We start from the raw sequence: 55,741 nt of genomic DNA, 5'->3' as shown, positions 1-55,741 counted from the left end.
GTGCACACCTGCAGCGAGAAGCGGGTGATCGCCGACCGGGTGGCGCTGGAGCTTTCCACCATCCATCCACGCCCGCCGGCGCTGCGCATTTTCGATGCCGGCGTGGGCGACGGCACCGTGCTGGCGCGGGTGCTGCGCGCCACGCACCAGCGCTACCCGCATATGCCGTTCTACGTGGCTGGCAAGGAACTGAGCCTCGAGGACCTGCGCCTGACGCTGGAGAAGGTGCCGGACCGCATTTTCGAGCATCCGGCGTCCGTTTTCGTGTTTACCAACATGTTCTATTCCGAGGCGCCCTGGCTCACGCCGGCATCGCCTGCGGCCGCCGCCGCCACGGTCTGGCACGAGGTCCCGCTCCGGGGCGCCTCGTCGGGTGAGTTCGAGCAGCAGATCGCCGAGCTGCGCCCGTTCCTGGAGCAGAACTGGCGTGCCGCAATCAGCCCACGCACGGCGATGCCGCTTTACGAGCGGCCGGTCGTCCTCGTGCTCTACCGCGATGACCACCGGTTCCTGCTCGATTCGACCATTCCCCGGCCAGGCCAGACCGAGGCCAATTTCGACCTCGTGATTGCATCCCAGCCATACCGGGCGCTGTCTTCGGTCAATTTCCGGGCCAAGCGGATTATCGCACCGCTGGCCAAGGCCTTGCGACCAGGCGGCCGCCTGATCGGTATTCACTCCCATGGTCACGATCCCGGCATGGAAATGATCCAGGCGATCTGGCCCGGAGAAAATCCTTTCTCGGTGAGCCGTCATGAGCTATTGCGCGCCGTTAAGTATGAGCTTGGATCGTTGGGCCGCGACTTAAATTTTAATGCGTACGCGGATAACCGTTCGATCTTCAGGTATGATATGGAAGCGCTGCCCAACGAGGTGACGGGTACTATCGGAACCTCGACGGCCTTTGCAGCGTGGAATGCGGCAGTGTATGTCGCCCAGATTGAGGACGACCGATTGACAGATATGACTCAAAACGGCCGCACTCTGGATGCCGCCAGGGATGTGCTGCGAAAGTACAACGGGCTCTGGTTTCTCGACGAATCCTACGTCATCTCGCGCCGGCGTGATTGACATAATCCAACTGTAAACATCGCAAACGTCCGCCGGCAGCGGTGGAACAAGGGGTTTCTTGATGCGCGCGTCCTATCTCTTCACCAGCGAGTCCGTTTCCGAAGGCCATCCGGACAAGGTCTGCGACCGGATTTCCGACGAAATCGTCGATCTGTTCTACCGCGAAGGGCCGAAGGCCGGCATCGATCCGTGGCAGATCCGCGCGGCCTGCGAAACGCTGGCGACCACCAACAAGGTGGTGATCGCAGGTGAAACCCGCGGGCCGAAGTCGGTGACCAACGAGCAGATCGAGGGCGTCGTGCGCGCCGCGATCAAGGACATCGGTTACGAGCAGGACGGTTTCCACTGGCAGAAGGCCGACATCGAGATCCTGCTGCATCCGCAGTCGGCCGACATCGCGCAGGGCGTCGACGCGCTGCAGCCGGGCGAAGTCAAGGAAGAGGGTGCCGGCGACCAGGGCATCATGTTCGGTTACGCCACCAACGAGACGCCCGACCTGATGCCGGCGCCGATCTTCTATGCCCACAAGATCCTGCGCCTGATTTCCGAAGCCCGTCACTCCGGCAAGGAGAAGGTGCTGGGTCCTGATTCCAAGAGCCAAGTCACCGTGCAGTACGAGAACGGCAAGCCGGTCGCCGTGCGCGAGATCGTGGTGTCGCACCAGCATCTGGTCGAGGATATCTCGTCGAAGCAGATCCGCGACATCGTCGAGCCCTATGTGCGCGAGGCGCTGCCGAAGGACTGGATCACGCCGAAGACCATCTGGCACATCAACCCCACCGGCAAGTTCTTCATCGGCGGTCCGGACGGCGACACCGGCCTCACCGGCCGCAAGATCATCGTCGATACCTACGGCGGTGCGGCCCCGCACGGCGGCGGTGCGTTCTCCGGCAAGGATCCGACCAAGGTCGACCGCTCCGCAGCTTACGCTGCGCGCTACGTCGCCAAGAACATCGTCGCGGCCGGGCTTGCCGATCGCTGCACGCTGCAGCTCGCTTACGCCATCGGCGTGGCACGTCCGCTGTCGATCTACATCGACACCCACGGCACCGGCAAGGTGTCGGAGGATCAGCTCGAGAAGGCCGCCGCCAAGGCGATGGATCTGACCCCGCGCGGCATCCGCAGCCATCTCGATCTCAACCGCCCGATCTACGCGCGCACCTCGGCTTACGGCCATTTCGGCCGCACGCCGGACAACGAGGGCGGCTTCTCCTGGGAGAAGACCGACCTGGTCGAACCGCTCAAGCGCGCACTCTGAGCCTTTAATATGCCGGGGGTCGCTCGCGTGAGTGATCCCCGGCCCCTTATCCATCGTTTTGAAGGTTGCGGGGTCGCCTAAGCGCTCCGGAACGACGATCCCAACAACAGGATGCCCGCAATGAACGCGAAGCCCGGCTTCACCGATTACATCGTCAAGGACATTTCGCTCGCCGATTTCGGCCGCAAGGAGCTCTCGCTCGCCGAGACCGAGATGCCCGGCCTCATGGCGACGCGCGAGGAATACGGCCCGAAGCAGCCGCTGAAGGGCGCGCGCATCGCGGGCTCCCTGCACATGACCATCCAGACCGGCGTGCTGATCGAGACGCTGGCAGCCCTCGGCGCCGACATCCGCTGGGTCTCCTGCAACATCTATTCGACGCAGGACCACGCCGCCGCTGCGATCGCAGCCGCAGGAATTCCCGTCTTCGCCGTCAAGGGCGAGACGCTGAAGGATTACTGGGACTACACCGCAAAATTGTTCGACTGGCACGGCGGCGGTCACCCGAACATGATCCTCGATGACGGCGGTGACGCCACCATGTACGTCCATCTCGGACTGCGCGCCGAGAACGGCGACACCGCGTTCCTGGACAAGCCGGGCTCGGAAGAAGAGGAAGTCTTCTTCGCGCTTCTGAAGAAGCAGCTCAAGGAAAAGCCGAAGGGCTACTTCGCCGCGATCGCTGCCAGCATCAAGGGCGTGTCCGAAGAGACCACCACGGGCGTGCACCGTCTCTACGACATGCAGAAGGCCGGCACGCTGCTGTGGCCCGCCATCAACGTCAACGACAGCGTCACCAAGTCGAAGTTCGACAACCTCTATGGCTGCCGTGAATCGCTGGTCGACGGCATCCGCCGGGGCACCGACGTGATGATGTCGGGCAAGGTGGCGATGGTCGCGGGCTTCGGCGACGTCGGCAAGGGGTCGGCGGCCTCGCTGCGCCAGGCCGGTTGCCGCGTCATGGTCTCCGAAGTCGATCCGATCTGCGCGCTCCAGGCCGCGATGGAAGGCTACGAGGTCACGACCATGGAAGACGCCGCGCCCCGCGCCGACATCTTCGTCACCGCGACCGGCAACAAGGACATCATCACGATCGAGCACATGCGTGCGATGAAGGATCGCGCCATCGTCTGCAACATCGGCCACTTCGACAACGAGATCCAGATCGCGGGTCTGCGTAACCTGAAGTGGACCAACATCAAGCCGCAGGTCGACGAGATCGAATTCCCCGACAAGCACCGCATCATCCTGCTGTCGGAAGGCCGCCTCGTGAACCTCGGCAATGCGATGGGCCATCCGTCCTTCGTGATGTCGGCCTCCTTCACCAACCAGACGCTGGCGCAGATCGAGCTGTTCGCCAACAACAAGGACGGCAAGTACAAGAAGGAAGTCTACGTGCTGCCGAAGACGCTCGACGAGAAGGTCGCGCGCCTCCACCTCGCCAAGATCGGCGTCAAGCTCACCGAGCTGCGCAAGGACCAGGCCGACTATATCGGCGTCAAGCAGGAAGGCCCCTACAAGTCGGACCACTACCGCTACTGAGTTCGATCCACTCAGAACACGCGAAGGCCTCGGAGCGATCCGGGGCCTTTTGCTTTGTCCGCGTGGCGGCAGGCGGCCGCGCCGTGGCAAAAAATCGGTTCCCGGTTCGGTTGTTGCGGATTGACGGCCCGGGCTTGCGGTCGGACTATCCCGCCGCGGCGGAGGAAACCATGCAACAAGAACATTTCGACGTGCTCATCGTCGGTGCCGGTCTGTCCGGCATCGGTGCAGGTTATCATTTGCAGAGCAAATGCCCCGGCAAGAGCTACGTCATTCTCGAGGGCCGCGATTGCATCGGCGGCACCTGGGACCTGTTTCGCTATCCCGGTATCCGCTCCGACAGCGACATGTTCACGCTCGGCTATTCCTTCAAGCCGTGGACCGATCCGAAGGCGATCGCCGACGGGCCGCAGATCCTGAACTATGTGCGCGAGACCGCGACCGAGAACGGCATCGAGAAGCACATCCGCTTCCGCCATCGCGTCAAGCGCGCGGCGTGGTCGACGCCGGATGCGCGTTGGACTGTCGAGGTCGAGCGCACAGAGGGCGAGGGCGTGACCGAGACCGTGCGCTTCACCTGCAACTTCCTGTTCATGTGCGCGGGCTACTACAAATACGAGGCGGGCTACACCCCGGAGTTCGCGGGCACAGCGGATTTTGCCGGCCGCATCGTGCATCCGCAGAAATGGACCGAGGACATCGACTACGCGGGCAAGCGCGTCGTCGTGATCGGCTCGGGCGCGACCGCGGTGACGCTGGTGCCGGAGCTTGCCAAGAAAGCGTCGCAGGTCACCATGCTGCAGCGGTCGCCCACTTACGTGGTATCGCGTCCGGCGCAGGATCCCGTCGCCAACAGGCTGCGTCGCAATCTGCCGGCGCGCCTGGCCTATCACTTGATCCGCTGGCGCAACGTGATGTGGGGAATGTTCTTCTTCCAGCTCAGCCGCCGGCGGCCGGACAAGGTGAGGAACCTGATCCTCGGTGGCGTGCGTATGGCGCTCGGGCCGGACTATGATGTCGCCACACATTTTACGCCGCGCTACAACCCCTGGGATCAGCGCCTGTGCCTTGTGCCCGACGGCGATTTGTTCAAGGCGATCCGGGAAAAGCGCGCCTCCGTCGTCACCAACGAGATCGACAGATTTACCCACGATGGCATCCGCCTGAAGGACGGCAGCGAGCTGCCCGCCGACATCATCGTGACGGCGACGGGCCTCGTGCTTCAGGTCGTCGGCGGACTGGAGGTCAGCGTCGACGGCCGCGCCGTCGATTTTGCCAACACGCTCACCTACAAGGGCATGATGTATGCTGACGTGCCCAATATGGCGTCTGCGTTCGGATACACCAACGCGTCGTGGACGCTGAAATGCGATCTCACCTGCGAATATGTCTGCCGGCTCATCAACTACATGGACCGGCACAATTTCCGGCAAGCCATGCCGCACAATGACGATTCCACCATCACCGCCCAACCGGCGCTCGATTTCACCTCGGGTTATGTGCAGCGGTCGGTGGCAAAAATGCCGAAGCAGGGCTCGAAGCAGCCGTGGAGGCTCTACCAGAATTACGCGCTCGACATCGTCTCCTTGCGCTTCGGCAAGATCGACGACGGCGTGATGCAGTATTCCTGATTACCGTGCCTCTTCTAGGCTTTCCGCGTGGTGAGTGCGAGGCCAAGATCGATCGCGAGCGCAAGCACCACAGCGCCGCCGCCGAGCGCGAACAGGACGAGATAGTCGCCGCCGGTGTTCGCATAGATCCAGGAGAAGCCGTAGGCGGCGGCCGCCTGGAACAGGGCAAAGCTGGTGGTGGCGTGGCTCCAGGTCGCGCGCTGCTGCTCGGCCGCGTGCGGTACGAGTTCGTGAATGCGTCCGAGCACCAGCGGCACGATGCCCGGCGTGAAGCCGCCGATCACCACGCTCGATACGATCAACGACACCGGCGCCGTGCTGACCGTCGGGAGTAGCACGGCGGCCGCCTCGATCAGAAAAGCGGCGCGCAGGGCCGGGCCGAATCCCGAGCGGTCGCCGAGATGGCCGGCGACGAGCGGGCCGGCGATCGCGCCGAGGCCGTACAGCACCCAATAGCGCGATCCCGCGGCGATGCCCTGGCCGAGACCTCGCGCCACGAAGTCGACAATGAAGACCATGTGCGGCACCAGCGCGACAGCGTTGAGCCCGTACTGGATCAGCAGTGCACGGGCGGCCGTCGAGGCGTGACGCTGCTTCGCATGATGCGTCGGCGCTGCGTCGGTCTTGACTTCTTCAGGCCAGTTCCACCAGCTTGCCAGTGTCAGCAGCGCCGAGAGTGCGCCAAGGCCGTACCAGCTCTGCTGCAAGCCTTGCTGCAGCAGCAACGGCACGAGCGTGCCCGATGCGGCGACGCCGAGGCCAACGCCCGCAAAGATCACGCCGCCGACGATGCCACGCCGGGAGGGCGAGGTGTGCGGTAGAATGACGGAGGCGGCCAGCACCATGATGATTCCGCCGGTGAGGCCGGACAGGAAACGCCAGGCGAAGAACCAGGTGAATGACACCGGGGTCGAGCTTGCAAAGAAGGAGAGGGTTGCAAGCAGCATCATCGCCCGCAGTGCGCGGACCGCGCCAATTCGTGCAGAGACAGCCCGCGCCGCGAGCGCGCCGGCGAGATAGCCCGCGAGGTTCGCAGCGCCGAGATAGACGACGTCGGAGGCGCTGAACCATTTTGCCGCGATCAGGGCGGGGATCAGCGGCGTGTAGGAGAACCGGGCGAGACCAAGCCCGACCAGCGATGCGGATAGTCCCGCCACCGCGTAACGCCAGGTTGATCGTGAGTCCGCCCCCGGCTGCGCATGCAGCCGGGCTTCGATGTGTTGCTTCGCATTTGCGTCGGTCATGTCATCCTCCTGCGCGTGCCTTGCGCGGATCATCCTGTCTGGCTGACGCGGCGGCGCCGGAATTCCTGCACGGGCAGGCCGCCCCAACCCCAATTCCCGGTGTCGACTTCCTCGATCACGACGAAAGTGGAATCGAGCGGCTTGCCAAGGACGTCGCGCAGCAATTCGCTCGAGCCCTTGATCAGCGCCGCCTTTTCCTCCGCCGTGAGCAATGCCGTTCCCGGCGCCGTTCCTTCGCGGGTCACTTGAATGGTGACGATGGGCATCATCTCGCTCCGCGTTCAGTGGCCGGCGATCTGGCCGCCGTCGACATGCAGAATCTCGCCGGTAACGAAAGTCGCGTTTTCGAGATAGAGCACCGCATCGACGATGTCGGACATCTCGCCCATTCGGCCCACCGGATGCATCGCGCCCAGCTGGGCGTGCGTCGATACCGGGTGCATCGGCGATTTGATGATGCCGGGAGCAACCGCGTTCACGCGAATGCCGCGCTTGGCGTATTCGATTGCGAGCGACCTCGTCGCGGCATTCAGCCCGCCCTTGCTCAGCGAGGCCAGCACCGAGGGTACGTTCGAATTGGCCTGATCAACGAGGGTGGTCGTGATTTGCACGACGTGGCCGGACCCCTGTTTCTCCATCTCGGCGATCGCGAGCTGGGTGATGTTGAAGAAACCGGCAACGTTCGTCCCCATCACCGCGACATAGTCTTCGGCCGTGTATTGCGTGAACGGCTTGGCCAGGAAGATGCCGGCATTGTTGACGAGCGTGTCGACGCGGCCGAAGCGCGCGACGGCCTCTGCGACCACGCGCTCGGCAGTCTTCCGGTCGGCGATGTCGCCGGGAACGGCGAGAACGTCATCGTCGCCCGACGGCTTGACCGAGCGCGCGGTCGCAACGACGCGATAATTGCGATCGCGAAAACCCTGGACCAGGGCGGCGCCGATGCCCTGCGACGCGCCGGTGATGATGGCAACCTTCTGTTCGATACCCATGACGGGCTCCTGTAATTGATCCGTGCCAGCACTGACTGGCTTGCGTGCTGAGGTACGCCGCCAGGGACTGGCTGCGAATATCCGCTGTCCGGCAGACACTCTTTCGCCGCGCGTATGAATGCCGGATCGGCGCGTCGCGGCAGTTGTCGCGGCTGGAGCAAATGCTTAATTTGCCAGCTCAATTTCGAGGGCGACGGGAAGGCATGGATCGTCTGGATGCGATGAAGGTGTTCGTTCTCGCGGTGGACGAAGGCAGCCTTGCGGCCGCGGGCCGCAAGCTTGGCCGGTCGCCGGCCGCGGTGAGCCGCGCGATCGCCTTCCTGGAAGAACGCGTCGGGGCCGAGCTGCTGCACCGGACGACGCGGTCGATCAAGCTGAGCCAGGAAGGCGAGCGCTATGTCGCGATCTGCCGCCGCGTCCTCGCCGAACTCGAAGAGGCCGATGACATCGCGGCCGGACCGCGAACCGCGCCACGCGGCTTGCTCACGATCACGGCCCCTGTGGTGTCAGGCGAGATGGTGCTGCGGCCGATCCTCGATGCGTTTCTGGACGCCTATCCGACGGTGTCCGCCAAACTCCTGCTGTTCGACCGCGCGGTCAATCTGATCGAGGAGGGCGTTGATGTTGCGCTGCGTATCGGTCCTCTCGCGGATTCGGCGATGGTGGCGACGCGGATCGGCGAAGTCCGCCGTGTCGTCGTGGCGGCGCCGCGCTATCTGAAACAACACCCGCGGATCGCGGAGCCCGGAGATCTTGCCAAGCATCAGGTCGTGGCGATGGCCCATCTTCCCAATTCGTGGACCTTCAAGCCGCCTGCAAACTCGTCGGCGCTCCGCACGGTGCAGTTCACTCCGCGCCTGACCGTCACCAGCACCTATGCCGCCGTGGCCTCCGCGGTCGCCGGACGCGGCGTGGCGCGGATGTACTCGTATCAGGTCGCCGAGCAGGTGGCGCGTGGCGAGCTCGAGATCGTGCTTGCCGGCGACGAGGACCCCGAGATGCCGGTTCACCTGATCTGTCCGCAGGGCCGCCTCTCGGTGCCGAAGGTGCGCGCTTTCATCGACTTCGCGGTACCGCGGCTCAAGAAGCAGTTCGCGCTCCTCAAGAGAAGTCTCGATGGCCGCTAGACATCGTGGCCGCGTTGCGGCCGCCAATGCGTTGTTTTGCGTATACGGCCGCCGGGCTGAATCGGCCATGATTCCGAAACAGTTAACGCCGATTTAACGGATGAGTCCTAGCCTGTCCCGGCCGGGGTTACTCGCAAGGCCGAGGTGAGCCCAATGGAAGCCCAGAAGATCGCGGTCGACGCTGTCGTCGCGCTGACCGATTGCGACCGCGACGCCGTCATTGCCTTTATCCGCCGGCTCTATCTCGCCGGCGTCACCGACCCCAAGCGCCTGACTTTCAAGGGTCTGCAGGCGCTGTCGCGGGCGTGACTGCTTCACGCGCAATTGGTGTCTATTGTGTCCCGACGGTCGGATCGGTGATCCGGATCGAGGTGACGCGGTCGCCCCGCACCTCGAACGAGAACGGCCACGGTCCGTAGGTCCAGAGCTCGGTTTTCTCGAGTCCGCTTGGGCCGACATGGAAGGGGCTGCCGAACTGCGCCAGGAGTTTCTCGGTGCTGTCGCCGAGATTGATCTGGTTGAAGCTGTAGGCGGCTGCCGGTGCCTCTCCGCTGATTTGAAGCGCGACCACGCGGCTCGCGTTCACGGTCGCGGCGAGATAGGGATATTGGTTGGGCTTGCCGAGGAAGTACACATAGGCCGTGCCATTGCGTTCCGGCGGCATCCTGTGGTGCGGTTCGCCGAGCACGGCTTTGAGTGATGCCTCCGAGATGCCGACGCCGAGCGCACCCATGCGTTGGCATGCATAGCTGAGGACCTCGGGCTCGGGTGCCGCGATGCGCTTCCCGGCCGCAACCCTGCAGGCGAATCCTGGTCCGGCCCTCAGCCACTCGCCGCGAAGCTCCGGATCCGGAGTCTTGGCCTGTTGAGGCGGAGCGCCCTGACCGGTCACGGATGCGGGCATTCCGAGCACAAACAGCGCGAGCGCACAGCCCGCCAACAACCGCCACTTCCCCAAGACGCACCCCGCAGTCCGGACTTGTGGAACCACGTTACCATGTGGCCGCCCGCGCGCAACGCCGGGATTGACGTCGCGCCGGTTGCGCTTTGTAATTGTGCACGGCAGGGCATGGGGCCGGCCCATTCACAACCTGTGGAGCGGCCCGGGGAGCACGCCAATAGCTTGCCGGTCGGGCCGGGTCGGAGTAGATCACGTCCCCGGCTGGGTCACTCGGGAACTTGGGGATATGCTGAAGCAGCTTTTTGCACCGCAACTCGTCATTTTGTATGTGCTTGCGGCATCGACGATTTACGTTCACTTCCGCGGCAAGCAGCGGCTTCGCTTTGCGCGCCAGCTCGGCGATCACTCGACCTATCTCGCGCCCTACAACGTGCTGATGTACGCGGGATCAGCCGTGCCGAACAAGCCGGTGATCTCGGTCGAGCAGTTTCCCGAGCTCAAACCGCTCGGCGAAAACTGGGAGACCATCCGCGATGAGGCCGTCCGCCTGTTCGACGAGGGTTTCATCCGCGCCGCGGCCAAGAACAACGATTGGGGCTTCTACTCGTTCTTCAAGAGCGGCTGGAAGCGGTTTTACCTGAAATGGTACGACGACTTCCTGCCGTCGGCGAACACGCTGTGCCCGAAGACCGTGGAATTGCTCAAGTCGATCCCGAGCGTGCATGGCGCAATGTTCGCGATGCTACCCCCGGGCGGCAAGTTAGGTGCGCACCGCGATCCCTTCGCGGGCTCGCTGCGCTATCACCTCGGGCTCGTCACGCCGAACTCCAACAAGTGCCGCATCCTCGTCGACGGCGTTGAATGCGTCTGGCGCGACGGCGAGGCTTTCATGTTCGACGAAACCTTCATCCACAGCGCCGAAAACCAGACCGACGTCAACCGCATCATCCTGTTCTGCGACGTCGAACGCCCGATGAAGTACGGCTTCATGACTGCGATCAACCGCTGGGTCAGCCATCACATCGTCAAGGCGTCCGCGACCCAGAACGTCGAGGGCGAGAATGTCGGCGTGCTGAACAAGGTGTTCGGCAAGCTCTACGAGATCCATCTCGGCAGCCGCAAGGTCAAGGAGTGGAACCGGAACGTGTACTACACGCTGAAGTACTCGCTGACCGCTCTGGTTCTTGGTCTCATCGTGTATTCGGCATTGGCCTGATCGCTTCGGCTCAGGCCCCCGGATCGTTCGCATTTGGATAGAAGAGCTGTTGCCCTCCGATCTTGTAGCCTGCGATCGCTTTCTGTCCCTCTGGTGAGACAAGCCAGTCGATGAAGCGTTGGCCGGCCTCTTTCCTCACTGTTGGATGCTTGGCTGGATTGACCAGCATCACGCCGTACTGGTTGAAAAGTCGCTTGTCGCCTTCGACAAGGATCGCAAGATCGCCGCGATTCTTGAAAGCGAGCCAGGTGCCGCGGTCTGCAAGGACGTAGGCATTGGATGCCGACGCGACGTTGAGCGCGGCTCCCATCCCTTGACCAATCTCCTTGTACCAGCTGCCGCGATCCTTCGTAACGTCGATGCCCGCGTCCTTCCAAAGTGCAAGCTCGGCGATGTGCGTGCCTGATCTGTCGCCACGGGAGATGAAGGGAGCCGCTTGCTTCTCTATGGTTTGCAGCGAGGCGATCACGTCGAGACCCCTGATGCCTGCGGGATCGTTCTTCGGCCCAATGAGAACGAAGTCGTTGTACATGACGGGATAGCGCTTGACGCCGAATCCTTCGGCGAGGAATTTTTCTTCGGCCGACTTGGCATGGACGAATACGACATCAACGTCACCCCGTCGCGCTGTATCAAGGGCCTGCCCGGTTCCTTGCGCGAGGACCTTGACGTCGACGCCGGTCTTGTCCCGGACGATCGGCAACAGGTAATCAAACAATCCCGAATCCTGTGTCGAGGTCGTCGAGGCGACAATGATCGTCTGATCCTGGGCCGAGACGGGAGCGCACAGCAACCTCAAAAGAACTGCAATCCCGGCAGCGATCGCGCTGAACCATCGGCCCATCTATGAACTCCTTGCAATCATCATCCGCTGTCTCAGTGCCTCAAGGTGCGCCCGAACATGTGGCTGAACGCACTGACGGTCATCGACAGGGCGATCAGGATGATGCCAAGGGCAAGCGCCAAGCTCAATTCTCCCTTGCTCGTCTCCAGCGCGATGGCCGTCGTCATTGTTCGCGTGTAACCGCGTATGTTGCCGCCGACGATGAGTATCGCGCCGACCTCGGCAATAGCCCGGCCAAATGCAGCAAGAAACGCGACGACCAGTCCCTCGCGGCCAATGTTCATGAGCGAAGCTGCGGCCCGGATATGCGAGGCGCCATCAACCAGCAAGGCCTCGCCGTAGGTCGCCCAGAGGTCTACCGTCATGCGATGCACCAGGGCGACCACGATCGGAATGCCGAGGATCGCCTGCGCGAGGATCATCGCCGCTGGGGTAAACAGGATCCCGAGCGAGCCGAGCGGCCCTGAGCGGGAGAGCAGCAGATAAACGCCGAGACCGACGACGACCGGAGGCAGACCGAGAAGGGCGTTCGCGGTTACGATCAGGGCCTGTCTGCCGGGAAAACGACCGATGGCCAGCGCCAATCCCAACGGCGAGCCAATGATGAACGCCAAGGCGCTTGCTGTCAGACTCACCCCGAGAGACAGCGCAATGATGCCGCGTAGCTCCGGGTCAAAACGGCCGATCAACGTCGCTGCGAGCTGGATGGCTTGGGTGAAATCGTTCATTCCACCCTTCTAAGCGAAGCGCGAAGGAAATGCCAAAACCGAGCGAGTGGGCCGGAGAGGCCCAGGTGCTCGTCTTGCTGGACAGTTCGGCCCATGGCAACAAGACTGCCGCCGCATAATCGCCGAACATGGAGCTGGCAATGGCCTCCTTGCCGATTGCGAACACCGAGATTACGCAATTTTTCCACCGATGGCTGGAAACTTTCTCAGGTTATGTCCGCGAGGTCGACTATGCCTCGGCGCGGCCGCTGTTTCACCCGGATGTGCTTGCCTTCGGCACGCACAACGACGTTATCCCCGGCCTGGACCAATGGGTCACATCGCAATGGAATAACGTCTGGCCGAAGACGACCGACTTCCGCTTTGTGCTCGATCAGACCAGGGTTCTGGCGTCAGCCGATGGTGCCACTGCGACCGTGATCGCGCCGTGGACAAGCACGGGCTATCATCCCGATGGCAGCGCGTTTCCGCGGCCCGGCCGCGCCACCATGGTGTTTTCGAGAGAGGGGGATGGTTGGCTGTGCGTGCATTCGCACATGTCGCTCAATCGCGGCGTTCCGCAGACCAGCCACGCCGATCGGCCGGTGAAGGCCTGGTAGCGCGTAGGGTGGATTAGCGAAGCGTAATCCACCATTCGCTGTCGATATCGGAAAGGAAATGCAAATGGTCGATATGGACGACGAAGCGGTGAGGATGACCGACCTTCTTCGTGGGAAAGCGGTTAAGGTAATTAAGCGCCACCGGACTCAAGAGGTGATGATCGAATTTGAAGACGGAACACGCCTGTTCGTTGACCGAACGGGTGAAGGGCTCGACTTCTCGATCACTGAAGGAAGGACGGCGGAATAGCCGAAGGCATATTCCGCGCTATCGCTCGTGGCGAGCATGATGGCGGATTACGCTTCGCTAATCCGCCCTACGAATCGAGCCTACTCAGGCTGGCCGATGCTCACCTTCAGCGTACCGACACCGTCGACGCCGCATTCGAGCTTGTCGCCCACCTGGAGCTGCGACACGCCGGCGGGCGTGCCGGTCATGATGATGTCGCCGGCGGCGAGCTTCACCTGCTGGGAGAGCTGCCAGATCGTCTCCGGCACGTTCCAGATCATCTGCTCGAGATCGCCGGTCTGGGCTTCCTTGCCGTTCACCGTGAGCCAGATCCTGCCCTTGGTTGGATGGCCGATCTTCGATGCGGGCTGCACCGCGGAGGCGGGGGCCGAACCGTCGAACGACTTGCCGATCTCCCACGGACGCTCCTTCTTGCGCGAGGCGATCTGGAGGTCGCGGCGGGTGAGGTCGATGCCGACCGCGTAGCCGTAGACATGATCCAGCGCCTTCTCGGCGGGGATGTTGAGGCCGCCGCTCTTCAGCGCGACGATCAGCTCGACCTCGTGATGCAGATCCTTGGTCAGCGGCGGATAGGGGATGGTGGCGCCATCGGGCACCAGCATGTCGGCGTGCTTGGCGAAGAAGAACGGCGGGGCCCGCTCGTCATTGCCCATCTCGCGGATGTGCTCGAGATAGTTGCGGCCGACGCACCAGATGCGGCGCACCGGAAAGCGGCCGGCCTCGCCGACGACGGGAAGCGAAGCCTGGGGCGGAAGCGGGATGACGTAGGAGGCGGCGTTCATGGAGCGATCTCGCGGCTCTTGGGTTGACGAGGAACTCTAAGCGGTAGCGCTGATCGGCGCCAGAGCGCCGGCGTCGTGATGTTGCAGGCGGAAGAACGATGCGTAGCGGCCGGAGCGGCGCAGCAGTTCGTCATGGCGGCCCTTCTCGACGATCTCGCCGCCCTCGACCACCAGGATGCTGTCTGCGTGCATGATGGTGTGCAGGCGGTGCGCGATCACGATGGTGGTGCGGTTCTGGCAGAGATGCTCGATCGCCTCCTGCACCTGCTTCTCGGACTCGGAATCGAGCGCGGCGGTGGCTTCATCGAGCAGGATGATCGGCGCGTTCTTGAGCAGCGCGCGCGCCACCGCAATGCGCTGGCGCTGGCCGCCCGACACCTGCGTGCCGTGCTCGCCGACCGGCGTGTCGTAGCCGAGCGGGAAGCCCATGATGAACTCATGCGCGCAGGCCGCTTTCGCCGCCTCGATGATCTCGTTCTCGCTCGCGCCCGGCTTGCCGAAGGCGATGTTGTTGCGGATCGTGTCGCGGAACAGATAGACGTCCTGGCCGACATAGGCGGTCTGGGCGCGCAGCGATTTGCGGGAGACGGCGCCGATCGACTGGCCGTCGATCACGATGTCGCCCTGCGTCACCTCGTAGAAGCGCAGCAGCAGCGCCAGCACGGTCGACTTGCCGCCGCCGGACGGGCCGACCAGCGCGGTGACCTTGCCGGGCTCGGCAACGAAGCTCATGCGATTGAGCACGGTCTCGCCAGTCCGGTAGGAGAAGCTGACATCGCGCAGCTCGATCCGCGCATCGGTGAGCTTCAGCGCCGGCTTGTCGTCGTCGGAATGCTCGCTCGCCGGGCTGTCGACGACTTCGAGCAGCATGCGTGCGCCGACCAGCTGGCTGTTGAGGTCGATGTTGAGTCGCGCCAGCCGCTTGGCCGGCTCGGTCGCCATCAGGAACGCGGTCATGAACGAGAAGAACGCGCCGGGCGTGGCGTTGAGCGCGACCACGCTGTAGCCGCCGTAAAGCAGGCAGCCGGCGACGGCGAAGCCGCCGAGCATTTCCATCAACGGATTGGAGCGGTTGGCGACCCGGGCCATCTTGTTGGCGTTGCGCTCGACGATCGCGATGTTCTCGTCGATGCGCTTCTGCATGGTCTCTTCGAGCGTGAAGGCCTTGACCGTGCGGATGCCTTGCAGCGATTCCTGCATCGTCTCCATGATGTCGGCGGTGCCGGTGAACTGGTTGAAGGCGAGGCCCTTGATGCGCTTGACCAGCTTGCGCAGCACCAGCATCGCCGGCGGCACCGCAACAAGGCCGATCAGCGACATCAGCGGATCCTGCCACACCATCACGCCGATCATGGCGAGCAGCATCATGAGGTCGCGTCCGATGGCGTTGACCAGCATGTTCAGCACGTCGGTGATCGACTTGGCGCCGGCCGTCAGCCGCGCCAGGAACTCGGACGAATGCCGTTCGGAGAAGAAGCCGACGCTTTCGCGCATCAGCTTGGCGAACAGCTGGCGCTGGTTGGTGGCGAGGATCGCGTTCGAAATCTTGGTCAGGATCACCATGTGGCCGTAGGTCGCCACGCCCTTGATGAAGAGCAGGATCACCGTGATGCCGGAGAACATCGCGATGCCCGGGATGTTCTTGTCGACATAGGCCTGGTTGATGACCTGGCCGAGCACGTAGGTCGCGCCCGCGGTGGCGCCGGCGGCGGCTGCCATCAACGCAAAGGCGACGAGGTAGCGCCGCCAGTAGACGATGCCCTGTTCCATGACCAGGCGGCGAATGAGGACCATTGCCGCATAGGGATCGTCGGTGATTTTCTTTGGAAACTGGGCCATCCGGTGTCCATTGACGGCCAAGGCGAGAAGCCTGCCCGCGCGTCAGGGATCGAGTGGCCTCTGTGCCCGCTAAAGCCGAGGTTTTCAAGCCCAATTAAGGGCTTGCGCCTGGGTGGATTTTAGGCCGAGACGGCGTGGCGGAGCTCGCCGTGACGCTCGCGGAACAGCTTGTCTTCCCAGGCCAGCGCGTGGGCCGCGATGGTCTCGAGGTCCTCGTATTGCGGCTTCCAGTCGAGCAGGCCGCGGATGCGGGTGGTGTCGGCGACCATGGTCATGATGTCGCCCGGCCGGCGCGGGGCGTATTGCACGGCGAAGCTGCGGCCCGAGACCCGCCGCACGGCATCGATGGTTTCCAGCACCGAATAGCCGCGGCCATAGCCGCAATTCAGCGTGGTCGAGGCGCCGCCATTGCGCAGGTAAGCAAGCGCCGAGCGATGGGCCTGCGACAGGTCCGTGACGTGGATGAAGTCGCGAATGCAGCTGCCGTCCTCCGTCGGATAGTCGGTGCCGAAGACGTCGATCTTGGCGCGCTGGCCGGTCGCGGCCTCGACCGCGATCTTGAGCAGATGCGTGGCGCCGGCGGTGGCAAGGCCGATGCGCGCCTGCGGATCGGCGCCCGCGACATTGAAGTAGCGCAGCGTCACGTATTGCATGCCGTAGGCCGAAGCGACGTCGTGCAGCATGATCTCGGTCATCAGCTTCGACGAGCCATAGGGCGACAGCGGCCGCGTCGGCGCGTGCTCGGGCACCGGCACCTGGTCCGGATTGCCGTAGACGGCGGCGGTTGAGGAGAAGATGAAGCGGTTGATGCCGCGCTTGACCGCGACGTTGAGCAGGTTGCGCGCGGTGGTGAAGTTGTTGCGGTAGTAGCCGAGCGGATCGCGCATCGACTCCGGCACCACGACCGAGCCCGCGAAATGAATGATGCTCTCGATGTCGTGCTGGGCGATCACGCCTTCGACCAGGTTCTCGTCGCCGGCATCGCCGATGAACAGCGGCACGCCTTCGGGCAGATAGGTGGAGAAACCGGTGGAGAGATCGTCGATCACGACCACGTCCTCGCCGGCTTCCGCCAGCGCCAGCACCGTGTGACTTCCGATATAGCCGGCGCCGCCGGTGACTAGCACAGTCATGATCTCACCCGTCTTCGATCAACGCGCCACGTTAACGGTTGCGTGGTGAAGAGGGGGTATCGGCGTGGCTGAACTGGTCACTATGCTTAATGTTGCGTATAGGGGACGCATCAGACGGAGCATGACGTGGCGAATTCCCCTGAAGATCTGCAGGTGATCGTGCCAAACCTGCACAGGCGCTATTCCGGGGTCACCGCGACCAACCGGATGGTGGCGCCGCGGCTGGCAAAACGCTATCGCGCCGGCTGGTTCGGATCGGACGCGCCGGAGGGGATCGCACGGCTGAGCGGCGCCGATCTCATGAAACTATGGCGCCGCAAGACGCCGCTGATCTGGCATGCGCGCCGCAACAACGAGATGATCGCGGGCGTCGTGCTGCGCGCGCTCGGCTGGCCGCTCAAGCTGGTCTTCACCTCGGCGGCGCAGCGGCATCATAGCTGGATCACGCGCTGGCTGATCCGGCAAATGGACGCGATCATCGCGACGTCGGACATCTCGGCCTCGTTCCTGAAAGTCAAGGCGACCGTGATCCCGCACGGCGTCGACACCGACGTCTATGCGCCGCCGAAGGATCGCGCCGCCGCGTTCGCGGAAAGCGGCTTGCCCGGCCGCTACGCCATCGGCTGCTTCGGCCGTGTGCGCGCACAGAAGGGGACGGATGTCTTCGTCGACGCGATGTGCCGCCTGCTGCCGCGCTATCCCGACTTCACGGCCGTCATCGTCGGCCAGGTCACCGCCGAGCAGACGCCCTTTGCCAACGACCTGAAAAAACGCATCGAGGCAGCAGGCCTGCAATCGCGCATCGTCATCACCGGCGAGCTGGGAATCGAAGACGTGCAGCGCTGGTATCAGCGGCTGACGATCTATGCCTTCACCTCACGCAACGAAGGTTTTGGCCTGACGTTGATCGAGGCGATGGCGGCGGGCAGCGCGCTGGTCGCCGCGCGTGCCGGCGCTGCCGAGCTCGTGGTCGAGGATGGCGTCAGCGGCGTGCTGGTCCCGACCGGCGATGCGGATGCGCTGGCCGCGGCGCTGGAGCCGTTGATGCGCGACGTGGCTGCGGCAACGGCGATGGGCGAACGCGGGCGGGCGCGCGTGCTCGAGAAATTCAGCCTCGATGCGGAAGCGGCGCGGATCGGCGAGGTCTATCGGCCGCTGCTCTGATCGGCAGCGCGCAAGGCCGCGAAAACAACCCCATGCACAGTAGGCGGTGATAGCCGAATCAAGGACTTGCGACCCGGGAACGGTATTTTTCTGATTATACGAAAATTGATTGACCTGTCGGGCAAAACAGTGCTATCGTTCCACCATCGCAAAAATCGTCAGCCTCGGCGGAAACGGCTCTCACGGGCCGAACTCCGCCACGATCAGTGCGACCACGACGATCATCGTCAGCGGCTGGCGGAGCCTGCGATACCACGGCGGGACCAGACCTCGACGCGTGGACCGGATATCCAGCAGCAGGTTCGCGGCGAAGCCGACCGCCAACAAGGCGAGCCCATATCGGGCATCGATCAGCAGCGACGCCCAGCCGACGAGCGAGGGAACGACACTGATGCCGAGCCGGCCGACATCGATACCGTCATCCGTTTGCGAGATCGACCGGGTCATCGCGGCGCCCCAATGGACGCCGCCGAGGAACGACAGGATCACGGCGCCGTAGGCCAGCAGTCCGCGCAGCGCGGCCGTCCTCACGTCGCCCTCGATGGCCAGCGAGGCGATCGAGAGCCCGACGAACGGCACCAGGCCCAATCCGCCGAGCCATGCTGCGGCGGCCGGAACCAGTGCGCCCCGCGGCCTGCCCTCATGGTCGTCAGTCAGAGATGTCGACATGCGTCCTCGCGACGGGGTTCCTCGTTGTTGCCATCTCAGGCCTCTCGCGCTGCCAGCAGCGTCGAACAGAGCAGGCCGATCAGCGCGATCAAGGCTGCCACGCTCATGCCATTCAAGGCGACCAGTCTCGAATAGTCCGACGTCATCATCACGGGTTGGCCGAGATGGACGTCCACGAAGAGATAAACGATGAAGGGCAATGCGGCGACGATCGCAGTCTTCAGCCGCTCGTCCGGCCGGAACAGGATGGTGCCCAGCAGCGCACAGGGAAGCAGGAACAGCTCGACGCCCGACGAGGCGCCCAGCAGCTTGACGCAAAAGACGGTGTTGCCGACCCCGACCAGTGGAAGCAGGGCGCGGCCCGCGAGCGAATGCCTCTTCGCCAGCGCCGGGACCGCCAGAAAGAAGGGCGTCGACAGCAAACTGAGCCAGGCCGGCCAGGCGGCCGTCCCCACGATCCAATGCAGATAGAGCGGATAGAACGGCTGGTTGGATGCCACCACGAGCGCGATCTTGCCGGCCAGCGCCGAGCAAGGGTCCGGATGATCCGCATAACTGCCGATCCAAGCTGCAAAGGTCTTGATCATCTGCCCAGGGCGCGCCGGTTGATCTGATCGTCCTGCACGACAGCGTCGCCAGGAGAGGAAACGATCACGAACCGGCTTCGGATCATCAGCGGCGCGATGAAGGGCCCGCGGAATGATCCAAAAGCCGGACGGGGTCGTTTCCGGAGAGACCATGTCCGCCCGTGCGGGCGATGCGCCGGCTGCGAGCCCTGGCCGCGCAGGCAGGTCTCTTTTCCTTTCGGGAAAGCCTCCCATGCCGAAGATGCGACGCAAAGCGGACCTTCCGACCAGGATATGCACCGTCTGCAAGCGGCCGTTCGCATGGCGGCGGAAGTGGGCGCGGGATTGGCAAAGCGTGAAATTCTGTTCCGAACGGTGTCGCGGCGACGGGCGACGCGCTGCGCGCCAGGAAGGCTGACAATGCTGCGCAAGGACATGAAGACCAGTCTGGCGCGAAGCGTCGATCCCGACGAGATCGCGCGGTTCGAGGCTCTCGCCGAGGATTGGTGGAATCCCGACGGCCGCATGAAGCTGGTTCACAGCTTCAATGCCGCGCGCGTCGCGCACCTCCGCAACCGGCTCCCCGCGCTGATGGTGCGCGACCCCAGGCGGGAGCGGCCCCTCGACGGATTGACCCTGCTCGACGTCGGTTGCGGCGCCGGTCTGGTGACGGAGCCGATGGCGCGTCTCGGCGCGCTCGCGCACGGCATCGACGCCGCCGAGCGAAACGTCCGCGTGGCGACCGTCCATGCGGACCAGAGCGGTTTGCCCATCGGCTACCGGCAGGCCGTTCCCGAGGAGTTGGCCGCCGAGGGGCGGCAGTTCGACATCGTGCTGTCGCTCGAGGTCGTCGAGCACGTCGCAGACACCGATCGCTTCCTCGCTGCGACCGGGAGTCTGGTTGCCCCCGGCGGCCTGCTGGTGATCGGCACCTTGAACCGCACGCTGGTGTCGTTCGTCAAGGCGATCATCGGGGCGGAATATGTTCTGGGCTGGTTGCCGCGCGGCACGCACGACTGGCGGCGCTTCATGCGCCCCACCGAGATCGCGAGCGCGCTTGCTCCGCTCGGCTTCTCCGTCGTCGAGACCTGCGGTCTGGAGCTCGCGCCGTTCACCATGCAATGGCATACGACCCGCTCGTGCAACACCAACTACCTCCAGATCCTCCGGCGGCGCGGCGAGCCGGCGGCGGCGTGACACGCGTCGGCGCTGGCGTCTCGTGTGACTCAAAGCGAATTGCGGGTCCGGGGAGAGCGGAACCTCGATGCTTTCAAGCCGGCCCATGATCGGATTTGGAGTCAGATCTTGATCAACCTCGGATCCGGCGCGGCCCTATTTCTCTTTTTCTTCCACTTGTTCGCGCTCAAGATCATCAATCAGATTACCGATGCGCTTTGCAGTCTTAGCGTCGGCGACACCCCGCAGCAAGCGCCTGGACTGTTCTAGGCGGCGGGCAATTTGTTCCTGGCGTGCGAGTTGGTCCGGCATCATGGGCGTCGCCTCCGCATGTTCAACCGGACGAGGAGTCGAATGGTTCAAATCTATTTTGGTGGCCTCCGACTGAGGGGCCTTACCCCTTCAAGGGGCTTTGCGAGCGGGCGTGTTTGTCCGCCTCTTGCGCATCCCATGCGAGGCGCAGCCATGTTGCCTTGTCATGCGCGGTTACAGCCTTGGCGGCGTGCTCCCGGCAATCCTCCGGTTCCTTGCGGAACCTGCTTCACGGTCCTTTTTTGGCAGCCGGTCCTTGGCTTCTTCGTCGGCGAGAAGCTTCACAAGCGTTGCGTGCTGGGCCTCGCCATGGGGCTCGGCGAGGCGTTTCTTGAATAGAGCCAGGTTCTCTTCGTGAATGTAGTTATCCATAGCGTCCTCCTTTCAGGGGGTCGCCTAGCAGGTGCCGACGGTCGAGGCGGCAACGCAGTCAACATTGAACTGTTTGAAGCTCAGCCGCTGAGCAAAACCGCTCACTTCCAAATCCGTGCCGCTCTGCGACAACTGAAGCGGACTCACCCCTTACCTGAGTGGGAATCCTGTCTGTCGATTTCCTTCTGAATGGCGATGGCGCTTCGTCGGTCGCCTATACCTGCGGCTCGCTGGCCGGGACGCTTGCGGCCGTGCGCCCCCGGCTCGGGGTCACGGTGCTGCCGAAGGACATGGTCCCTCCCGACCTGCATGTCGTGGACGGAAAGCCGATGCCCGACCTGAAGGATACCGAAATCGCGATCCTGGAGCGCGATCGTCTCCCGAGGCCCGCGCAGCGCCTCAAGGACTTCGTGATCAAGACCCTGAGCTGACGTGCGCTGCGGCTCGCAAGTGATCCAAGCGGGTCCGCTGCGCGTTGTGTTGGTCGCGCTCAAATTAACGGGAAAAGGCGACCTAGGGTGATTGCAGATACCGGTATTGCTCTCGATTGGCAGCAGCGGCCGAGCCGCGAGGAAGCCGAGGCTGCGTTTCGGACCCTCATCCGCTGGGCGGGCGACGATCCGGACAGGCCGGGCCTGCTGGAAACACCGGCCCGGGCCGCGCGAGCGTTCGAGGAATATTTTGCCGGCTACAGGCAGGATCCGATCCAGATCCTCGACAAGACTTTCGACGAGACCGGTGGTTACGAGGAGATGGTCATCCTGCGCGGGATTTCCTTCGAGAGCCATTGCGAGCATCATATCGCGCCCATCATAGGCCGCGCCTGGGTCGCTTACGTTCCGAATGGTCGCGTCGTCGGCATCTCGAAACTCGCGCGGGTCGTGCAGGCCTATGCGAAACGATTTCAAATCCAGGAGCGCATGACGTCGGAAATCGCGTCGGCGATTCAGAAGGCTCTCAAGCCGCAGGGCGTCGGCGTCATCATCAAGGCCAATCATCACTGCATGTCGAGCCGCGGCGTCCAGAAAGTCGGATCGGACATGGTGACCAGCTGCATGCTCGGGTGCTTTCGGGACAACCCGATCTCGCGTCAGGAGTTCATCGGCATGGTCGAGGACTGAGCGCGGCACTGCGCCGCAGAATTATCGGGCCGGCAGGTGATCCAGCCGTGGCGCGGCTGCGTTTCGCCAAGGTCGATCGCACACGATCGTACCGTGGAGGCGCGATCTCGTGCGCATCCGGCGCTTGAAACTCACCCAAAGCAACTCGGAGAAAATGATGACGCCCGCAATTCGTTCGTTGGTGGCTGGAACCGCCCTGGTGGCCGGCCTGCTCGGTTCGTCCTTGGCACGCGCCGCCGACATCGTGGACACCGCAGTCTCGGCGGGGTCGTTCACCACGCTCATCACCGCCGTCAAGGCCGCGGGCCTCGTTCACACGCTGAAGGGCAAGGGCCCGTTCACGGTGTTCGCGCCCAACGACGCTGCATTTGCAAAGTTGCCGCCGGGAACGGTCGAGTCGTTGCTCAAGAACAAGGCCAAGCTCGCTGCGATCCTCAAGTATCATGTTATTCCCGGGCGCGTGAAGGCGGCCGACGTGGCGGGCAAGTCGCTCAAGGTCGCGACCGTCGAGGGCCAGTCAGTGAGCGTGAATGGCAATTTCGGCGTCACCGTCAACGATGCGCATGTGATTCAGCCTGACATCGAGGCGTCGAACGGCGTCATCCACGTGATCGACACCGTGCTGCTGCCTCCGGCGCGCGGAAAGATGCATCACTGAGGCTCAATCCGAACACCACCCGGTCTTCGGGCCGGGTGGGTCATTGGCAAGAGCAAAAACTCAAATCGCGATCTGGATCGTAGAATTCTCGCGCATCATTGGAACAGCCGGTAACGCCATCAACGCCGGCTTGGCGAAATGATATCCTTGAAACAGCGAGATTCCCGCAGCCCGCAGAACAGCCAGCTCCTGTTCGTTTTCGATTCCCTCGGCCAGCACTTCAATATCCAGCGTGCGCGCAATGCCGACGATTCCTGCGATGATCGCCTGTTTTGCGCGGCTGAGATGAATGTCCCGCAGGAGTTCCATGTCGATCTTGATGAGGTCCGGTTGCCAGCGCGCCAAGAGGCCGAGCCCTGCATATCCGGCGCCGAAATCGTCGAGTGCGGTCCAGAAGCCGAACTTGCGATAGGCGTCAACGATCCGCTGGACGTGCGCAGGATCCGTCATCCTTTCGTTTTCCGTGAACTCGAACATGAGGTTGTCGTGAGGAAACTGCGCTCGCCTGGCGGCGGCGAGGGATTTCTGAATGCAGGCGCTTGGTTCGTAAACCGCGTTCGGCATGAAGTTGATCGACAGCCTCAGATCCCTGCCCTCGAACAACGCGCCTGCGGTTTCGATGGCCATCACGCGAGAAGCCTGATCGAAACGGTAGCGGATATCGTCATTGACCTGACTTAGAATGGAGAAGGCGGACTCGCCATTGGCGCCTCGCACGAGCGCCTCGTATCCCCAGACCCGCTGTGCGTTCAGGTCGACGATCGGCTGAAAGGCCATCTTGAATTCGAAGGGAAGCCGCACGTCCTCGTGGCATCCAGCGCATACAGGCTTCATCTGCTTCAAACCCTGAAAATATGTCCGATCGCAACCTAGGTTTGATTTATTTCATGCGCGTTAATCCGCTGGTTAAGCGTTTGGTTGGCCAAAGGGCGTGATCACGTCATCGACACCGCGCGTTTGCCTCCGGCGCGCGGAAAGGCTCATCGGTAAGGAGAGACGGAACCGCTCGGGCTGTCAGTCGTGTCCCAGCACCCGCTGCGCAATCGCCACCACCTCGGCCGCCGCAATATCCCGCATGCAGCGGTGGTCGTTCATCTTGCAGACCGTGCTCTGGCAGGGCTGGCACGACAGCACGCTCTTGTTTTGCACGACCGTTGCGGCAAGGCCGTTCAACGGTGCCCAAAGATAGGGGCTGGTCGGGCCGAAGATGCCCATGGTGGGCGTGCCGAGGGCGGCCGCGATGTGCATCAGGCCTGAATCATTGGAGATGGCGACGCCGGCTGCGGCCATGGCAAGGATCCCGTTGCGCAGATCGGAGCCGGTGAGGTCGCGCACCCCCGGGCCGCTCGCGGTCCCCGGGCCGCTAGCGGTCCCAGGGCCGCCAGCGGTCCCAGGGCCGCCAGCGGCGACGATCTCCTGGGCCAGGCCCTTTTCGGCGGGCCCGCCGACCACCCAGACCTCCAGGCCGCGCTCGACCAGCAGGCGGGCGGCTTCGGGATAGGAGGTCCAACGCTTGGAGACCCCGACCGAGCCCGGGGCGAGCGCCACGGCGGCGCCGGCGCTCAGACCATTGGCCTCGCGCCATTGGGCGATCTCCTCAGGCGGGACCCGCAATTGCGGCACCGGCCATTCCGGCGGCAGGGGCGCACCGTCGGGCCGGGCCAGGGCGGCGTTCTTGTCGATGAAGCGGGGCAGCTTCTTTTCGCCCCAGCGCCAGCGGTTGAGCAGGCCGAACCTGAACTCGCCGACGAAACCAACGCGCTCGGGGATGCCGGCCAGCGCGGGCGCAATGGCCGCTTTCCAGGTCCGCGGCAGCACCAGGGCCGTGCCGTAGTTCCGTTTCCGCAGGAGCTTTGCCAGACCGAACTGGCGGCCCACGGCGAGGCGGCTGCGGGGAAGGTCCCAGACGATGCCTTCGCGCACGCCGGGCATGTAGTCGACCAGCGGGGCGCAGAGGGGCGTGGTCAGAAGGTCCACCGGCCGGTTGGGCCAACGCTCCTTCAGGACCCGGACGACGGTGTGGTTCCGGACGAAATCGCCGATCCACATATAGGGGACGATCAGGATCGGGCGTGTATCGCTCCGATCCTCACCTTCACCAAACTGCGAATCTTGGTTCATTCGTTAATGGGACCGCAAACGCTCTGATCAGGCGGTTCGGTTAGCCGCTCCGGGCCGGCAGGTAAAGCCGGCAGACGCGCGGGTCCAAAAGCGTCTGCCCAAAATGCTTACACTTTCCCGGATGATGCGCTACGGCAGGGTTCGGGCCACAGAATTCGGGCAGGGTCGTTGGAATGTTGCTGGTGACCGGCGGAGCCGGTTTTATCGGATCGAATGTCGTGGCTGCGCTGAACGAGGCCGGCCGCGCCGACGTCGTGGTCTGCGACCTGCTCGGCAGCGACGGCAAATGGCGCAACCTCGCCAAGCGCCAGCTTGTGGATATCGTGCCCCCGGCCGAACTGCCTGCCTGGCTGAAGGGCCGCAAGCTCGATGCCGTGATCCATCTGGGGGCGATTTCCGAGACCACCGCGACCGACGGCGATCTCGTCATCGAGACCAATTTCCGCTTCTCGATGCGCCTCTTGGACTGGTGCACGGCGAACGCGGTGCCGCTGATCTACGCGTCCTCGGCTGCGACCTATGGCGACGGCGCGGAAGGCTTTGACGACGACGCCGCGCTGCCGGCGCTGAAGAAGCTGCGGCCGATGAATCTCTACGGCTGGAGCAAGCAGCTGTTCGATCTTAAGGTCGCGGAGCGCCTCGCGCGCGGCGAGACGCTGCCGCCGCAATGGGCGGGCCTGAAGTTCTTCAACGTGTTCGGCCCGAACGAATACCACAAGGGCACGATGATGAGCGTGCTGGCGCGCCGCTTCGACGACGTGAAAGCGGGCCGCGTCGTGCAGCTGTTCAAGTCGCATCGCGACGGCATCGCCGACGGCGACCAGCGCCGCGATTTCATCTATGTCGACGACGTCGTCCGCGTCATCCTGTGGCTGCTGGCGACGCCTGCGGTGTCCGGCCTGTTCAATGTCGGCACCGGCAAGGCGCGCAGTTTCAAGGATCTGATGCTCGCCGCCTATGCCGCGCTCGGCACCAGGCCCAACATCGAATATATCGACATGCCCGAACAGATTCGCGGCAGCTATCAATATTTCACCGAGAGCAAGGTCGATCGGCTCCATCGCGCCGGCTATAACGGCGGCTTCACGACGCTCGAGGACGCGGTGAAGGCCTATGTCGGGAATTATCTCGACCGCGCCGACCGCTTCCGCTGAGGTAGCAGGATCATGCCGACGCCCATTCTCGATTTCGATGCCCTCGCGCACGCCATCTCCGGCCGCACGGTGCTCTGCATCGGCGACATCATGCTGGACGAGTTCGTCTATGGCGAGGTGTCGCGGATTTCGCCGGAAGCGCCGACGCCCGTCATCGTTGCCCAGCGCAGCGAGATTCACATCGGCGGCGCGGGCAACGTCGCGCGCAACATCGCCTCGCTCGGCGCGCGCTGCGTCTTCGTCGGCCTCGTCGGCAACGACGATGCGGGCGCGCGGCTCAGGGGCGCGCTGGCGGACTGTGCGGGCATCGAGAGCGTGCTGGTGAGCGACCCGTCGCGGCCGACCACGCGAAAGGTGCGCTTCGTCTCCGAGCATTTCTCCACGCACATGCTGCGCGCGGATTGGGAGCAGGCGATCGCGGCCACGGGCGAGGTCGAGACCCGGCTGATCGAGGCGATCCTGCCGCAGATCGCGCGCGCCGATATCGTGCTGCTGTCGGACTATGCCAAGGGCGTGCTGACCGCGCGCGTGATCCGCCACACCATCGATGCGGCGCGGAAAGCCGGCAAGCGTGTGATCGTCGATCCCAAGAGCCTGAACTGGGCGATCTATCGCGGCGCCACCCTGCTCACGCCCAACCGCAAGGAATTCTCTGAAACCACCCGCAGCCGCGCCGACACGCCGCAAAGCATCGCCGATGCCAGCGAGGACGTGATGCGGCTGGCCGATTGCGAGGCCATCCTGGTCACGCAGGGCGAGCACGGCATGACGCTGGTGCCGCGCAGCGGCGAGGCCGTCCATGTTCCTGCCGTCCCGGTCAAGGTGCGCGACGTCTCCGGTGCCGGCGACACCGTCGCCGCCGCGCTGGCGGTCTCGCTCGCGGCGGGTGCGGACTGGGACACGGCGCTGCGCATGGCGAGTGCGGCCGCCGCGGTCGCCGTCGGCAAGCGGGGCACGGCCAGCGTCAGCGTGGCGGAGCTGCGGCGAAAGATCCTGCCGCATGCCACTCTGGCGGCCGAGGAGAAGGTCGTGAGCGCGCCCGAAGCGCTCGAGGTCCAGCTCGCCGAATGGAAGGAGCAGGGGCTGCGCGTCGGCTTCACCAACGGCTGCTTCGACATCCTGCATCCCGGCCACGTCAAGGTGCTGACCGCGGCGCGTGCCGCCTGCGACCGCCTGATCGTCGGGCTGAACAGCGATGCCTCGGTGCGGCGGCTGAAGGGCGCGGACCGCCCGGTCCAGGACGAGCGGGCCCGTGCCGAAGTGCTGGCCGCACTCGAGGCCGTCGATCTCGTCGTCGTCTTCGAAGAGGACACGCCGATCGATTTGATCAAGCGGATCACGCCGAGCGTGCTGGTGAAGGGCGGCGACTACACCCGCGAGCAGGTGGTCGGCCACGACATCGTCGAGGCCGCGGGCGGGGTGGTCGTGCTGGTCGACATCCTCCAGGGCTTCAGCACGACGGCGCTGGTGCACCGCGCGCGTGGAGAGATCAAGTGACGGCACTTGCGCAGGAGACGACCGCGCAGGTGCTGTGGCGGCGTTTCCGCAGCCCGGCGGCCTGGAGCGAGACCGTCGATCTGTTCGCGATCCTGACCGCGGCCGCGTTGCCATGGTCGACGTCGCTCACGGCCATTTTCAATGCCGCGTTCCTGGTCTGCATGGTGCCGTTTCTCGACGTCAGGGCATTCCTGCAATCGCTGATGCGTCCGATCTGCGCGGCGCCGATCGCGCTGTTCGTGCTCGCCCTGGTGGGAACGCTGTGGTCGGACGCGGCGTGGGGCGTGCGCCTCTATGCGGTCGGGCCGACCGTCAAGCTGCTGGTGCTGCCGGTGCTGCTCTATCATTTCGAGCGCTCGCCCCGCGGAAACTGGATCTTCATCGCCTTCCTGGTGTCCTGCGCGCTGTTGTCCGTGATGTCGTGGCTGGTCGTGTTCTATCCTGGACTATCGCTCAAGGCCGAGGGCGTTCTCGAACGCGGCATCTTCGTCAAGAACTACATCGACCAGAGCCAGGAATTCACGCTGTGCGCGGTGGCGCTCGCCTATCCCGTGACGATGCTGCTGCGCGAGAAGCGCTACTGGCCCGCGGCTCTGCTGACGGCGCTGGCGCTGAGCTTTCTGGTCAACATGGCCTTCGTGGTGGTGTCGCGCACCGCGCTGGTCACCGCGCCGATCATGCTCGGCGTGTTCGCATTGCTTCATTTGAGATGGCGCAGCATCGCGATCATCTTCGCCGCGCTGGTCGCCTGCTTCGCGATTGCCTGGCAGGCTTCACCCCCATTGCGCAAGACCGTCGAGACGTTTTCGCGCGACTACCGTCTCTACATGCAACAGAGCGAGCCGACATCCATGGGCGAGCGCCTGGAATATTGGCGGCATGCGGTCCAGTTTTTCGTGCGGGCCCCGCTTGCGGGGCATGGCACCGGCTCCTCGGAGGGACTGTTCGAGAGGGCCGCGCAGGAGCCCTCATGGGTTCGGGGCGTCAGGGTTTTTCCGAACCCGCATAACCAGACGCTGCATGTCGCCATCCAGTGGGGCGCCATCGGCATCGCGATTCTCTACGCGATCTGGATCTTCCATTTTCAGCTGTTTCGCGGCGAGGGGTTTGCGAGGTGGATCGGCCTCCTGGTCGTGGTGCAAAACGCCTTCACCTCGCTGTTCAACTCGCATTTGTTCGACTTCCACGAGGGCTGGATGTACGTCATCGGCGTCGGCGTCGCCGGCGGCATGGTGATCCGGGCACGGCAGGCCGAGGCGAAGGCGGGGGAAGCAGGCTCCTGAGCGGCCGCGCGGCCGGCAAGTCTCAAGCTGGCAAGTCTCAAGCTGGCAAGTCTTAAGCTGGCAAGTCCTGTCGAGATGGGCTATCAGCGCGGTTGGGTTGCACCTGTTGGGATATTCATCGGTCGGCGGATGACGCGTCTTTCGCATCTTACCTTGCGCAATTTCATGATCGCGCTCCACGACCTGCTGGCGACGACGGCGGCGCTGTTCGCGGCGTTCTATCTGCGCTTCGAGGGGGGCGACGGCTTCTACGACCGTTTGCCGCTGCTCTTCCGGATCCTGCCCTATTTCCTCGCCTTCAGCGTGGTCGTGTTCTTCATCTTCAACCTGACCACGACCAAATGGCGCTTCATCTCGCTGCCGGACGCGATGAACATCATCCGCGTCGCCACCGTGCTGACGGTCGCGCTGCTGGCGCTGGACTACATCTTCGTGGCGCCCAACGTCCGCGGCGCCTTCTTCCTCGGCAAGGTGACGATCGTCCTCTACTGGTTCCTCGAGATCTTTGCCCTCAGCGCCTTGCGGATGGCCTATCGCTACTTCCGCTACACGCGGGTGCGGCGCCATGCCCGCACCGACGATGCCGCGCCGACACTGCTGATCGGCCGCGCTGCGGACGCCGAGGTGCTTCTGCGCGGCATCGAGAGCGGTGCGATCAAGCGGATCTGGCCGGTCGGCGTGTTGTCGCCGTCGAACGCGGACCGCGGCCAGTCGATCCGCAACGTGCCGGTGCTGGGCGGGATCGACGACATCGAGGACGTCGTCGCCGACTTCGCCAAACGCAACAAGGCGATCACGCGCGTGGTGATGACGGCCTCGGCGTTCGAGCCGGAGGCCCATCCGGAATCGATTCTGATGCGGGTGCGCAAGCTGGGTGTGATCGTCAACCGCATGCCCTCGCTGGAGAGCGGCGACACGCCGCGGCTGACGGCTGTCGCAGTCGAGGATCTCCTGCTCCGGCCGAGCGAGAAGATCGACTATGCGCGCCTCGAAGCGCTGATCAGGGGCAAGGCGGTGATCGTCACCGGCGGCGGCGGTTCGATCGGCTCGGAGATCTGCGAGCGTGTCGTCGCCTTCGGCGCCGCGCGCCTGCTGATCCTGGAGAATTCCGAGCCGGCGCTCTACGCGGTCACCGAGACGCTGGCCGCGCAGGGAACCAATGCTGCGATCGAGGGACGGATCGCCGACATCCGCGACCGCGAGCGCGTCATGCGCCTGATGGCCGAGTTCAAACCCGACATCGTGTTCCACGCCGCAGCGCTCAAGCACGTGCCGATCCTCGAGCGCGACTGGAGCGAGGGCGTCAAGACCAACATCTTCGGCTCGATCAACGTGGCCGACGCAGCGCTTGCCGCCGGCGCCGAAGCCATGGTGATGATCTCGACCGACAAGGCGATCGAGCCGGTGTCGATGCTGGGCCTGACCAAGCGCTTCGCCGAAATGTACTGCCAGGCGCTCGACCATGACCTTGCCGCGGCAAGCGGCGGCGCCAAGCCGCCGATGCGGCTGATCTCGGTCCGTTTCGGCAACGTGCTGGCTTCGAACGGCTCGGTGGTGCCGAAATTCAAGGCCCAGATCGAGGCCGGCGGTCCGGTGACGGTGACGCATCCCGACATGGTCCGTTATTTCATGACCATCCGCGAGGCCTGCGACCTCGTCATCACGGCGGCGACGCACGCGCTCGGCACGGCGCGGGCCGACGTTTCGGTCTACGTCCTCAACATGGGGCAGCCGGTGAAGATCGTCGATCTTGCGGAGCGGATGATCCGTCTCTCCGGCCTGCAGCCCGGCCACGATATCGAGATCGTGTTCACCGGCATGCGGCCGGGCGAGCGACTGCACGAAATCCTGTTTGCTTCGGAAGAGCCGACCCGCGAGATCGGCGTTGCCGGCATCATGGCCGCGCAACCGAACGAGCCGCCGATGCAGACGCTGCGCAAATGGATTGCGGCGCTCGACCAGGCCATCGCACGCGACGACCGGGCGACCATCAGGACCATCCTGAAGGATGCGGTCCCCGAGTTCGGGTCGACCGCGGCCTGACCATGCAGCGCCAAGGCAAGATCGAAGGCAAGATCGAAGGCAAGATCGTCGTCGCGAGCCAGCACTATCCGCCGGATCCGAGCACGACCGCGGCGATCATGGCCGAGATCGCCTGTCGCCTCGCCGGGGAGCACGAGGTCGTCGTGCTGTCCGGCTCGCCTGGCGCGCTGCCGGCCTCGCAGACCGGTCCGGGCAAGCCGCGCGTCGTCGCCGTCAAGAACCGGATGGCCGGAAAGGCGGCGCTGGTCCGGCGCGGCTTGTCGGAATTGCTGTTTGCACTGCGCATCTTCATCGCGCTGCTGCGGGGCTTGCGGCGCGGCGACGTCGTGCTCACCGTCACCGCGCCATTCATGCTGCCCTACGCCGTGGCGGCTGCGGCCTGGCTCAAGGGCGCGCGCTCGGCGCTGATCCTGCACGACCTCTTCCCCGACGTGCTGGTGATGGCGGGCCTGTTGAAGCCGCGTTCGGTCGTGGCCGGCGTGATGCGCGCCGCCAACGGCCTGATGTTCCGCGGCCTCAATGCCGTCATCACCATCGGCCGCGATGCGGAAGCGCCGCTGCTCGGCTATACCGGCATGACGCGCAACAAGATCCGCTTCATCCCGAACTGGGCGACGCTCGTGCCCGCGGCACGGCCGCTGGCGCCGGACAATCCGTTCCGCAAGACGCTGCAGGCTCGCTTCGTGGTCGGGCTCTCGGGCAATCTCGGCTTCACCCACGATCCGGACATCGTGTTCGAGGCGGCGCGCCTGCTCAAGGACGAGCCGGACATTGGTTTCCTGCTGTCGGGCTGGGGCATCGGCTTCGAGCGGCTGAAGCAATTGCAGACCGAGGCCAACCTGCCCAACGTCCGCTTCGTGGCGCGGGTCGAGGATGCCGAGCTCGAAACGTTCCTGACCGCGGCTGACCTCTGGATCATTCCGTACCGGAAGGACGTGGCCGGGGTGTCGGTTCCAAGCCGCTTCTATAATCTGCTGGCAGTCGGCCGTCCCGTCGTGCTGGTCTCGGAGCCGGAGGCCGAGGCCGCCCTGACGGTGGTGGAGAACGGGCTCGGCTGGGTGGTGACGCCGGGCCGCGCCGATCAGCTCGCAGACGCCATCCGCACGGCATCGCGTTCCGATGGCGGCGCCATGGCGGCGCGGGCGGTGAAGGCGGCGGCGAGGTTCGATCGCAATGTCGCGATGAACGCCTATGCCGGTGTGATCGACGAGTTGTTGCGCAACCCTGTTCTTTCGGAGCAACGATGAGCGCTCGGAAACCGATCGTGCTGGTGACGGGAGCGAGCGGCTTCGTCGGCCGCCACGTCGCGCCCGCGCTGGCGCGCGAGGGATGGTCGGTCCGCCGTGCGGTCCGCAACGCGAAGGGCATGGATGACGAGGTCGTGGTCGAATCGATCGGGCCCGATACCGATTGGACGGCCGCGCTGGAGGGCGTCGACGCCGTCGTCCATCTCGCTGCGCGCGTTCATCACCAGCACGAGGAGCATGCGGTCCAGCTCTACCGCAACGTCAACATCACCGGGACGCTGCATCTGGCGCGTGCCGCAGCCACGGCGGGCGTGCGCCAGTTCATCTTCGTCAGCACGGTTCTCGTCCACGGCCGGAGCAACGAGGGCCGGGCGCCGTTCAGCGAGGACGATGTCCTGACGCCGCGCGGCCTTTACGGCATGTCCAAGGCCGCGGCCGAGGCAGGCTTGCGGACGCTGGCGCGCGAGAGCGACATGAATATCTCGGTGATCAGACCGCCGCTGGTCTATGGCGCGGGCGCCAAGGGTAATTTCGCGCTGCTGACGCGCGCGGTGAATTTGGGATTGCCGCTGCCCTTTGCGGCGATCCGCAATCATCGCGCCTTCCTGGCGGTGCAGAACCTCTCGTCCTTCATCCGGCGCAGGCTTGCCCAGCCCGACCCCGCGAGCAATTTCGAGATCTTTCTGGTGGCTGACAGGGAGCAGGTCTCGACGCCGGAATTCATCGAGCGTCTGGCCAGGGCGTCCGGCAAGAGCCCGCATCTGTTCGGGATGTCGCCGAAATTGTTGAGCACACTGCTCGTGGTGCTGGGCCGGCAGGATACGCATGACAGCTTGATCGGCTCGCTCGAGCTCGATGTTTCCAAGGCCATCGCGACGGGATGGCAGCCGGAGGTGTCGCTCGACGAGGGGCTGCGCCTGGCGCTGTCGGCTCAGGACGCTTGAGGGCGGGAGAACCGCAGCAGCACGAAAGTGACGGCGACCGCCGCCGCCACGAGCGCAATCAGCGTGATCGTCACCGAGCCGGCGCGGACCGTGAGGAGCGCAAGTGCCGCCAATACGAGGTTGATCGCAAACACTTCGCCGGTGACACGGGGCACGGTAAAGCCGTGGTCGGTGGCGCGCTGGTAGTAGTGCGAACGATGCGCCGACCAGAATTGTTCGCGTCGCGCGATGCGACGCAGCAGCGTGATGGTGGCATCCGCGAGATAATACGCCGGCAGCAGCAGCGCGGCGGCGGGTTGCCCGTGCCAGGCAAGCTCCAGCAGGCACCAGCCGACCAGGAGGCCGATCGGCAGGCTGCCGACATCGCCCAGGAAAACCTTTGCAACCGGCTTGTTGAACGGCGCAAAGCCGAGCATGGCGCCGCAGAGCGCCGTTGCGAGGAGCGCGGCGGACGAGGGCAGGTCGCCCCACCATCCGAGCAATCCGAGCGCGGCCGTCACAGGCACCACCTCCGCCACCGTCATCAGGTCGAGCCCGTCCATGAAATTGACGAGGTTCACGAACCAGATTCCGGCAATCACGATCAGGCCGCGCTCCAGCGTGAGCGGCAGGGCCTGGACGATGCGTGCATCGTCAGGCGCAGTGAACACGACAGCGCCGACGCAGGCCGCCTGCAACACCAGCCGCACCAGCACCGGCAGCGAGACGATGTCGTCGGCGAATCCGACCAGCGCGATGACGACGGTGGCAATGACCAATGCCGGCGTAATCGCAATGTCGGCCCAGGCTGCCAACGCCAATGCAACGACGAGCGTCGCCGCGATCACCGCGATGCCCGCGCCCTGCGGCGTTGGGATGCGGTGCGAGGAGCGCGCATTCGGCCGCGCCAGTGCATAGCGCTGCAGCAGGGGGCGGCTGATCCAGGTGACCAGCGCCGAGATCAGCGCGGCGACCGCAACGGCAAGCAACGAGGCCACGATCGTCGACGCAGTCACTCCGGCACCCCGAGCTGCGCCGAGCCTTGCGCGGCCTTCTCCGCGCTCAGGATCCAGACCAGGCCGCCGAACGCGCCGACGATGAAGGAGACTGCGCCGAACAGCAGCGAGACATTGACGCCTTCGTTGGCGGCAAGCCCCGCGAAGCCGAAGGCCAGACCCATGCTGGCCTCGCGCACGCCCCAGCCGGCGATCGAGATCGGCATCAAGGTGATCAGCATCACCGGCGGCACCAGCAGGAAGACCTGGGCGAAGCTGACTGGAGCAGCGATCGACTGCACCACACACCAGGCGATGACGACGGCGAGCACGTGGACGAGCAGCGACAGGATCGCGACGATCGGCCCGCGCGTGCGGTTGAAGACGACGCGGTTGGCGATGACGGCGCAGGCGTGGATGTGGTGGGTGGCCCACCACGTCTTCAGCCAGCGCCATTTCAGCGCGCCGAAGATCAGAAAGCCGATGCCGCCAGCAAGCGCCGCGAAGTCGACGAGCAGCAGCGCCGAGCGTCCGTTCGGGTCGGTGATGAGCTGATAGCTCCAGGGCAGACTCGCGACGATGAGGATCGCAAGGGCGACGAGGCCGATCGCGCGGTCGACGAAGATCGAATAGGTCGCAGCGCGCCAGCCGGCGCCGGCTCGCGCCACCAGCCACAGCCGGACCGCATCGCCGCCGATCGCGGATGGCAGGGTCTGGTTGAAGAAGGAGCCGATCACGTTGTAGCGCATGGCGCGGCCGAGCTCGATCGGCGCACCGCATGCGGCGCTGACCTCGCGCCAGCGCAGCACGCCGACGAAGATTTGCAGGAACGTCACTGATATCGCCATGCCGATCCAGAACAGGCTTGACGCGGTGAAGCGCGACAACAGCTCGGTCAGGTCGACCTTGCGCAACGCCAGATACAGCAGCGCCGCGGAGATCAGGATTTTTACCGTCGACAGCAGGATTCGGCGCATCTCGCCCGCATGAACAGGGTTGGCGAAGGTTGAGGTCACCCGACGCCAGGCGCCGAATTTGGCCGCTTTGGTATGGTCTTGGCGCCGATCTTGCAATAGCAGTTTTGAAAGCAGTATTGAGACCACTTTTGAAAGCGGTTTTGAGAGCGCTCATGAGAGAGATGTGAAAGACATTATGCAGGTTTTGAGGGCTGTTGCGCCCCCTCGATACCGGCTAAAGAAGCGGCGCGGGCAGACCTCCGGGATCGCTTGGAAACAGAATGACGGATCGGACGATTTTGGTGACGGGCGCGGCCGGTTTCATCGGCTTTCACGTGGCCCGGCAGTTGCTGACCGAGGGGCGGACCGTGGTCGGCCTCGACAGTCTGAACAGCTATTACGATCCGGCGCTGAAACAGGCGCGCCTGGCGCAGCTCGAGAAGGAGGAGCGCTTCTCCTTCGTGCGGGCGGACCTCGCCGATCGCGAGACGATGGCGGCGCTGTTTGCGCGACATCGCTTTGCCGAGGTCGTGCATCTCGCGGCACAGGCCGGCGTGCGTTATTCGATCGAGCATCCGCAGAGCTACGTCGAGTCCAACCTGCAAGGCTTCCTCAACCTGCTCGAGGGCTGCCGGAACAACGGTTGTCGTCATCTCGTCTACGCCTCGTCATCGTCCGTTTATGGCGCCAACACTAAACTGCCGTTTTCCGTGCAGGACCGGACCGATCATCCCGTGAGCTTCTATGCTGCGACCAAGAAGGCGAACGAGGTGATGGCGCAGTCCTACAGCCATCTGTACCGGCTGCCGGTCACGGGCTTGCGCTTTTTCACCATCTACGGCCCGTGGGGACGGCCCGATATGGCCATGTTTCTATTCGTAAACGCCATCATGGCGGGTCGGCCGATCCGGCTCTTTAACCATGGCAGGATGCGCCGCGACTTCACCTATGTTGACGACGTCACCCGTGTAGTATCCAAGCTGATCGATCTTGTGCCTTCGGATAACCCGGCTGCCGCAAATGCGCCGTCCCGGCTCTACAATGTCGGAAACCACCGCCCTGAAGAGCTGATGCATGTCGTCGGACTTCTGGAGCGGGAGCTGGGCCGGACGGCGGTCAAGGAATTGCTGCCGATGCAGCCGGGAGACGTGGTGGAAACGTTCGCGGATGTCGAGGATCTGATGCGCGACACCGGCTTTGCTCCGTCAACGCCGATCGAGCACGGAGTCCACAATTTTGTCACCTGGTATCGGGACCACTACAAGGTTTGAAATGGCGATGGACAAACGCATTATCCCCCTGGTCATGTGTGGCGGTGCCGGCACGCGGCTGTGGCCGGCCTCGCGCGAGGTACGCCCAAAACAGTTCCTGCCGCTGTTCGGCGCGCGCTCGACCTTCCAGGACACGTTGCTGCGCGTCTCCGACGCCGCGCTGTTCGATCGCCCTGTTGTCATCACCAACGCCTCCTATCGCTTCATGGTGCTGGAGCAGCTCGCCGAGATCGGCATCGAGGCCGACGTGATCCTCGAGCCGATGCGCCGCGATTCCGGCCCCGCGATCGCCGCCGGCGCCGCTTTCGCGCAGAGCCGCACCAGTGAAGCGATCGTGCTGGCGCTCGCCGCCGACCACGTCGTGCAGGACAACGCCGCCTTCGTCGCGGCCTGCCGCGAAGGCCTCGCGGCCGCGAGCACCGGGCGCATCGTCACCTTCGGCGTCAAGCCGGAACGGCCCGCGACAGAATACGGCTATATCTGCCCTGGCGAAGTGATATCAGGCGAGGTGCACGCGGTTGCGCGCTTCGTCGAAAAGCCGGATGCGGCGAAGGCTGCCGATTACGTCAGTTCGGGGTATCTCTGGAACAGCGGCAACTTCATGTTCCCGGCAGCCCTGCTGCTCGACGAATATCGCAAGGTCGATGCGGCAAGCGTGGACGCGGTGTCGAGCGCGGTCGCCCATGCCGGCCGCGATCTCGGCTTCGTGACGCTGGAGCCGCAGGCTTTTGGCGCGGCGAAGGCGATCTCGATCGACTACGCCGTGATGGAAAAGACCTCGCGCGCCGCCGTCGTGCCGGTGTCGTGCGGCTGGTCCGACGTCGGCTCCTGGCACGCGGTGTGGGAATTGTCGGAGAAGGACGCACAAGGCAACGCCGCGCATGGCACTGCCGTGTTCGAGGATTCGCGCAACTGCAACGTCACCACCGATTCCGCGCTGGTCGCGCTCGAGGGCGTCGATGATCTCGTCGTGGTCGCGACGGCGGACGCCGTTCTGGTCTCGCGGCAGAAGGATGCCAACGGCCTGAAGCGTCTCGTGGCGAAGCTGAAGGCGGTCGCGCCGAAGGTCACCGAAGAGCATCTCAAGGTGCACCGCCCCTGGGGCAGCTATCAGTCGGTCGACAATGGCGAACGCCACCAGGTCAAGCGCATCGTGGTGAAGCCGGGCGGGCGGCTGTCGCTGCAGAAGCACCATCATCGCGCCGAGCACTGGATCGTGGTCCGTGGTGCGGCCCGCGTCACCGTGAACGAGACCGTGAAGACGGTGCACGAGAACGAGTCCATCTACATCCCGATGGGCGCGGTCCACCGGATGGAGAATCCCGGTAAAATCATGCTGGAACTGATCGAGGTCCAGACCGGCTCCTATCTCGGGGAAGACGACATCATCCGGATTGAAGACGACTATCAAAGGTCGTAACCAGCAAACTCCGAATCACGCGATCCGGGCCCAAAAGGCCCGCCTTGAGCGCCTTAAGGCCCGGAGAACGTGTAATTTTTTGAATCAAATCGTGTCCGGCCGGTTTGGCCGGCATTCGCCACATCTGTGGCACCCGTGCTAGAAGCGGCCCGGGGATTTGCGTTGAATCGGGGGTTGCTCAGATGAGTTCCAAGGGATCACAACCGGCAAAGGAACCGGCAAAGGCCGGCCTGCGCGTCGGCGTCATCGGCGCCGGCGTGATGGGCAGCAACCACGCGCGCGTGCTGAGCGGTCTGCCCGGCGTCAGCCTGGTCGGCGTGGTCGATCCTTCTCCGTCGCATCGGACGCGCGCGATGGAGCTTGCCAATTGCGCGAGCTTCGAGACGCTCGACCAGCTCCTCGCCGAGGGCGTCGATGCCGTCACCATCGCAGCACCGACCCATCTGCATCACGAGGTCGCGCTCGCCTGCATCGCCAGGAATATCCACGTGCTGGTCGAGAAGCCGATTGCGTCCACGGTCGAAGAGGGCCGTGAGATCGTCGCCGCCGCGCAAAAGGCCGGCGTCACGCTGATGGTCGGCCATGTCGAGCGGTTCAATCCGGCTGTCGCCGCGGTCAAGCAGGCGATCGCGGGCGAGGATATTCTCTCCATCGCGATCACGCGCGTCGGCCCGTTCCCGCCGCGCATGTCCAATGTCGGCGTCGTCATCGATCTTGCCGTGCACGACATCGACCTGATCCGCTGGTTCACCGAATCCGACATCGTCGAAGTGCAGCCGCAGCTGTCGAGCGCGGTCGCCGAGCGCGAGGACATCGCGCTGCTGCAGTTCCGCACCGCCAACGGCGTGCTCGCGCACATCAACACCAACTGGCTGACGCCGTTCAAGGCCCGCAGCGTCACGGTCGCGACCCGCGGCAAATACGTGATGGGCGATCTCCTGACGCGTCAGGTCACCGAATGCTTCGGCTTCAAGCCCGACGGCAGCTACTCGATGCGGCATCTGCCCGTCGGCCATGACGAGCCGCTGCGCGCCGAGTTGATCGCGTTCCTCAAGGCCGTGCGCAGCGGCGAGATTCCGGCGGTCACCGGCGACGAAGGCGTCGCCAGCCTCGAGATCGCAACGCAGTGCCTCGAGACGCCGTCGCGGCCCGCCGCCACGTCGCCGGCCCGCAAGGGCCCGCGCCGCGTCGCCGGCTGAAGCCCTTTCCATGTCGGCCGCTCAAATCCCGCAAGACAATCGACAAGGCGTCATGAACCAGCATCTGCGTTCCGAACCCATTCCCTTCATCGACCTCGCCTCGCAGCGCGCCCGGCTCGGCGCCTCGCTCGACGCGGCCGTCAAGCGCGTGATGGACCACTGCCAGTTCGTCAACGGTCCTGAGGTCTTCGAACTCGAGAAGCAGCTTGCGGCCTATTGCGGCGCCAGGCATGTGGTCGCCTGCTCCAACGGCACCGATGCGCTGTTGATGGTGCTGATGGCGAAGAAGGTCGGGCCCGGCGATGCCGTGTTCTGTCCCTCCTTCACCTTCATCGCGACCGCGTCGCCGGCGGCACGGACGGGAGCCACGCCGGTTTACGTCGACGTCGATGAGACGACCTTCAACATGAGCCCTGAATCGCTCAAGCGCGGCATTGCGGCCGCGCGCAAGGCCGGCCTGAAACCGGTCGCGGTCATTCCGGTCGATCTGTTCGGACAGCCTGCCGACCATGACGTCATCGCCGAGATCGCCAGGGCCGAAGGCCTGTTCGTGATCGACGACGCCGCGCAAGGCTTCGGCGCGAGCTACAAGGGCCGCAAGCTCGGCACCTTCGGCCTTGCCACCACGACCAGCTTTTTCCCGGCAAAGCCGCTCGGCTGCTTTGGCGACGGCGGCGCCATCTTCACCGATGACGACGAACTCGCGGCCACGTTGCGCAGCATCCGCGTGCACGGGCAGGGCGTCGATAAATACGACAACGTCCGCCTCGGCCTGACCGGCCGGCTCGACACCATGCAGGCCGCGATCCTGATCGAGAAGCTCAAGATCTTCGACGACGAGATCGCCGCTCGCAATGGGGTCGCCGAGCGCTACGCGCGCGGTCTCTCCAACGTGGTCACCGTGCCGCGTCTGGCGCCCGGCAATACCTCGGTGTGGGCGCAGTACACGATCCGCCTGCCTGATGGCACCGACCGCGACGGCTTCGCCGCCGCGCTGAAGGCCCAGGGCGTGCCGACCGCGGTCTATTACGGCAAGTCGATGCATCAGCAGACCGCCTACGAGCAGTATCCGGTCGCCGAGGGCGGCCTGCCTGGATGCGAGCGCCTGTCGCGGGACGTCATCAGCCTGCCGATGCACGCCTATCTGACCGAAGCCGATCAGGAACGAATCGTCGCCGCCGTCCGCGGCGCGCTCGCGGGGTGATCTGGCTTGCTGTTGACCTCTCCCGCTTGCGGGAGAGGTCGCGCCGAAGGCGCGGGTGAGGGCTCTGTCCTCTTGGAGATTGTCCCGTTGCGGAGACACCCTCTCCCCAACCCTCCCCCGCAAGCGGGGGAGGGAGCAGACCATCGTTGCGGTTTGCACCTAGACCTCACCGCGTCATGCTCTAAAACAGACGCATGCTCGGACGCATCTTCACGGTTGGTGGTTATACGCTGCTGTCGCGGCTGACGGGATTTGCCCGCGACATCATGCTCGCGGCGATCCTTGGCGCCGGCCCGGTGGCCGACGCCTTTTTCGTCGCGCTGCGGCTGCCCAATCATTTCCGCGCGATCTTCGCCGAGGGCGCGTTCAACGCCGCCTGGGTGCCGGCCTATGCCCACGTCCATGGCGAGAAAGGCGAGGGTGCGGCGCATCTATTCGCCGACCGTATCTTCACGCTGCTCCTGGCCTCTCAGGTCGTGCTGCTGGTGGTCGCCTGGCTGTTCATGCCGCAGGCCATGAGCATTCTGGCGCCGGGCTTTAGTGAGGACGCCGAGCAGCGCAGGCTCGCGATCGAGCTGACCCGGATCACCTTTCCCTATCTGCTGCTGATCACGCTGGTGACGCTCTATGGCGGCATGCTCAACGTGATGCAGCGCTTCGCCAGCGCCGCGGCAGCATCGATCTTCCTCAATGTCGCGATGATGATGACGCTGGCGCTCGCCGCCTGGTTTCCGACCGCGGGCCACGCCGCGGCCTGGGGCGTGCTGATCTCCGGCTTCATGCAATATTTCCTGCTCGCCGGCGATCTCGCCTTCCACGGCGGCTTGCCGCGCCTTGCGCCGCTCAAGCTCGACGAAGACGTGCGCAGCTTTTTCAAGGCGCTGGGACCGGCGACACTGGGATCGATGGGGACGCAGATCGCGCTGTTCGCCGACACCATCATCGGGACCTTCCTGCCGGCAGGCGCCCTCTCGGCGCTGTACTATGCCGACCGCCTCAATCAATTGCCGATCGGCGTGATCGGCATCGCCATCGGCACCGTGCTGCTGCCGGAGATGTCGAAACGGATCACGGCGAACGACCACGACGGCGCGATGAAGGCGCAGCGCCGCGCCTTCGATTTCACGCTGCTGTTCTCGATCCCGTTCGTCGCGGCGTTCCTCACCGTGCCCGACGAGATCATGCGCGCGCTGTTCGCGCGCGGCGCGTTCTCCAAGGCCGATGCCGCCTCCGCCGGCGCGACGCTCGCAGCCTACGCCATCGGCCTCGTTCCTTTCGTGCTGATCCGCAGCGCGGTCGCGACCTTCTACGCCCGCAAGGATACCGCGACGCCCGTCCGCGCCTCGTTGACCGGCATCGCCGTCAACGTCGCCCTGAAGGTCGCCTTGATGGGATCGCTCGCCCAGATCGGCCTTGCGCTGGCAACCGCCGTCGGTGTCTGGACCAATCTCCTGCTGGTGCTGTTCTTCGCCGTGCGGCGCGGCTTTCTCGTGCTGGATCGGGCGTGGCTGATGTCGCTCGGCAAATTCCTGCTGACCGGTGTCATCCTCGCGGTCGCCTTCTGGCTGATTGCGCGCTTCGGCGGTTCTGCCCTGGGCGCGATGCACTTCCGGGATGAAGTGACTTTGGTGCTGCTGGCCGTCGGCGGCACCATCGTCTATGCCCTCGCGATCCTTTTGTTGTTCGGACGTAGCTGGCTGGTCTCGCTGGTGCGCGGCTAGAGTGCTGATCGTTCATTCGGACGTCTTGCTGAGCGCCGGCGCTCGCCTCCAGGCTGTAACAGAATTCCGCACATCTCTTGATTTTGCGTGATCGCCGTGCTATTGACGGCTCATGATCAAATGCTCGCGCCAAATCAACTTCTCGCACATGACCCGCTTCGGCTGGGCCGTGGAAGGAGTCGTGCGCTAGCATTTAGACGACGACATCTTTTCCACCAGGCCCCGCCGGCATCGGACGGGGCCTTTTGTTTGGCCACGCTCCTGCCGGCACAACAGCAGGAGCGTGCGATGCCACCGCAACAGACGAACATTTCACCCGGGATTGAGGGCGAGGCCGCAAGGCGCGGCCTCAATCTCTCGGTCGTGCAGGCGAAGGACGCGATCGACCAGGCTTTGGCTGCGCGCCTCAAGGCGTCCGCCGCAGCGCTGGACGACAGTGCTGCCCAACCGGCGAAGCCAGGCGTCCTCGGCCTGCTCAAGCGTGCCTGGCTTGCGTTTCTGGACCGGCGTCAGAACCCGCAACTCAGCTTGCAGGACCTGAGCGACAGGGAACTGCGGGATATCGGCCTGACGCGCGGCGAGATCGACTATCTCACGCCTCAGCGGGCGATCGATACGCTGAGAGATGACGTGCGGTATTTCTGGGACCGTGGAGGGATGTGAGTGATCAACTGCGAGAGGCGGACGAGCGCTCTGGGAGCAAGCGGGGGTGCGTACGTCCGCTTGTTCTCGGCGTGTGCTGCGGCGCGCAGAATCATCGATCGTCACAGGGAAACGACCGAGCCGCGACCTTTTCGCCCCATCCCACTCTGACAAGCGCGGCATGGGACGATCCTTCGCGGGCCGGGCCCGCCTCAACCCGTTTGCCTTGCCCCTCTTTCCACGGCAATATGCCGGCAAAACAACCACAGGACGGGACAAGAAAAATGGCAGCCCCCATCAAATTCGGCGTTGGCCAGAGCGTGCTTCGCAAGGAGGACGACGCGCTGATCCGCGGCAAGGGCCGCTATACCGACGATTACGCGCCGCAGGCCGCGCTGCGCGCCCTGATGCTGCGCTCGCCGCATGCGCATGCCAAATTCACCATCGATGCCAGCCGCGCACGTACGCTCCCCGGCGTTGCGCTGATCCTGACCGCCGCCGAGGTCGCCGATCTCGGCGATCTGCCCTGCCTGTTCAATTTCGAGACCGATCCGTTCAAAGGGCCGCCTTACCCGATCCTCGCCAGGGACGAGGTGCGCCATGTTGGCGACGCCGTCGCCTTCGTGGTCGCCGAGACCATCGACCAGGCGCGCGACGCGATCGAGGCGATCGACGTCAAATGGTCGCCGCTTCCGGCCGTGACCGGCGTTGTCAACGCCGTGAAGAAGGGCGCACCGCAGGTCTGGCCGGACAAGCCGGGCAATGTGCTGTTCGACGTCTCGATCGGCGACAAGGCGGCGACGGAGGCCGCCTTCGCCAAGGCGCATACGGTGGCCGAAATCGCCATCGTCAATCCGCGCGTGGTCGCGAGCTTCATGGAGGCGCGCGCTGCGGTCTGCGAATACGACGCCAAGGCCGATCATCTGACGTTGACGGTCGGCAGCCAGGGCAGCCACCGCCTGCGCGACATCCTTTGCCAGAACGTGCTGAAGATCCCGACCGACAAGATGCGGGTGATCTGCCCCGACGTCGGCGGCGGCTTCGGCACCAAGCTGTTCCCCTATCGCGAATACGCCCTCCTGGCCGTCGCCGCGCGCAAATTGAAGAAGGCGGTGAAATGGGCGGCCGATCGCACCGAGCATTTCATGGGCGACGCGCAGGGGCGCGACAACGTCACCACCGCAAAGATGGCGCTCGCCGCGGACGGCAAATTCCTCGCGATGGATTGCGACCTGATGGGCGACATGGGCGCCTATCTGTCGACCTTCGGACCCTACATCCCGCATGGCGGCGCCGGCATGCTGCCCGGTCTCTACGACATCCAGGCCTTCCACTGCCGCGTGCGCACCATCTTCACCAACAGCGTGCCGGTCGATGCCTATCGCGGCGCGGGCCGGCCCGAGGCAGCCTATGTCATTGAGCGCCTCGTGGACGCTTGCGCGCGAAAACTCGGCATGACGCCGGATGCGATCCGCCGCAAGAACTTCATCCCGCCAAAGGCGCTGCCCTACAAGACCGCGACCGGCAAGGTCTACGATTCCGGCGATTTCGCCGCGCATCTGAAGCGCGCGATCGAGATCGCCGACTGGAAGGAGTTTTCCAAGCGCGCCAAGGCGGCCAAGAAGCACGGCCTGATCCGCGGCATCGGCCTTGCGAGCTATGTCGAGGTCTGCGGCACCATGGGCGAGGAGACCGCCAATGTGCGGATGGACCCCAATGGCGACATCACCGTCCTGATCGGCACGCAGTCGAGCGGGCAGGGCCACCAGACCGCCTATGCGCAGATCGTCGCCGAGCAGTTCGGCGTTGCGCCGGAGCGCGTGCACGTCCACCAGGGCGACACCGCCATGATCGCCACCGGCCTCGGCACCGGCGGCTCGGCCTCGATTCCATCGGGCGGCGTCAGCGTCGAGCGCGCCACGCGCGAGCTCGGCGAGAAGCTGAAGGCGATCGCGGCGCAGGCGCTGGAAGCCGGCGTCGGCGACCTCGAGATATCAGATGGCATCGTGCGCATCGCCGGCACCGACCGTTCGATCTCGTTCGCTGATCTCGCCAAGCGACCCGGCGCCGATCCCTCGAAGCTGAACGCCAGCGCCACCTTTGCCAGCGCCGACGGCACCTATCCCAACGGCACGCATGTCGCGGAGGTCGAGATCGATCCGGCGACCGGCATCATCAGAATCGTCAACTACGTGATCGTCGACGATTTCGGCAAGACGCTCAATCCGCTGCTGCTGGCGGGCCAGGTGCATGGCGGCGCCATGCAGGGCATCGGCCAGGCGCTGATGGAGCAGGTGGTGTATGGCGCGACTGACGGCCAGCTCATCACCGCAACCTACATGGATTACGCGCTGCCGCGCGCGGCCGACGGTCCGTCCTTCGTGTTCGAGACCAACAACATTCCCTGCACCACCAATCCGATGGGCGTGAAGGGGGCGGGCGAGGCCGGCGCGATCGGCTCCTGTCCGGCCGTCGTCAACGCCATCGTCGACGGGCTCTGGCGCGAGTACAAGATCGACCACATCGACATGCCGGCGACGCCGGAACGTGTCTGGATCGCGATCAACGAGCATCATCGCCGCCACAGCCTGTGAGGCGTGGCGCCTCAAGCGGCGGGAATAATTGCCCGCCGCCGGGTTCTAACCATGGACGACCTCCCCCAAACCGACTTGCGAGCCGGAGAACAAGCCGATGAAACGAATGTTGATTGTCGCGGGCACCCTTCTTTTGGGGGCCGGCGCCGTGATGGCGCAGCAGGAGGTTGCCGTCCAGCAGGACAATCTGATGCGCTCGCAGGCCAAGAGCATGTACGGCGTGATCCTCAAGATGACGAAGGGCGACATCCCCTACGATCAGAAGGCCGTCGACGCGGCGATCGCCAGCCTCGAGGCCGACGTCGCCAAGATCGCAAAGACTTTCGAGGTGAACCCCAAGCAGGACGTGGTCAACGCAACCTATGGTTCCTCGCCGAAGGTCTGGCAGAACAAGGCCGATTTCGACTCCAAGATCCCGCCGGTGCAGAAGGCGATCGCAGACGTCAAGGGCAAGATCACCGACGTGGCAAGCCTCAAGGCCGCCTACACCGCGATGAACGACCGCTGCAACGACTGCCACGAGACGTACCGGTTGAAGTTGAAGTAAGCCGGCGCCGTGTTGCCTCAACCATAGCCTGTAGCCCGGATGGAGCGAAGCGAAATCCGGGGCCGCTCTCGAAGCGGATGGACCTGTCCCGGATTGCGCTTTCGCCTTCGCTCTTCGAGTGACGGCGCAAGCTCCATCCGGGCTGCGCCAGCTCGTCAACAAATTCTATTCCCACGCCCTGACGGATCGCCGTCAGAACGACTATGTTTGCGCGCACCGACGCGGCGTTGATGCCTCACGCTGTCAAGAGTTCCGACGCGCGGCGCAGATCCCATTCACCAGCGAGGCAGGCCATGGTCAAACCGTTCCCGTCCAAGACCCATATCGGCAACCATATGCTGCATCCGGAAACGCTGATGCTGACCTATGGCTACGATCCGCAATTGTCGGAAGGCGCCATCAAGCCGCCGGTGTTTCTGACCTCGACCTTCGTATTCAGGACGGCCGAGGATGGCGAGGACTTCTTCGATTTCGTCGCCGGCCGGCGCGAGCCGCCGGAAGGCATGGGCGCAGGGCTCGTCTATTCGCGCTTCAACCACCCCAACAGCGAGATCGTCGAGGACCGGCTCGCGATCTACGAGCGCACCGAGAGCTGTGCGCTGTTTTCGTCAGGCATGGCGGCGATTTCGACCACGATTCTCGCCTTCGTCCGCCCCGGCGACGTCATCCTGCACTCGCAACCGCTTTATGGCGGCACCGAAACGCTGCTGACGAACACGCTGTCGCGGTTCTCGATCGGCGCGGTCGGCTTTGCCGACGGCGTTGATGAGGCGGCGGTCGACCAGGCCGCGGATGAGGCCATGCGCAAGGGCCGCGTGTCGATGATCCTGATCGAGACGCCGGCCAATCCGACCAACGGCCTCGTCGACATCGCGCTGATGCGCCGCGTTGCCGATGCGATCGGCAAGGCCCAGGGCCACACGCCGATCATCGCCTGCGACAACACGCTGCTCGGTCCGGTGTTTCAGCGGCCGATCGAGCATGGCGCAGACATTTCATTGTACTCACTCACCAAGTATGTCGGCGGCCATTCCGATTTGATCGCGGGTGCCGCGCTCGGCACCAAGGCGGTCATGAAGGGTATCAAGGCGCTGCGCGGTGCCATTGGCACCCAGCTCGATCCGCATTCCTGCTGGATGATCAACCGCTCGCTGGAAACGCTCAGCCTGCGCATGGAGAAGGCCAACAGCAATGCGAAGCTCGTCGCGGATTTCCTGCGCGACCATGCCAAGGTGGCGAAGGTGCATTATCTTGGTCATCACGCGGAGAGTTCGCCGGAAGGTCGCGTGTTCGCGCGGCAATGCCTGGGAGCGGGGTCGACATTCTCGTTCGACATCGTCGGCGGCCAGGGCGCGGCAGAGAAGTTCCTCAATGCGTTGCAGATCTTCAAGCTCGCCGTCAGCCTCGGCGGAACGGAATCGCTGGCGAGCCTGCCGGCGACGATGACCCATTCCGGCGTCCCCGCCGACATCCGCCGCAAGATCGGCGTGCTCGATTGCACGATCCGGCTCTCGATCGGCATCGAGAATCCGTCGGATCTGATCGCGGATCTCGAGCAGGCGCTGAGCCTCGCATGAGATTGCTGCGGCAAGCGTCAGAGCGGATTGGCGGTGCGACATGCCGAGATGATGGCCGCGGCGGCCTCGTCGGCCTGCGCGCCCGAGAGCTCCCGGACCAAGCAGATATAATAGCCTCTGTTCGACTCGTTCAGCAGGGAATCGCCGTAGAGCGCGAGCCAGTTGCACGCCGAACGGATGCGCTGCACGGCGAGGGTCGATCGGGTGTCGCGGATGGCCGACAACTCGCATTGCGCCTGCTTTTCCAGATCGGTTTGTGCGGCGACGAATTGAGCGGATGACAGAAGCAGTCCTGCCGCCGCAATCGCCGCCAGAATTGTTGCCTTGATCATCAACCACTCCAAGCGCCGCGGACGACGGCGTGCCGGCAGACGTTCTAGCCCGGATCCATGCAAGCCGGAATCGAAAAGGCCGGACGCTTCGCGCCCGGCCTTCGCTCGAAAAATTCGTGATGAAAGTTACTTCGTCACCTGGCCGCGGATTTCGCCGCCCGGGTTGGCTGCGGTGTGAATGTTGACGTAGAGCTTGCCGGCAAGCAGATCGGACGCCTGCGCGTCGGTCAGCGTGGCCGAGCCTTCAGCCGGGCTGTTGGCGATGCCGGGGATCGGCACCATGACGCCGGCGTTCTTGGTGGGATCGGCCGGACCGTGGAAGTGAGCCGCGGTGGCGGGACCGGTGAGGCCCGAATAGGTCACCTTCCAGGAGAGCTTCTTGGTGGCGGCGTCATAGTCGATATCGGCGGTGCCGGTGCCGGTGCTGGCATTGGCGGGGACTTCGGACTTGGCGTCCAGTGTCGCCTTGAGTTTCTCCGCGCTGGCCGAGCCTGCGAATGCGACGGCGGCTCCGAGTGCCAGCGTGGCAAAAAGGGCTTTGTTCATGGGTTTCTCCCTGTTGACGCCTGATTGCGCTCATCCTGCAAACAGTGCGATTCCGACTTTATTCCCGCATTCCGGTCAAACCATCTAAATTATTCGTGGCTGGAGCGGCGGCGGGATGATCCCGTAAATTCGCTCGAGCTCTATGGGATTCTTCATGCTGCGACGAACAATTTCTGCCGCCCTGATCGCCGTCGTCGCAGCCTTTGCCGTCTATTGGTGGCTGACCGAGCCGACCGCCTTGGCGCTGCCGGCGCCGACGCGTGCGCCCGATCTCGCCAACGGACAGGAGCTGTTCAACGCCGGCGGCTGCTCGTCCTGCCATGCGGTGCCCAACCAGCCGGATCGCCTCAAGCTCGGTGGCGGCCTCGCGCTCGGCTCGCCGTTCGGGACGTTCTATGCGCCGAACATTTCACCTGATGCCGCCGACGGGATCGGCCGCTGGAGCGAGGCCGATTTCGTCAACGCGGTGATGCGCGGCGTCTCCCCTGAGGGTACGCACTACTTCCCGGCGTTTCCCTACACGTCCTATCACATTGCCGATGTCGACGACGTGCGCGATCTCTTTGCCTATCTGAAGACGTTGCCGCAGGTCGCGGGCCGCGTGCGCGATCATGATCTGCCGTTTCCGTTCAACATCCGCCGCAATGTCGGCATCTGGAAAGTGTTGTTCATGGATGTGAGGCCGTTCGTGCCGGCCGCGGCGCATCCGGCGCAATGGAACCGCGGCGCCTATCTCGTCAACGGTTTCGGTCATTGCGCCGAATGCCACAGCCCGCGCAATTTTCTCGGCGGCGTCATCAGCTCGCAGCGCTTTGCCGGCGGTCCCAATCCCGAAGGCGAGGGCTGGGTGCCGAACATCACGCAGAAGGGCATCGGCAGCTGGAGCGAGAAGGACATCGCCGACTTCCTCGAGACCGGCGACATGCCCGAGGGTGACAGCGCGTCAGGCTCGATGCGGCCGGTGATCAAGAACCTCGCGCAGTTGAGGCCGGAGGATCGCGCCGCGATGGCCGCCTATCTGAAATCGCTGCTGCCGGTCGACGGCCCAACGCCGCCCAAGCGCAAGCAAGGCGGCGGCTAAAGCGCGATGGAGTCAGGTTCAGGCGGCGTTCGGGATCACCTCTCCCCAACGGGGAGAGGTCGGATTGCCATGGCGCGCAATTGCGCGCCTGAGCAATCCGGGTGAGGGGCCGCGGCACCCGGTGAGACCGAAACCCCTCACCCGGATCGCATCTTCGATGCGATCCGACCTCTCCCTGCGGGAGAGGTGCTCTGAGCTCTTGGTTCGCATCGATTCAACCAAAACGCACTGCGCTTTAGCCCGTGCCGAACGCCTTGAAGGTGATGATGGTGAGCGTGTCCTGGATGCCCGGCAGCACCTGCACCTTTTCGTTCACGAAGTGGCCAATGTCGGTGTCCTTGTCGACATAGAACTTCACCAGCAGATCATACTGGCCGGCCGTGGAGTAGATCTCGGAGGCGATCTCGGCTTCGGCGAGCGCATTGGCGACCACATAGGACTGGCCAAGCTTGCATTTGATCTGGACGAAGAAAGGAACCATTGCAGTCACTCCGAAGGCATATCGTGCCTGCTAATAGGCCAAAACCGGCCCGATTTAGCAAGCGGACATGCGGCCTCGCGGGAATCGGCCGCCTGCCTGCAAATCGCGCTTTTGCCCTACGAGGCCACTGTTGTCGCGGTAAATGCGTCTCTGAGCCGCTGGGCGAGCTCGGTCTTGCGATAAGGCTTGGTCAGGACCACCGCTTCCGCCTGCGCGCGGCCCTGCTCGACCAGGGTCTCCAGCGCATAGCCCGAGGTGAACAGGACCGGCAGACCGGGCCTGATACGCCGGGCCTGTTCGGCGAGGTCCCAGCCGCTGATCCCGCCGGGCATGACGATATCGGTGAACAGCATGTCGATGCCAGGATTGGCGCGCAGCCGCTGCAGGGCCTCCTTGCCGTTGACGGCGGCAACGACGCGATAGCCGAGTGCCTCCACCCGGAGGATCACCGAGGACCGCACGAATGGATCGTCCTCGGCGATCAGGATGGTCTCGTGGCCGCGCGGTGCGGCTTCGTCGTTCTCGGGCAACTCAGCCACGGACTGTCCGACGCCGATACGCGGCAGATAGATCCGGACTGTCGTGCCAAGACCCGGCTCGCTATAGATCGAGACATGGCCATCGGACTGCTTGGCAAAGCCGTAGACCATGCTCAGACCGAGCCCCGAGCCCTTGCCGACCTCCTTGGTGGTGAAGAACGGCTCGAACGCGCGCTCGATGACCTCAGGCGTCATGCCTTCGCCGTCATCGGTGACGGAAATCAGCGCGTAGCTGCCGGAGGCGACCTCGGGGTGCAGGGCCCGATAGTCCTCGTCGATCGCGGCGAGCTCCGTGCTCAGCGTCAGATGCCCACCTGACGGCATCGCGTCCTGTGCGTTGAGCGCAAGGTTGAGCATGGCGGATTCGAGCTGGGCGCGGTCCGCGAAGGCCAGGATGGTGCCGGGACCGAATGTGGTCTTGATCTCGATATTCTCGCGCAAGGTGCGCTTGAGCAATTTGAGCATGGAATCGATCAGCTCGCGGCAGTCGATCGCTTTCGGCTGGAGCAACTGGCGGCGGCTGAACGCGAGCAGCCGCTGCGTCAGCTCCGCGCCACGTTCGCCGGACTTGCAGATGTCGTCGGCAAATTGTCGCAGATCGGGCCGCGCCTTGAGCTGCTCGCTGAGATGCTCGGCGTTGCCGATGATGACGGTGAGCAGATTGTTGAAGTCATGGGCGATGCCGCCGGAGAGCTGGCCGACCGTCTCCATTTTCTGCGCCTGCTGGAGCTGCTGCTCGGTCAGCTTGCGCGCGGTGAGGTCGTGGACGATGCCGACGAAAATCAGTTCGCCGTCCTGGATCGCCTGGCCGACCGACAGGTCGATCGGGAAGGTCGATCCGTCCTTGCGCAGGCCGATCGTCTCGCCGCCTGTTGCGAAATGTGAAGCCTGGTTGTCGTGCACCGCGCTGGCGTCGTCGGGGATGAGCACCGTGACGTTCCGGTTCATCACCTCCCGGGCCTGGTAGCCGAACAACCGCTCGCAAGCAGGGTTGAACATCAGGATGCGGTTCTGCGCGTCGAACAGGATGACGCCGTCCACCGCAGTCTCGACAACGGCGGTGAGGCGCGCCACGCTTTCACGCATCGCGCGCTGTGCCTCTCTGACCTGTTTCAGCAGCTGTGTCGCGTCACGACTCTTGATCTCCTCCTCCTCGAGCGCGGCCTGGACCTTTTGCAGCTCGAACGGGGAGGGGATCGCCAGGATCTTCGGCAGCAGCGGCCAGAGCGCGGCCGCCGTGAAGATCGATGCCACCGCGGTCGCGGCCTTGACCAGGCCCTCGATGCCGTAGATCGGCACCCACAGCGTGTAAATCGAGAGCACGTGCGTCAGGCCGCAGGCCATGATGAAAATCGCGAACGCCCAGAACACCCAGCCGAACTGGAGGTCACGCCGCTTGGTGACGAGAATCGCGAGTGCGAACGGGATCGAGAAATACGCTGCCGCGATGGCGGCGTCCGAGACGACGTGGAGCCAGATCAACTCGGGTTCCCACAGCAGGCAGATGCCGTGCGGTGAGAACATCGAGGAGTCGAGGAGGCGTTCGAAAAAGGCCCACATACTATATTCCCGGGAGGTTGCAGCCTGGAGGGGCCCACAACGTGGCGTCGCTGACGAATCGATTGATGTTTCACCGATTTGGGCGGATGCGCCAAGGCCGGGCGATGCCTAGGTCATATTTCCCGGAATATGCACGCTTCCGGGACGACAAGGTCGAGGGAGCGCTGACTCCGCCTGATTCGCCGGCTTGCTGGGGTTTCGGGGGCGCGCTAGGACAGGCCATGTCTGGAAGGATCATGGCCGTGTTTTCTGCAAGCAAGCGTATCCCGCAATGACCGCGCCGGTGGCGCTCACCATTGCCGGCTCCGACTCGAGCGGAGGCGCGGGCATTCAAGCCGACCTGAAGACCTTTGCCGCGCTCGGTGTTTATGGCGCGTCGGCGATCACGGCGCTGACCGCACAGAACACCAAGGGCGTCACCGGCATTCACGTTGTGCCGGCCGATTTCGTCACCGCGCAGATCGATGCGGTCTTCTCCGATCTCGATGTCGGCGCGGTCAAGATCGGCATGGTGGCGCAGGCGGCGAGCATCGATGCGATCGCAGTTGCACTGTCGCGCTGGAAGCCCCGCCATGTCGTGCTCGATCCTGTGATGGTCGCAACCTCTGGTGACCGCCTGATCGCCGCAGAGGCCGTCGCGGCTTTGCGCGCGAAACTGATGCCGCTCGCAGCGGTGATCACGCCCAATCTGCCGGAGGCGGCCGCATTGCTCGACGCGCCGATCGCGCGTAGCGAGGCCGAGATCGAAGACCAGGGGCGTCGTCTGCTATCGCTTGGTTGCCGCGCGGTCCTGATCAAGGGCGGTCACGGCGAGGGTGCGGAGAGCACCGATTATCTCGTCAGCCCGAGCACCACGATCGTGCTGGCCGCACCGCGCGTCGCCACCCGCAACACCCACGGCACAGGCTGTTCGCTCTCATCGGCGATCGCAGCCGGCCTCGCCAAAGGCGAGGATCTCGAGACGGCCATACGCAATGCCAAGAGCTGGATCAGCGCGGCGATTGCTTCGGCCGACCGCTTCAGCGTCGGTCGCGGCCACGGGCCGATTCATCATTTCCACAAGTTTTACTGACACCGGCGTCCCGCCGGCGCTGTTGGTCCCGGTGTTAACCAATATGGCCGTGGTTCCGGGGTCTTGCGGGCATTCAAGGCCTGACCATGTCGCCTGATTGTCGCATGTGACTGATATTCGCGGGGAGGGCGAGGCAAGGTTCGATTCGTATCTGAGGGTGCCTCAAAGGTTCAATCGGTCATCCCCCTGTCACGGGACACAGTTACAGGCTGGCGCATGGGAAGCTACGATGTGAGTGACGAGAGCCCGGAGCGGCGCTTTCGCACGTTGTTCATCTCCGACGTTCATCTCGGAGCCCGCGGCTCTCAAGCCGACCTTCTGCTGGACTTCCTGCGCTATCACGATGCCGACACGATCTATCTCGTCGGCGACATCGTCGATGGCTGGGCGCTGAAATCGAGCTGGCACTGGCCGCAATCTCACAATGATCTGGTCCAGAAGCTGCTGCGCAAGGCGCGCAAGGGCGCCAAGATCATCTACGTGCCCGGCAACCACGACGAGTTCCTGCGCAACTATTACGGCACGCATTTCGGCGGTATCGACGTCGTCGAGAACACGGTCCACACCGGCGTGGACGGCAAGCGCTATCTCGTCATCCACGGCGATATCTTCGACCTCGTGGTACAGAACGCGCGATGGCTCGCCCATCTCGGCGACAAGGCCTACGACTTCGCGATCCAGATGAATCGCTTCGTCAACTTCTTCCGCCGCATGTTCAAGGTGCCGTATTGGTCGCTGTCGCAATGGGCCAAGCAGAAGGTCAAGAACGCGGTGAACTATATCGGCGCGTTCGAGCAGGCGCTCGCAGCCGAAGCGCGGCGCCACGACGCTGACGGCGTGATCTGCGGCCACATCCACTACGCCGTGATCCGCGACGAGGCCGGCGTCCGCTACATGAACTGCGGCGACTGGGTCGAAAGCTGCACCGCGCTGGTCGAGCACGATGACGGTCATTTCGAGATCATCACCTGGGCCGATCAGCTGCGGAAACCGGCGGTGGTCCCACAGGTGGCGGTAAGAGCTGCCTGATGAGAACCGCTTGATGCGCATTCTGGTCGCGACCGACGCTTGGCACCCGCAAGTCAACGGTGTGGTTCGGACGCTGACCAAGCTCGCCGACGCCGCCAAGGGGCTCGGTGTCGAATTCACGTTCCTGACGCCGCAATCATTCCGCACCTTCGCGATGCCGAGCTATCGCGATGTGCGACTGGCCATGCCGCGCCCGGCGCGCATCGCAAAGCTGATCGCGGAAGCGCGCCCGGACAGCATCCACATCGCGACGGAAGGGCCGATCGGCCTGATGGTCCGCCGCTACTGCCGGCAGCGCAAGCTGCCGTTCACGACCAGCTTCCACACCCGTTTTCCCGAATACGTCCGGGCCCGGATGCCGGTTCCGGAATCCCTGATCTGGCGGGCGCTGCGCCGCTTCCATGGCCCCAGCCGGGCCGTGATGGCGGCGACACCGGCGCTGGCGAGGGAACTCGCGGAGCGCGGTTTCGACAATGTCGTGCTGTGGCCGCGCGGCGTCGACACCCACCTGTTCCACCCTCGCGCTGTCGATCTCTGCCTGCCGGCCCCGGTGTTCCTGTCGGTCGGCCGCGTCGCGGTGGAGAAGAATCTGGAAGCCTTCCTCGACCTTGATCTGCCCGGCACCAAAGTGGTCGTCGGTGACGGGCCCGCGCGCAATGCGCTGGAGCAGGCCTATCCCGACGCGATTTTCCTGGGCGAAAAGCACGGCGATGAACTGGCCGACATTTATGCCGCGGCCGACGTCTTCGTGTTTCCGAGCAAGACCGATACGTTCGGCCTGGTCCTGCTCGAGGCGCTGGCAAGCGGCCTGCCGGTCGCGGCCTTCCCGGTGAAAGGTCCGCGCGACGTCATCGGCGATGCGCCGGTTGGCGCCCTTGATCACGACCTGCGCAATGCCTGCTTCGCCGCGCTCGGCATTTCCCGGCAGGACTGCGTCGAATTCGCCGCTGCCTACACCTGGGAGGCCTCGGCCCGGGCCTTTATCGACAGCATCCGCGCGGTCGGCGCGGTGCTGCCCGGCCGGAACGGGGCGGAACAGCCACGGTTCGTGGCCTGAGAGGGAATTCCTCTCGTGGAGGTGTCTTGCCCGGGCCTCGTCGGCCGCGATAACATCGCGCCATGTCCGAACAGCCCCTTCCGGTCGGCCCTGCCGATATCGACGCCGCAGCGCGCGTGCTCGCCCCCTATGCCGTCCGCACCCCGCTGTTGTCCTTTCCCGTGCTCAACGAGCGCGTGGGCGCAAAAGTGTTCCTCAAGCCGGAGATGCTCCAGCGCACCGGCTCCTCCAAGTTCCGCGGCGCCTTCAACAAGGTGTTCTCGATCCCGCACGACAAGCGCGCGGGCGGCGTGGTCGCGTTCTCCTCCGGCAATCACGCCCAGGGCGTGGCCGCGGCGGCCAAGATCCTCGACATGCAGGCGACCATCGTGATGCCGATGGACGCGCCGCTGTCGAAGCGCGAGCGGACCAAATCCTATGGCGCGGAAGTCGTGCTGTATGATCGCTACAACGAC

The 55,741-nt window shown here is 64.5% G+C and carries 56 protein-coding genes (2 of these 56 only partly in view); 35 read left to right on the top strand and 21 right to left on the bottom strand.

From position 1 onward, the window contains the following. From JQ621_RS26185 to JQ621_RS26170, 4 genes are all read left to right on the top strand, one after another. Window positions 1-1,071: the 3' portion of a hypothetical protein gene (locus JQ621_RS26185; protein ID WP_212238383.1), read on the top strand. 285 nt of this gene lie to the left of the window's left edge; only the last 1,071 of its 1,356 coding nucleotides appear in the window; the start codon falls outside the window, past its left edge; it ends in the stop codon at window positions 1,069-1,071. A gap of 61 nt (window positions 1,072-1,132) precedes the next feature. Beyond that, window positions 1,133-2,329 carry a methionine adenosyltransferase gene (gene metK, locus JQ621_RS26180; protein WP_212238380.1) on the top strand — a complete coding sequence of 399 codons (1,197 nt, stop codon included), beginning with the start codon at window positions 1,133-1,135 and terminating at the stop codon, window positions 2,327-2,329. 120 nt (window positions 2,330-2,449) lie between these two features. Then, on the top strand, window positions 2,450-3,871 hold the full coding sequence (gene ahcY, locus JQ621_RS26175) for an adenosylhomocysteinase (RefSeq protein WP_212238378.1): 1,422 nt from the start codon (window positions 2,450-2,452) through the stop codon (window positions 3,869-3,871). Between the two features lie 170 nt (window positions 3,872-4,041). Then, window positions 4,042-5,502: a flavin-containing monooxygenase gene (locus JQ621_RS26170; RefSeq protein WP_212238376.1), complete on the top strand. Its 1,461-nt coding sequence runs from the start codon at window positions 4,042-4,044 to the stop codon at window positions 5,500-5,502. 14 nt (window positions 5,503-5,516) lie between these two features. On the opposite strand, the gene JQ621_RS26165 is transcribed toward JQ621_RS26170, so the two are convergent. From JQ621_RS26165 to JQ621_RS26155, 3 genes are read right to left on the bottom strand one after another with little or no spacing between them, the layout of a single operon-like run. Then, window positions 5,517-6,746, bottom strand: a complete 1,230-nt coding sequence (locus JQ621_RS26165; RefSeq protein ID WP_212238374.1) for a YbfB/YjiJ family MFS transporter — start codon at window positions 6,744-6,746, stop codon at window positions 5,517-5,519. Window positions 6,747-6,775: 29 nt separating this feature from the next. Further along, window positions 6,776-7,012 (bottom strand): tautomerase family protein, encoded by a 237-nt coding sequence (locus JQ621_RS26160; RefSeq protein ID WP_212238372.1) that lies wholly within the window; start codon window positions 7,010-7,012, stop codon window positions 6,776-6,778. A gap of 15 nt (window positions 7,013-7,027) precedes the next feature. After that, the gene (locus JQ621_RS26155; protein WP_212238370.1) at window positions 7,028-7,738 is read right to left on the bottom strand and encodes an SDR family NAD(P)-dependent oxidoreductase; all 711 of its coding nucleotides are present in this window, start codon (window positions 7,736-7,738) and stop codon (window positions 7,028-7,030) included. A 203-nt stretch (window positions 7,739-7,941) separates the two neighbouring features. Here JQ621_RS26155 and JQ621_RS26150 point away from each other — a divergent pair, with 203 nt between their 5' ends. Continuing rightward, window positions 7,942-8,865, top strand: coding sequence for a LysR family transcriptional regulator (locus JQ621_RS26150; protein WP_212238368.1), 924 nt, complete (start codon window positions 7,942-7,944; stop codon window positions 8,863-8,865). A gap of 153 nt (window positions 8,866-9,018) precedes the next feature. Beyond that, window positions 9,019-9,174 carry a hypothetical protein gene (locus JQ621_RS26145; RefSeq protein ID WP_014493894.1) on the top strand — a complete coding sequence of 52 codons (156 nt, stop codon included), beginning with the start codon at window positions 9,019-9,021 and terminating at the stop codon, window positions 9,172-9,174. Between the two features lie 22 nt (window positions 9,175-9,196). Here the strand turns inward: JQ621_RS26145 and JQ621_RS26140 are convergent, their stop codons facing one another. Next, the gene (locus JQ621_RS26140; RefSeq protein WP_212238366.1) at window positions 9,197-9,769 is read right to left on the bottom strand and encodes a hypothetical protein; all 573 of its coding nucleotides are present in this window, start codon (window positions 9,767-9,769) and stop codon (window positions 9,197-9,199) included. A gap of 283 nt (window positions 9,770-10,052) precedes the next feature. Between JQ621_RS26140 and JQ621_RS26135 the strand changes: the two genes are divergently transcribed. Beyond that, complete coding sequence (locus JQ621_RS26135; protein ID WP_212238363.1) at window positions 10,053-10,982, top strand: aspartyl/asparaginyl beta-hydroxylase domain-containing protein; 930 nt, start codon at window positions 10,053-10,055, stop codon at window positions 10,980-10,982. A 10-nt stretch (window positions 10,983-10,992) separates the two neighbouring features. Here the strand turns inward: JQ621_RS26135 and JQ621_RS26130 are convergent, their stop codons facing one another. Together JQ621_RS26130 and JQ621_RS26125 are read right to left on the bottom strand one after the other, a co-directional pair. Then, window positions 10,993-11,826: an ABC transporter substrate-binding protein gene (locus JQ621_RS26130; protein ID WP_212238360.1), complete on the bottom strand. Its 834-nt coding sequence runs from the start codon at window positions 11,824-11,826 to the stop codon at window positions 10,993-10,995. 32 nt (window positions 11,827-11,858) lie between these two features. Beyond that, window positions 11,859-12,554: an ABC transporter permease gene (locus JQ621_RS26125; protein ID WP_212238356.1), complete on the bottom strand. Its 696-nt coding sequence runs from the start codon at window positions 12,552-12,554 to the stop codon at window positions 11,859-11,861. A gap of 140 nt (window positions 12,555-12,694) precedes the next feature. Here JQ621_RS26125 and JQ621_RS26120 point away from each other — a divergent pair, with 140 nt between their 5' ends. Continuing rightward, window positions 12,695-13,153, top strand: a complete 459-nt coding sequence (locus JQ621_RS26120; RefSeq protein ID WP_212238353.1) for a YybH family protein — start codon at window positions 12,695-12,697, stop codon at window positions 13,151-13,153. Between the two features lie 64 nt (window positions 13,154-13,217). After that, the gene (locus JQ621_RS26115; protein WP_212238350.1) at window positions 13,218-13,403 is read left to right on the top strand and encodes a hypothetical protein; all 186 of its coding nucleotides are present in this window, start codon (window positions 13,218-13,220) and stop codon (window positions 13,401-13,403) included. Window positions 13,404-13,483: 80 nt separating this feature from the next. Here JQ621_RS26115 and JQ621_RS26110 read toward each other — a convergent pair whose 3' ends face one another. From JQ621_RS26110 to galE, 3 genes are all read right to left on the bottom strand, one after another. Continuing rightward, window positions 13,484-14,185: a fumarylacetoacetate hydrolase family protein gene (locus JQ621_RS26110; RefSeq protein ID WP_212238347.1), complete on the bottom strand. Its 702-nt coding sequence runs from the start codon at window positions 14,183-14,185 to the stop codon at window positions 13,484-13,486. 36 nt (window positions 14,186-14,221) lie between these two features. Continuing rightward, window positions 14,222-16,024, bottom strand: coding sequence for an ABC transporter ATP-binding protein (locus tag JQ621_RS26105; protein WP_212238344.1), 1,803 nt, complete (start codon window positions 16,022-16,024; stop codon window positions 14,222-14,224). Window positions 16,025-16,143: 119 nt separating this feature from the next. Continuing rightward, the gene (gene galE, locus JQ621_RS26100; RefSeq protein WP_212238341.1) at window positions 16,144-17,157 is read right to left on the bottom strand and encodes a UDP-glucose 4-epimerase GalE; all 1,014 of its coding nucleotides are present in this window, start codon (window positions 17,155-17,157) and stop codon (window positions 16,144-16,146) included. A gap of 126 nt (window positions 17,158-17,283) precedes the next feature. Between galE and JQ621_RS26095 the strand changes: the two genes are divergently transcribed. Then, window positions 17,284-18,321, top strand: a complete 1,038-nt coding sequence (locus tag JQ621_RS26095) for a glycosyltransferase family 4 protein (protein ID WP_212238339.1) — start codon at window positions 17,284-17,286, stop codon at window positions 18,319-18,321. Between the two features lie 180 nt (window positions 18,322-18,501). Here JQ621_RS26095 and JQ621_RS26090 read toward each other — a convergent pair whose 3' ends face one another. Both JQ621_RS26090 and JQ621_RS26085 read right to left on the bottom strand, forming a co-directional pair. Then, complete coding sequence (locus JQ621_RS26090; RefSeq protein ID WP_212238336.1) at window positions 18,502-18,990, bottom strand: DUF3429 domain-containing protein; 489 nt, start codon at window positions 18,988-18,990, stop codon at window positions 18,502-18,504. Between the two features lie 35 nt (window positions 18,991-19,025). Further along, window positions 19,026-19,577 (bottom strand): hypothetical protein, encoded by a 552-nt coding sequence (locus tag JQ621_RS26085; protein WP_212238334.1) that lies wholly within the window; start codon window positions 19,575-19,577, stop codon window positions 19,026-19,028. Between the two features lie 112 nt (window positions 19,578-19,689). On the opposite strand from JQ621_RS26085, the gene JQ621_RS36060 reads away from it, so the two are divergent. Both JQ621_RS36060 and ubiG read left to right on the top strand, forming a co-directional pair. After that, on the top strand, window positions 19,690-19,974 hold the full coding sequence (locus JQ621_RS36060; RefSeq protein ID WP_409334252.1) for a DUF2256 domain-containing protein: 285 nt from the start codon (window positions 19,690-19,692) through the stop codon (window positions 19,972-19,974). Between the two features lie 2 nt (window positions 19,975-19,976). After that, a complete protein-coding gene (ubiG, locus tag JQ621_RS26075) occupies window positions 19,977-20,753 on the top strand; it encodes a bifunctional 2-polyprenyl-6-hydroxyphenol methylase/3-demethylubiquinol 3-O-methyltransferase UbiG (protein ID WP_212238330.1) in 777 nt (258 codons plus the stop codon). Window positions 20,754-20,888: 135 nt separating this feature from the next. Here ubiG and JQ621_RS26070 read toward each other — a convergent pair whose 3' ends face one another. After that, on the bottom strand, window positions 20,889-21,047 hold the full coding sequence (locus JQ621_RS26070) for a hypothetical protein (protein ID WP_212238328.1): 159 nt from the start codon (window positions 21,045-21,047) through the stop codon (window positions 20,889-20,891). Window positions 21,048-21,218: 171 nt separating this feature from the next. After that, window positions 21,219-21,416, bottom strand: a complete 198-nt coding sequence (locus JQ621_RS26065) for a hypothetical protein (protein WP_212238326.1) — start codon at window positions 21,414-21,416, stop codon at window positions 21,219-21,221. Window positions 21,417-21,574: 158 nt separating this feature from the next. Here JQ621_RS26065 and JQ621_RS26060 point away from each other — a divergent pair, with 158 nt between their 5' ends. From JQ621_RS26060 to JQ621_RS26050, 3 genes are all read left to right on the top strand, one after another. Next, window positions 21,575-21,847, top strand: coding sequence for a type 2 periplasmic-binding domain-containing protein (locus tag JQ621_RS26060; protein ID WP_249125579.1), 273 nt, complete (start codon window positions 21,575-21,577; stop codon window positions 21,845-21,847). A gap of 87 nt (window positions 21,848-21,934) precedes the next feature. After that, entirely contained in the window at window positions 21,935-22,537 is a 603-nt protein-coding gene (gene folE, locus JQ621_RS26055) for a GTP cyclohydrolase I FolE (RefSeq protein ID WP_212238324.1), read from the top strand. A 157-nt stretch (window positions 22,538-22,694) separates the two neighbouring features. Next, entirely contained in the window at window positions 22,695-23,195 is a 501-nt protein-coding gene (locus JQ621_RS26050) for a fasciclin domain-containing protein (protein WP_212238315.1), read from the top strand. 60 nt (window positions 23,196-23,255) lie between these two features. On the opposite strand, the gene JQ621_RS26045 is transcribed toward JQ621_RS26050, so the two are convergent. Beyond that, on the bottom strand, window positions 23,256-24,029 hold the full coding sequence (locus JQ621_RS26045; RefSeq protein ID WP_212238479.1) for an EAL domain-containing protein: 774 nt from the start codon (window positions 24,027-24,029) through the stop codon (window positions 23,256-23,258). A gap of 180 nt (window positions 24,030-24,209) precedes the next feature. Continuing rightward, window positions 24,210-25,316 (bottom strand): lipopolysaccharide heptosyltransferase II, encoded by a 1,107-nt coding sequence (gene waaF, locus JQ621_RS26040; RefSeq protein WP_212238313.1) that lies wholly within the window; start codon window positions 25,314-25,316, stop codon window positions 24,210-24,212. A 173-nt stretch (window positions 25,317-25,489) separates the two neighbouring features. Here waaF and rfaD point away from each other — a divergent pair, with 173 nt between their 5' ends. The 6 genes from rfaD to JQ621_RS26010 all read left to right on the top strand — a co-directional run bounded on the left by rfaD (window position 25,490) and on the right by JQ621_RS26010 (window position 33,484). Further along, window positions 25,490-26,470, top strand: coding sequence for an ADP-glyceromanno-heptose 6-epimerase (gene rfaD / locus JQ621_RS26035; protein ID WP_212238310.1), 981 nt, complete (start codon window positions 25,490-25,492; stop codon window positions 26,468-26,470). Window positions 26,471-26,482: 12 nt separating this feature from the next. Beyond that, window positions 26,483-27,967 carry a D-glycero-beta-D-manno-heptose-7-phosphate kinase gene (gene rfaE1, locus JQ621_RS26030; protein ID WP_212238307.1) on the top strand — a complete coding sequence of 495 codons (1,485 nt, stop codon included), beginning with the start codon at window positions 26,483-26,485 and terminating at the stop codon, window positions 27,965-27,967. Next, window positions 27,964-29,250, top strand: a complete 1,287-nt coding sequence (locus JQ621_RS26025) for an O-antigen ligase family protein (RefSeq protein ID WP_212238305.1) — start codon at window positions 27,964-27,966, stop codon at window positions 29,248-29,250. The genes rfaE1 and JQ621_RS26025 overlap by 4 nt, the downstream gene beginning before the upstream one ends. A 129-nt stretch (window positions 29,251-29,379) precedes the next feature. Further along, window positions 29,380-31,293 carry an SDR family NAD(P)-dependent oxidoreductase gene (locus JQ621_RS26020; protein ID WP_212238303.1) on the top strand — a complete coding sequence of 638 codons (1,914 nt, stop codon included), beginning with the start codon at window positions 29,380-29,382 and terminating at the stop codon, window positions 31,291-31,293. Between the two features lie 2 nt (window positions 31,294-31,295). Next, window positions 31,296-32,540, top strand: coding sequence for a glycosyltransferase family 4 protein (locus tag JQ621_RS26015; protein ID WP_249125578.1), 1,245 nt, complete (start codon window positions 31,296-31,298; stop codon window positions 32,538-32,540). Beyond that, window positions 32,537-33,484, top strand: a complete 948-nt coding sequence (locus JQ621_RS26010; RefSeq protein WP_212238301.1) for an NAD-dependent epimerase/dehydratase family protein — start codon at window positions 32,537-32,539, stop codon at window positions 33,482-33,484. Before JQ621_RS26015 ends, JQ621_RS26010 begins: the two co-directional genes overlap by 4 nt. Here JQ621_RS26010 and JQ621_RS26005 read toward each other — a convergent pair. After that, window positions 33,472-34,479 carry an MraY family glycosyltransferase gene (locus tag JQ621_RS26005; protein WP_312015449.1) on the bottom strand — a complete coding sequence of 336 codons (1,008 nt, stop codon included), beginning with the start codon at window positions 34,477-34,479 and terminating at the stop codon, window positions 33,472-33,474. The two genes, JQ621_RS26010 and JQ621_RS26005, sit on opposite strands and share 13 nt — an antisense overlap. Beyond that, a complete protein-coding gene (locus JQ621_RS26000) occupies window positions 34,476-35,435 on the bottom strand; it encodes a lysylphosphatidylglycerol synthase transmembrane domain-containing protein (protein ID WP_212238300.1) in 960 nt (319 codons plus the stop codon). Before JQ621_RS26000 ends, JQ621_RS26005 begins: the two co-directional genes overlap by 4 nt. Before the next feature lie 260 nt (window positions 35,436-35,695). Between JQ621_RS26000 and JQ621_RS25995 the strand changes: the two genes are divergently transcribed. From JQ621_RS25995 to JQ621_RS25955, 9 genes are all read left to right on the top strand, one after another. After that, a complete protein-coding gene (locus JQ621_RS25995) occupies window positions 35,696-36,685 on the top strand; it encodes an NAD-dependent epimerase (protein WP_212238298.1) in 990 nt (329 codons plus the stop codon). Between the two features lie 7 nt (window positions 36,686-36,692). Continuing rightward, window positions 36,693-38,105 carry a mannose-1-phosphate guanylyltransferase/mannose-6-phosphate isomerase gene (locus JQ621_RS25990; RefSeq protein ID WP_212238295.1) on the top strand — a complete coding sequence of 471 codons (1,413 nt, stop codon included), beginning with the start codon at window positions 36,693-36,695 and terminating at the stop codon, window positions 38,103-38,105. A gap of 182 nt (window positions 38,106-38,287) precedes the next feature. Then, a complete protein-coding gene (locus JQ621_RS25985; protein ID WP_212238292.1) occupies window positions 38,288-39,304 on the top strand; it encodes a Gfo/Idh/MocA family protein in 1,017 nt (338 codons plus the stop codon). Between the two features lie 52 nt (window positions 39,305-39,356). Beyond that, window positions 39,357-40,508 (top strand): DegT/DnrJ/EryC1/StrS family aminotransferase, encoded by a 1,152-nt coding sequence (locus JQ621_RS25980; RefSeq protein ID WP_212238290.1) that lies wholly within the window; start codon window positions 39,357-39,359, stop codon window positions 40,506-40,508. A gap of 194 nt (window positions 40,509-40,702) precedes the next feature. Further along, window positions 40,703-42,229, top strand: coding sequence for a murein biosynthesis integral membrane protein MurJ (gene murJ / locus JQ621_RS25975; RefSeq protein ID WP_212238287.1), 1,527 nt, complete (start codon window positions 40,703-40,705; stop codon window positions 42,227-42,229). A gap of 288 nt (window positions 42,230-42,517) precedes the next feature. Continuing rightward, a complete protein-coding gene (locus JQ621_RS25970; RefSeq protein WP_212238475.1) occupies window positions 42,518-42,892 on the top strand; it encodes a DUF1127 domain-containing protein in 375 nt (124 codons plus the stop codon). A 263-nt stretch (window positions 42,893-43,155) separates the two neighbouring features. Then, complete coding sequence (locus tag JQ621_RS25965; protein WP_212238285.1) at window positions 43,156-45,465, top strand: xanthine dehydrogenase family protein molybdopterin-binding subunit; 2,310 nt, start codon at window positions 43,156-43,158, stop codon at window positions 45,463-45,465. A 97-nt stretch (window positions 45,466-45,562) separates the two neighbouring features. Next, window positions 45,563-46,012 (top strand): cytochrome c, encoded by a 450-nt coding sequence (locus JQ621_RS25960; RefSeq protein ID WP_212238283.1) that lies wholly within the window; start codon window positions 45,563-45,565, stop codon window positions 46,010-46,012. Between the two features lie 293 nt (window positions 46,013-46,305). Next, the gene (locus tag JQ621_RS25955) at window positions 46,306-47,589 is read left to right on the top strand and encodes a cystathionine gamma-synthase family protein (protein ID WP_212238281.1); all 1,284 of its coding nucleotides are present in this window, start codon (window positions 46,306-46,308) and stop codon (window positions 47,587-47,589) included. A gap of 17 nt (window positions 47,590-47,606) precedes the next feature. Here JQ621_RS25955 and JQ621_RS25950 read toward each other — a convergent pair whose 3' ends face one another. Next, window positions 47,607-47,921 (bottom strand): VF_A0006 family four-cysteine protein, encoded by a 315-nt coding sequence (locus JQ621_RS25950; protein ID WP_249125576.1) that lies wholly within the window; start codon window positions 47,919-47,921, stop codon window positions 47,607-47,609. A 126-nt stretch (window positions 47,922-48,047) separates the two neighbouring features. Then, on the bottom strand, window positions 48,048-48,467 hold the full coding sequence (locus tag JQ621_RS25945) for a CHRD domain-containing protein (protein ID WP_212238279.1): 420 nt from the start codon (window positions 48,465-48,467) through the stop codon (window positions 48,048-48,050). Window positions 48,468-48,621: 154 nt separating this feature from the next. Between JQ621_RS25945 and JQ621_RS25940 the strand changes: the two genes are divergently transcribed. Continuing rightward, a complete protein-coding gene (locus tag JQ621_RS25940; RefSeq protein ID WP_212238277.1) occupies window positions 48,622-49,548 on the top strand; it encodes a c-type cytochrome in 927 nt (308 codons plus the stop codon). Between the two features lie 235 nt (window positions 49,549-49,783). Here JQ621_RS25940 and JQ621_RS25935 read toward each other — a convergent pair whose 3' ends face one another. Together JQ621_RS25935 and JQ621_RS25930 are read right to left on the bottom strand one after the other, a co-directional pair. After that, window positions 49,784-50,029, bottom strand: a complete 246-nt coding sequence (locus JQ621_RS25935) for an Lrp/AsnC ligand binding domain-containing protein (protein ID WP_061878884.1) — start codon at window positions 50,027-50,029, stop codon at window positions 49,784-49,786. 116 nt (window positions 50,030-50,145) lie between these two features. Then, window positions 50,146-52,128 (bottom strand): PAS domain S-box protein, encoded by a 1,983-nt coding sequence (locus tag JQ621_RS25930; RefSeq protein WP_212238275.1) that lies wholly within the window; start codon window positions 52,126-52,128, stop codon window positions 50,146-50,148. A 271-nt stretch (window positions 52,129-52,399) separates the two neighbouring features. Here JQ621_RS25930 and thiD point away from each other — a divergent pair, with 271 nt between their 5' ends. The 4 genes from thiD to JQ621_RS25910 all read left to right on the top strand — a co-directional run. Next, window positions 52,400-53,200 carry a bifunctional hydroxymethylpyrimidine kinase/phosphomethylpyrimidine kinase gene (gene thiD / locus JQ621_RS25925; RefSeq protein ID WP_212238273.1) on the top strand — a complete coding sequence of 267 codons (801 nt, stop codon included), beginning with the start codon at window positions 52,400-52,402 and terminating at the stop codon, window positions 53,198-53,200. Window positions 53,201-53,416: 216 nt separating this feature from the next. Next, window positions 53,417-54,229 (top strand): UDP-2,3-diacylglucosamine diphosphatase, encoded by an 813-nt coding sequence (locus JQ621_RS25920; protein WP_212238272.1) that lies wholly within the window; start codon window positions 53,417-53,419, stop codon window positions 54,227-54,229. Between the two features lie 13 nt (window positions 54,230-54,242). Next, on the top strand, window positions 54,243-55,286 hold the full coding sequence (locus tag JQ621_RS25915; RefSeq protein ID WP_212238270.1) for a glycosyltransferase family 4 protein: 1,044 nt from the start codon (window positions 54,243-54,245) through the stop codon (window positions 55,284-55,286). A 62-nt stretch (window positions 55,287-55,348) separates the two neighbouring features. Then, on the top strand, window positions 55,349-55,741 hold the start of the coding sequence (locus JQ621_RS25910) for a threonine/serine dehydratase (RefSeq protein WP_212238268.1). Its footprint extends 591 nt past the window's final position; the window shows 393 of its 984 coding nt (coding positions 1-393); its start codon is at window positions 55,349-55,351; its stop codon lies off the right edge, out of view.

Source organism: Bradyrhizobium manausense, from assembly GCF_018129685.1.
Classification (GTDB): Bacteria; Pseudomonadota; Alphaproteobacteria; order Rhizobiales; family Xanthobacteraceae; genus Bradyrhizobium; species Bradyrhizobium manausense_D.
Note: the sequence above shows the minus strand (reverse complement) of the source record. Positions and strands in the feature narration are given on the sequence as shown.

Coding starts and splice junctions, on each gene's coding strand:
- JQ621_RS26110 (WP_212238347.1), bottom strand. CDS start 14,185: ATGAACGCCGCCTCCTACGTCATCCCGCTTCCGCCCCAGGCTTCGCTT.
- JQ621_RS26165 (WP_212238374.1), bottom strand. CDS start 6,746: ATGACCGACGCAAATGCGAAGCAACACATCGAAGCCCGGCTGCATGCG.
- JQ621_RS26135 (WP_212238363.1), top strand. CDS start 10,053: ATGCTGAAGCAGCTTTTTGCACCGCAACTCGTCATTTTGTATGTGCTT.
- JQ621_RS26010 (WP_212238301.1), top strand. CDS start 32,537: ATGAGCGCTCGGAAACCGATCGTGCTGGTGACGGGAGCGAGCGGCTTC.
- JQ621_RS25940 (WP_212238277.1), top strand. CDS start 48,622: ATGCTGCGACGAACAATTTCTGCCGCCCTGATCGCCGTCGTCGCAGCC.
- JQ621_RS25985 (WP_212238292.1), top strand. CDS start 38,288: ATGAGTTCCAAGGGATCACAACCGGCAAAGGAACCGGCAAAGGCCGGC.
- ahcY (WP_212238378.1), top strand. CDS start 2,450: ATGAACGCGAAGCCCGGCTTCACCGATTACATCGTCAAGGACATTTCG.
- JQ621_RS26145 (WP_014493894.1), top strand. CDS start 9,019: ATGGAAGCCCAGAAGATCGCGGTCGACGCTGTCGTCGCGCTGACCGAT.
- JQ621_RS25960 (WP_212238283.1), top strand. CDS start 45,563: ATGAAACGAATGTTGATTGTCGCGGGCACCCTTCTTTTGGGGGCCGGC.
- JQ621_RS25990 (WP_212238295.1), top strand. CDS start 36,693: ATGGACAAACGCATTATCCCCCTGGTCATGTGTGGCGGTGCCGGCACG.
- JQ621_RS25930 (WP_212238275.1), bottom strand. CDS start 52,128: ATGTGGGCCTTTTTCGAACGCCTCCTCGACTCCTCGATGTTCTCACCG.
- JQ621_RS26050 (WP_212238315.1), top strand. CDS start 22,695: ATGACGCCCGCAATTCGTTCGTTGGTGGCTGGAACCGCCCTGGTGGCC.
- JQ621_RS26065 (WP_212238326.1), bottom strand. CDS start 21,416: ATGGATAACTACATTCACGAAGAGAACCTGGCTCTATTCAAGAAACGC.
- JQ621_RS26105 (WP_212238344.1), bottom strand. CDS start 16,024: ATGGCCCAGTTTCCAAAGAAAATCACCGACGATCCCTATGCGGCAATG.
- JQ621_RS25970 (WP_212238475.1), top strand. CDS start 42,518: ATGCCACCGCAACAGACGAACATTTCACCCGGGATTGAGGGCGAGGCC.
- JQ621_RS36060 (WP_409334252.1), top strand. CDS start 19,690: ATGATCCAAAAGCCGGACGGGGTCGTTTCCGGAGAGACCATGTCCGCC.
- JQ621_RS25965 (WP_212238285.1), top strand. CDS start 43,156: ATGGCAGCCCCCATCAAATTCGGCGTTGGCCAGAGCGTGCTTCGCAAG.
- galE (WP_212238341.1), bottom strand. CDS start 17,157: ATGACTGTGCTAGTCACCGGCGGCGCCGGCTATATCGGAAGTCACACG.
- JQ621_RS25950 (WP_249125576.1), bottom strand. CDS start 47,921: ATGATCAAGGCAACAATTCTGGCGGCGATTGCGGCGGCAGGACTGCTT.
- metK (WP_212238380.1), top strand. CDS start 1,133: ATGCGCGCGTCCTATCTCTTCACCAGCGAGTCCGTTTCCGAAGGCCAT.
- JQ621_RS26090 (WP_212238336.1), bottom strand. CDS start 18,990: ATGTCGACATCTCTGACTGACGACCATGAGGGCAGGCCGCGGGGCGCA.
- murJ (WP_212238287.1), top strand. CDS start 40,703: ATGCTCGGACGCATCTTCACGGTTGGTGGTTATACGCTGCTGTCGCGG.
- JQ621_RS26170 (WP_212238376.1), top strand. CDS start 4,042: ATGCAACAAGAACATTTCGACGTGCTCATCGTCGGTGCCGGTCTGTCC.
- JQ621_RS26155 (WP_212238370.1), bottom strand. CDS start 7,738: ATGGGTATCGAACAGAAGGTTGCCATCATCACCGGCGCGTCGCAGGGC.
- JQ621_RS25935 (WP_061878884.1), bottom strand. CDS start 50,029: ATGGTTCCTTTCTTCGTCCAGATCAAATGCAAGCTTGGCCAGTCCTAT.
- JQ621_RS26115 (WP_212238350.1), top strand. CDS start 13,218: ATGGTCGATATGGACGACGAAGCGGTGAGGATGACCGACCTTCTTCGT.
- JQ621_RS26140 (WP_212238366.1), bottom strand. CDS start 9,769: ATGCCCGCATCCGTGACCGGTCAGGGCGCTCCGCCTCAACAGGCCAAG.
- JQ621_RS26015 (WP_249125578.1), top strand. CDS start 31,296: ATGCAGCGCCAAGGCAAGATCGAAGGCAAGATCGAAGGCAAGATCGTC.
- JQ621_RS25955 (WP_212238281.1), top strand. CDS start 46,306: ATGGTCAAACCGTTCCCGTCCAAGACCCATATCGGCAACCATATGCTG.
- rfaE1 (WP_212238307.1), top strand. CDS start 26,483: ATGCCGACGCCCATTCTCGATTTCGATGCCCTCGCGCACGCCATCTCC.
- JQ621_RS26000 (WP_212238300.1), bottom strand. CDS start 35,435: ATGCGCCGAATCCTGCTGTCGACGGTAAAAATCCTGATCTCCGCGGCG.
- JQ621_RS26045 (WP_212238479.1), bottom strand. CDS start 24,029: ATGAAGCCTGTATGCGCTGGATGCCACGAGGACGTGCGGCTTCCCTTC.
- ubiG (WP_212238330.1), top strand. CDS start 19,977: ATGCTGCGCAAGGACATGAAGACCAGTCTGGCGCGAAGCGTCGATCCC.
- JQ621_RS25915 (WP_212238270.1), top strand. CDS start 54,243: ATGCGCATTCTGGTCGCGACCGACGCTTGGCACCCGCAAGTCAACGGT.
- JQ621_RS25995 (WP_212238298.1), top strand. CDS start 35,696: ATGACGGATCGGACGATTTTGGTGACGGGCGCGGCCGGTTTCATCGGC.
- JQ621_RS25945 (WP_212238279.1), bottom strand. CDS start 48,467: ATGAACAAAGCCCTTTTTGCCACGCTGGCACTCGGAGCCGCCGTCGCA.
- JQ621_RS26125 (WP_212238356.1), bottom strand. CDS start 12,554: ATGAACGATTTCACCCAAGCCATCCAGCTCGCAGCGACGTTGATCGGC.
- JQ621_RS25920 (WP_212238272.1), top strand. CDS start 53,417: ATGGGAAGCTACGATGTGAGTGACGAGAGCCCGGAGCGGCGCTTTCGC.
- waaF (WP_212238313.1), bottom strand. CDS start 25,316: ATGAACCAAGATTCGCAGTTTGGTGAAGGTGAGGATCGGAGCGATACA.
- JQ621_RS26150 (WP_212238368.1), top strand. CDS start 7,942: ATGGATCGTCTGGATGCGATGAAGGTGTTCGTTCTCGCGGTGGACGAA.
- JQ621_RS26130 (WP_212238360.1), bottom strand. CDS start 11,826: ATGGGCCGATGGTTCAGCGCGATCGCTGCCGGGATTGCAGTTCTTTTG.
- JQ621_RS26020 (WP_212238303.1), top strand. CDS start 29,380: ATGACGCGTCTTTCGCATCTTACCTTGCGCAATTTCATGATCGCGCTC.
- JQ621_RS26160 (WP_212238372.1), bottom strand. CDS start 7,012: ATGCCCATCGTCACCATTCAAGTGACCCGCGAAGGAACGGCGCCGGGA.
- rfaD (WP_212238310.1), top strand. CDS start 25,490: ATGTTGCTGGTGACCGGCGGAGCCGGTTTTATCGGATCGAATGTCGTG.
- JQ621_RS26120 (WP_212238353.1), top strand. CDS start 12,695: ATGGCCTCCTTGCCGATTGCGAACACCGAGATTACGCAATTTTTCCAC.
- JQ621_RS25980 (WP_212238290.1), top strand. CDS start 39,357: ATGAACCAGCATCTGCGTTCCGAACCCATTCCCTTCATCGACCTCGCC.
- JQ621_RS26070 (WP_212238328.1), bottom strand. CDS start 21,047: ATGATGCCGGACCAACTCGCACGCCAGGAACAAATTGCCCGCCGCCTA.
- thiD (WP_212238273.1), top strand. CDS start 52,400: ATGACCGCGCCGGTGGCGCTCACCATTGCCGGCTCCGACTCGAGCGGA.
- JQ621_RS26085 (WP_212238334.1), bottom strand. CDS start 19,577: ATGATCAAGACCTTTGCAGCTTGGATCGGCAGTTATGCGGATCATCCG.